At 48.2% G+C, this 57671-nt stretch carries 57 protein-coding genes and 1 tRNA gene (2 of these 58 running past the window's edge); 24 read left to right on the top strand and 34 right to left on the bottom strand.

Annotation, left to right across the window (positions count from 1 at the left end; translation table 11 throughout):
- Window positions 1–838, bottom strand: partial view of an ATP-dependent DNA helicase gene (locus tag BUB52_RS03900; protein WP_009122685.1) — the start only. It extends 905 nt beyond the left edge of the window; the window shows 838 of its 1743 coding nt (coding positions 1–838); it begins with the start codon at window positions 836–838; its stop codon lies beyond the left edge, outside the window.
- 3 nt (window positions 839–841) lie between these two features.
- Window positions 842–1636 carry a Cof-type HAD-IIB family hydrolase gene (locus BUB52_RS03895; RefSeq protein WP_009122684.1) on the bottom strand — a complete coding sequence of 265 codons (795 nt, stop codon included), beginning with the start codon at window positions 1634–1636 and terminating at the stop codon, window positions 842–844.
- Window positions 1637–1744: 108 nt separating this feature from the next.
- On the opposite strand from BUB52_RS03895, the gene BUB52_RS03890 reads away from it, so the two are divergent.
- From BUB52_RS03890 to BUB52_RS03835, 12 genes are all read left to right on the top strand, one after another.
- Window positions 1745–2638, top strand: coding sequence for a prenyltransferase (locus tag BUB52_RS03890; RefSeq protein ID WP_009122683.1), 894 nt, complete (start codon window positions 1745–1747; stop codon window positions 2636–2638).
- A complete protein-coding gene (locus BUB52_RS03885) occupies window positions 2635–3252 on the top strand; it encodes a CPBP family intramembrane glutamic endopeptidase (protein ID WP_009122682.1) in 618 nt (205 codons plus the stop codon). Before BUB52_RS03890 ends, BUB52_RS03885 begins: the two co-directional genes overlap by 4 nt.
- Before the next feature lie 15 nt (window positions 3253–3267).
- Window positions 3268–4464 carry a MalY/PatB family protein gene (locus BUB52_RS03880; protein WP_009122681.1) on the top strand — a complete coding sequence of 399 codons (1197 nt, stop codon included), beginning with the start codon at window positions 3268–3270 and terminating at the stop codon, window positions 4462–4464.
- 138 nt (window positions 4465–4602) lie between these two features.
- Complete coding sequence (locus BUB52_RS03875) at window positions 4603–4815, top strand: type II toxin-antitoxin system antitoxin (protein WP_009122680.1); 213 nt, start codon at window positions 4603–4605, stop codon at window positions 4813–4815.
- 170 nt (window positions 4816–4985) lie between these two features.
- Window positions 4986–6362 carry a porin gene (locus BUB52_RS03870; RefSeq protein ID WP_009122679.1) on the top strand — a complete coding sequence of 459 codons (1377 nt, stop codon included), beginning with the start codon at window positions 4986–4988 and terminating at the stop codon, window positions 6360–6362.
- A 23-nt stretch (window positions 6363–6385) separates the two neighbouring features.
- Window positions 6386–7618 (top strand): imelysin family protein, encoded by a 1233-nt coding sequence (locus BUB52_RS03865; protein ID WP_009122678.1) that lies wholly within the window; start codon window positions 6386–6388, stop codon window positions 7616–7618.
- 105 nt (window positions 7619–7723) lie between these two features.
- Window positions 7724–9157, top strand: a complete 1434-nt coding sequence (locus BUB52_RS03860) for a di-heme oxidoredictase family protein (protein WP_009122677.1) — start codon at window positions 7724–7726, stop codon at window positions 9155–9157.
- Between the two features lie 42 nt (window positions 9158–9199).
- Window positions 9200–10411, top strand: coding sequence for a porin (locus BUB52_RS03855; protein ID WP_009122676.1), 1212 nt, complete (start codon window positions 9200–9202; stop codon window positions 10409–10411).
- A gap of 23 nt (window positions 10412–10434) precedes the next feature.
- Window positions 10435–11139: a hypothetical protein gene (locus BUB52_RS03850; RefSeq protein ID WP_009122675.1), complete on the top strand. Its 705-nt coding sequence runs from the start codon at window positions 10435–10437 to the stop codon at window positions 11137–11139.
- A 33-nt stretch (window positions 11140–11172) separates the two neighbouring features.
- Window positions 11173–12321, top strand: coding sequence for a Rid family hydrolase (locus BUB52_RS03845; protein WP_009122674.1), 1149 nt, complete (start codon window positions 11173–11175; stop codon window positions 12319–12321).
- A gap of 11 nt (window positions 12322–12332) precedes the next feature.
- Window positions 12333–14396 carry a cytochrome c biogenesis protein CcsA gene (ccsA, locus tag BUB52_RS03840; RefSeq protein WP_009122673.1) on the top strand — a complete coding sequence of 688 codons (2064 nt, stop codon included), beginning with the start codon at window positions 12333–12335 and terminating at the stop codon, window positions 14394–14396.
- Window positions 14397–14601: 205 nt separating this feature from the next.
- Window positions 14602–14928 carry a hypothetical protein gene (locus BUB52_RS03835; RefSeq protein ID WP_009122671.1) on the top strand — a complete coding sequence of 109 codons (327 nt, stop codon included), beginning with the start codon at window positions 14602–14604 and terminating at the stop codon, window positions 14926–14928.
- Here the strand turns inward: BUB52_RS03835 and BUB52_RS03830 are convergent.
- Together BUB52_RS03830 and BUB52_RS03825 are read right to left on the bottom strand one after the other, a co-directional pair.
- A complete protein-coding gene (locus BUB52_RS03830; RefSeq protein ID WP_009122670.1) occupies window positions 14912–15526 on the bottom strand; it encodes a response regulator transcription factor in 615 nt (204 codons plus the stop codon). The genes BUB52_RS03835 and BUB52_RS03830 overlap by 17 nt on opposite strands.
- Complete coding sequence (locus tag BUB52_RS03825; protein ID WP_009122669.1) at window positions 15516–16220, bottom strand: hemerythrin domain-containing protein; 705 nt, start codon at window positions 16218–16220, stop codon at window positions 15516–15518. Before BUB52_RS03825 ends, BUB52_RS03830 begins: the two co-directional genes overlap by 11 nt.
- 156 nt (window positions 16221–16376) lie before the next feature.
- Here BUB52_RS03825 and BUB52_RS03820 point away from each other — a divergent pair, with 156 nt between their 5' ends.
- Both BUB52_RS03820 and BUB52_RS03815 read left to right on the top strand, forming a co-directional pair.
- The gene (locus tag BUB52_RS03820) at window positions 16377–17615 is read left to right on the top strand and encodes a carcinine hydrolase/isopenicillin-N N-acyltransferase family protein (protein ID WP_009122667.1); all 1239 of its coding nucleotides are present in this window, start codon (window positions 16377–16379) and stop codon (window positions 17613–17615) included.
- A 21-nt stretch (window positions 17616–17636) separates the two neighbouring features.
- Entirely contained in the window at window positions 17637–20048 is a 2412-nt protein-coding gene (locus BUB52_RS03815; protein ID WP_009122666.1) for a glycoside hydrolase family 3 N-terminal domain-containing protein, read from the top strand.
- Window positions 20049–20110: 62 nt separating this feature from the next.
- On the opposite strand, the gene miaA is transcribed toward BUB52_RS03815, so the two are convergent.
- From miaA to obgE, 22 genes are all read right to left on the bottom strand, one after another.
- Window positions 20111–21010, bottom strand: coding sequence for a tRNA (adenosine(37)-N6)-dimethylallyltransferase MiaA (miaA, locus tag BUB52_RS03810; RefSeq protein WP_009122665.1), 900 nt, complete (start codon window positions 21008–21010; stop codon window positions 20111–20113).
- 115 nt (window positions 21011–21125) lie between these two features.
- Window positions 21126–21686: an IS1096 element passenger TnpR family protein gene (locus BUB52_RS03805; RefSeq protein ID WP_009122664.1), complete on the bottom strand. Its 561-nt coding sequence runs from the start codon at window positions 21684–21686 to the stop codon at window positions 21126–21128.
- 12 nt (window positions 21687–21698) lie between these two features.
- Complete coding sequence (gene lpxA, locus BUB52_RS03800) at window positions 21699–22475, bottom strand: acyl-ACP--UDP-N-acetylglucosamine O-acyltransferase (RefSeq protein ID WP_009122663.1); 777 nt, start codon at window positions 22473–22475, stop codon at window positions 21699–21701.
- Window positions 22476–22482: 7 nt separating this feature from the next.
- Window positions 22483–23868 (bottom strand): bifunctional UDP-3-O-[3-hydroxymyristoyl] N-acetylglucosamine deacetylase/3-hydroxyacyl-ACP dehydratase, encoded by a 1386-nt coding sequence (locus BUB52_RS03795; protein WP_009122662.1) that lies wholly within the window; start codon window positions 23866–23868, stop codon window positions 22483–22485.
- 3 nt (window positions 23869–23871) lie between these two features.
- Window positions 23872–24912, bottom strand: coding sequence for a UDP-3-O-(3-hydroxymyristoyl)glucosamine N-acyltransferase (lpxD, locus tag BUB52_RS03790; protein ID WP_009122661.1), 1041 nt, complete (start codon window positions 24910–24912; stop codon window positions 23872–23874).
- An 84-nt stretch (window positions 24913–24996) separates the two neighbouring features.
- The gene (locus BUB52_RS03785) at window positions 24997–26226 is read right to left on the bottom strand and encodes an HD domain-containing protein (RefSeq protein ID WP_039950957.1); all 1230 of its coding nucleotides are present in this window, start codon (window positions 26224–26226) and stop codon (window positions 24997–24999) included.
- A gap of 102 nt (window positions 26227–26328) precedes the next feature.
- Entirely contained in the window at window positions 26329–27078 is a 750-nt protein-coding gene (locus BUB52_RS03780) for a hypothetical protein (RefSeq protein WP_009122659.1), read from the bottom strand.
- 33 nt (window positions 27079–27111) lie between these two features.
- Window positions 27112–28272, bottom strand: a complete 1161-nt coding sequence (locus BUB52_RS03775; protein ID WP_009122658.1) for a hypothetical protein — start codon at window positions 28270–28272, stop codon at window positions 27112–27114.
- A 668-nt stretch (window positions 28273–28940) separates the two neighbouring features.
- Complete coding sequence (gene pyrF / locus BUB52_RS03770) at window positions 28941–29765, bottom strand: orotidine-5'-phosphate decarboxylase (protein WP_009122656.1); 825 nt, start codon at window positions 29763–29765, stop codon at window positions 28941–28943.
- 25 nt (window positions 29766–29790) lie between these two features.
- On the bottom strand, window positions 29791–31563 hold the full coding sequence (locus tag BUB52_RS03765; RefSeq protein WP_009122655.1) for a DUF4153 domain-containing protein: 1773 nt from the start codon (window positions 31561–31563) through the stop codon (window positions 29791–29793).
- Between the two features lie 2 nt (window positions 31564–31565).
- Window positions 31566–32678 carry a peptide chain release factor 1 gene (gene prfA, locus BUB52_RS03760; protein WP_009122654.1) on the bottom strand — a complete coding sequence of 371 codons (1113 nt, stop codon included), beginning with the start codon at window positions 32676–32678 and terminating at the stop codon, window positions 31566–31568.
- Window positions 32679–32720: 42 nt separating this feature from the next.
- Window positions 32721–33890 (bottom strand): AIR synthase-related protein, encoded by a 1170-nt coding sequence (locus BUB52_RS03755; protein WP_039950954.1) that lies wholly within the window; start codon window positions 33888–33890, stop codon window positions 32721–32723.
- Window positions 33891–33973: 83 nt separating this feature from the next.
- Window positions 33974–34555 carry a LemA family protein gene (locus tag BUB52_RS03750; protein WP_009122652.1) on the bottom strand — a complete coding sequence of 194 codons (582 nt, stop codon included), beginning with the start codon at window positions 34553–34555 and terminating at the stop codon, window positions 33974–33976.
- A gap of 69 nt (window positions 34556–34624) precedes the next feature.
- Entirely contained in the window at window positions 34625–35536 is a 912-nt protein-coding gene (locus BUB52_RS03745) for a TPM domain-containing protein (RefSeq protein WP_009122651.1), read from the bottom strand.
- Between the two features lie 39 nt (window positions 35537–35575).
- Entirely contained in the window at window positions 35576–36526 is a 951-nt protein-coding gene (locus BUB52_RS03740) for an alpha/beta hydrolase (protein ID WP_009122650.1), read from the bottom strand.
- A gap of 1 nt (window position 36527) precedes the next feature.
- Complete coding sequence (locus BUB52_RS03735; RefSeq protein WP_009122649.1) at window positions 36528–37274, bottom strand: shikimate dehydrogenase family protein; 747 nt, start codon at window positions 37272–37274, stop codon at window positions 36528–36530.
- 31 nt (window positions 37275–37305) lie between these two features.
- Entirely contained in the window at window positions 37306–38043 is a 738-nt protein-coding gene (ubiE, locus tag BUB52_RS03730; RefSeq protein ID WP_009122648.1) for a bifunctional demethylmenaquinone methyltransferase/2-methoxy-6-polyprenyl-1,4-benzoquinol methylase UbiE, read from the bottom strand.
- Between the two features lie 122 nt (window positions 38044–38165).
- Window positions 38166–39110, bottom strand: a complete 945-nt coding sequence (locus tag BUB52_RS03725; protein ID WP_009122647.1) for a phosphoribosylaminoimidazolesuccinocarboxamide synthase — start codon at window positions 39108–39110, stop codon at window positions 38166–38168.
- 45 nt (window positions 39111–39155) lie between these two features.
- Window positions 39156–40139, bottom strand: coding sequence for a PhoH family protein (locus BUB52_RS03720; RefSeq protein ID WP_009122646.1), 984 nt, complete (start codon window positions 40137–40139; stop codon window positions 39156–39158).
- A gap of 138 nt (window positions 40140–40277) precedes the next feature.
- The gene (locus BUB52_RS03715; RefSeq protein WP_009122645.1) at window positions 40278–40940 is read right to left on the bottom strand and encodes a B3/B4 domain-containing protein; all 663 of its coding nucleotides are present in this window, start codon (window positions 40938–40940) and stop codon (window positions 40278–40280) included.
- A 13-nt stretch (window positions 40941–40953) separates the two neighbouring features.
- On the bottom strand, window positions 40954–41766 hold the full coding sequence (gene pgeF / locus BUB52_RS03710; RefSeq protein WP_009122644.1) for a peptidoglycan editing factor PgeF: 813 nt from the start codon (window positions 41764–41766) through the stop codon (window positions 40954–40956).
- Window positions 41763–42944, bottom strand: a complete 1182-nt coding sequence (obgE, locus tag BUB52_RS03705; RefSeq protein ID WP_039950953.1) for a GTPase ObgE — start codon at window positions 42942–42944, stop codon at window positions 41763–41765. Before obgE ends, pgeF begins: the two co-directional genes overlap by 4 nt.
- Before the next feature lie 169 nt (window positions 42945–43113).
- Between obgE and BUB52_RS03700 the strand changes: the two genes are divergently transcribed.
- Window positions 43114–43677 carry a helix-hairpin-helix domain-containing protein gene (locus BUB52_RS03700; RefSeq protein WP_009122641.1) on the top strand — a complete coding sequence of 188 codons (564 nt, stop codon included), beginning with the start codon at window positions 43114–43116 and terminating at the stop codon, window positions 43675–43677.
- A gap of 57 nt (window positions 43678–43734) precedes the next feature.
- Here the strand turns inward: BUB52_RS03700 and BUB52_RS03695 are convergent, their stop codons facing one another.
- From BUB52_RS03695 to BUB52_RS03685, 3 genes are all read right to left on the bottom strand, one after another.
- Window positions 43735–44307 carry an adenylate kinase gene (locus BUB52_RS03695; protein WP_009122640.1) on the bottom strand — a complete coding sequence of 191 codons (573 nt, stop codon included), beginning with the start codon at window positions 44305–44307 and terminating at the stop codon, window positions 43735–43737.
- 62 nt (window positions 44308–44369) lie between these two features.
- Window positions 44370–44906: a hypoxanthine phosphoribosyltransferase gene (gene hpt / locus BUB52_RS03690; protein WP_009122639.1), complete on the bottom strand. Its 537-nt coding sequence runs from the start codon at window positions 44904–44906 to the stop codon at window positions 44370–44372.
- Window positions 44907–44946: 40 nt separating this feature from the next.
- Window positions 44947–46485, bottom strand: a complete 1539-nt coding sequence (locus BUB52_RS03685) for a peptide MFS transporter (protein ID WP_009122638.1) — start codon at window positions 46483–46485, stop codon at window positions 44947–44949.
- Between the two features lie 104 nt (window positions 46486–46589).
- On the opposite strand from BUB52_RS03685, the gene BUB52_RS03680 reads away from it, so the two are divergent.
- The gene (locus BUB52_RS03680; RefSeq protein ID WP_039951014.1) at window positions 46590–48104 is read left to right on the top strand and encodes an NAD(P)H-hydrate dehydratase; all 1515 of its coding nucleotides are present in this window, start codon (window positions 46590–46592) and stop codon (window positions 48102–48104) included.
- Between the two features lie 449 nt (window positions 48105–48553).
- Here the strand turns inward: BUB52_RS03680 and BUB52_RS03675 are convergent, their stop codons facing one another.
- Window positions 48554–49234, bottom strand: coding sequence for a DUF5715 family protein (locus BUB52_RS03675; protein ID WP_009122636.1), 681 nt, complete (start codon window positions 49232–49234; stop codon window positions 48554–48556).
- A 148-nt stretch (window positions 49235–49382) separates the two neighbouring features.
- Here BUB52_RS03675 and truA point away from each other — a divergent pair, with 148 nt between their 5' ends.
- From truA to BUB52_RS03655, 4 genes are all read left to right on the top strand, one after another.
- Window positions 49383–50138 (top strand): tRNA pseudouridine(38-40) synthase TruA, encoded by a 756-nt coding sequence (truA, locus tag BUB52_RS03670; RefSeq protein WP_009122635.1) that lies wholly within the window; start codon window positions 49383–49385, stop codon window positions 50136–50138.
- 105 nt (window positions 50139–50243) lie between these two features.
- Window positions 50244–51143, top strand: a complete 900-nt coding sequence (locus tag BUB52_RS03665; protein WP_009122634.1) for a DMT family transporter — start codon at window positions 50244–50246, stop codon at window positions 51141–51143.
- A gap of 15 nt (window positions 51144–51158) precedes the next feature.
- Window positions 51159–51629, top strand: a complete 471-nt coding sequence (locus BUB52_RS03660; protein WP_009122633.1) for a GAF domain-containing protein — start codon at window positions 51159–51161, stop codon at window positions 51627–51629.
- A gap of 50 nt (window positions 51630–51679) precedes the next feature.
- Window positions 51680–52324, top strand: a complete 645-nt coding sequence (locus tag BUB52_RS03655; RefSeq protein WP_009122632.1) for a DUF3256 family protein — start codon at window positions 51680–51682, stop codon at window positions 52322–52324.
- A 12-nt stretch (window positions 52325–52336) separates the two neighbouring features.
- Here BUB52_RS03655 and BUB52_RS03650 read toward each other — a convergent pair whose 3' ends face one another.
- Window positions 52337–53221, bottom strand: a complete 885-nt coding sequence (locus BUB52_RS03650; RefSeq protein WP_009122631.1) for a YitT family protein — start codon at window positions 53219–53221, stop codon at window positions 52337–52339.
- Between the two features lie 860 nt (window positions 53222–54081).
- Window positions 54082–54291, bottom strand: a complete 210-nt coding sequence (locus BUB52_RS03645; RefSeq protein WP_039950951.1) for a hypothetical protein — start codon at window positions 54289–54291, stop codon at window positions 54082–54084.
- A 475-nt stretch (window positions 54292–54766) separates the two neighbouring features.
- Here BUB52_RS03645 and BUB52_RS03640 point away from each other — a divergent pair.
- A tRNA-OTHER gene (locus BUB52_RS03640) sits at window positions 54767–54860 on the top strand.
- A gap of 345 nt (window positions 54861–55205) precedes the next feature.
- Here BUB52_RS03640 and BUB52_RS03635 read toward each other — a convergent pair.
- Window positions 55206–55598 carry a hypothetical protein gene (locus BUB52_RS03635; protein ID WP_009122627.1) on the bottom strand — a complete coding sequence of 131 codons (393 nt, stop codon included), beginning with the start codon at window positions 55596–55598 and terminating at the stop codon, window positions 55206–55208.
- Window positions 55599–55655: 57 nt separating this feature from the next.
- Window positions 55656–56315: a LexA family transcriptional regulator gene (locus BUB52_RS03630; protein WP_009122626.1), complete on the bottom strand. Its 660-nt coding sequence runs from the start codon at window positions 56313–56315 to the stop codon at window positions 55656–55658.
- A gap of 141 nt (window positions 56316–56456) precedes the next feature.
- On the opposite strand from BUB52_RS03630, the gene BUB52_RS03625 reads away from it, so the two are divergent.
- From BUB52_RS03625 to BUB52_RS03615, 3 genes are all read left to right on the top strand, one after another.
- Complete coding sequence (locus tag BUB52_RS03625; RefSeq protein ID WP_039950950.1) at window positions 56457–56675, top strand: hypothetical protein; 219 nt, start codon at window positions 56457–56459, stop codon at window positions 56673–56675.
- A gap of 12 nt (window positions 56676–56687) precedes the next feature.
- Window positions 56688–56873: a hypothetical protein gene (locus BUB52_RS03620; protein ID WP_009122624.1), complete on the top strand. Its 186-nt coding sequence runs from the start codon at window positions 56688–56690 to the stop codon at window positions 56871–56873.
- A gap of 64 nt (window positions 56874–56937) precedes the next feature.
- Window positions 56938–57671: the beginning of a DDE-type integrase/transposase/recombinase gene (locus BUB52_RS03615; RefSeq protein ID WP_009122623.1), read on the top strand. 1324 nt of this gene lie beyond the right edge of the window; only the first 734 of its 2058 coding nucleotides appear in the window; it begins with the start codon at window positions 56938–56940; its stop codon lies beyond the right edge, outside the window.

Here is a 57671-nt window from a genome sequence, read left to right as displayed (position 1 = left end):
GGAAATCACCCATGATTTCTCCATGAAATGTTACAGGGTCTCCCGGCAGTTCGGCGAGTTTCTTATCGTTGATATAGTCCACGTTGTCACGGCGGGTGGCGAGGGTGATGTACATATCGGCTTCAGACTGCTCTATCTGTGTGCCGTAACGGGTGTTGAGCAGTTGCAGGTCGGCAGCGCCCACCGTATTGTTTCGTATGTGGTCCAGTACGCTGACAAAAACTTTGTCGGTTTGGCGATAGACGGTCTGCAATTCAATGGAGACGAGGTCTATCTGGTTGAAGACCCTTGCGGAGAAAAAATAGGGGGTGGGATAGAAACGGTTCAGTATTTCCCGTTCGTCTCCCTTCACTACCGGTTCCAGCTGAAAGACGTCACCTACCAATAGAAGTTGTTTCCCGCCGAAAGGTTCCCGCAGATTACGTGAATAGACACGTAAAATACGGTCGACGGCATCGATGATGTCCGCCCGCACCATAGAAATCTCGTCAATGATAACCAGCTCCAGCTCCTCAAGCAGCTTGCGATGCGGCTTGGTATATTTAAAGAATTCGTGGATGCGTCCCCGCTGCAGGCTGAAATTGGGATCATCGGGCAGCAGAGGATAAAAAGGCAGCTTGAAGAAACTGTGCAATGTACTCCCGCCCGCATTGATGGCGGCAATTCCCGTAGGAGCCAACACTACATGCTTTTTCTTGGTATGCCCGCAGATATACCGGAGAAAGGTGGATTTGCCCGTACCCGCTTTCCCCGTCAGAAAAACGGACTGGCGGGTGTACTGTATGAGGTTCAAAGCATCTTGAAACTCCTTGTTTTGGGTATCGGGTACGAACGGCATGATTCAACTCTCGATTATCCCGTACCGCTTTAGCGCATTGGCTATGCCATTGTCATCAACGCTCGTGGTGACATAATCGGCCACGGCTTTTACGTCGTCTTTGGCATTGCCCATAGCCACTCCGATACCTGCATGGCGCAACATGCTGATGTCGTTTCCACCGTCGCCGAAAGCCATTGTTTCTTCCAGGCGAATGTTGAAATGCCGGATTATCTCATCGATGCCGTGTTGTTTGGTATTTCCTTTGGCGGTAACGTCTACAAATGCCGGATGCCAGCGTCCCATTTCGCAGTTGGGAATGGAGGGTAATACGGTTTGTTCCTCTTCGATGGTGATAAAGGGTGTCAGCTGGTAATATTCCTTGTCTGAATGATCGCTTGTATAAGGCTTTGACGCGATAGGGTCCGTTTTGAGTTGATGGTTGAATATCTCCGTTACGATCTCGTCGGGCTGGTTTACGCAAATATCGTGTTCGCCTACCAGTATGCAGGGGATATTGCGTTCGTGGCAGAAACTTGCCAGCGCATCCACTTCGGCTGCCGGAACGGGGCTTTTGTAGATGACGGTATCGTCCACAAAACAATAGGCGCCGTTCATGGTGATGTAGCCGTCTATCAGTTTCCGTTCCTGCAGGGCGGCGAGGTTGTTGATGATGACACGCGGACGTCCGGTGGAAATGAATATCTGTATGCCTTTGGCTTTAGCGGCTTCCAGCGCTTCAATGGTGGAAACGGGAATTTGGTGAGTCTTGAAGCTCACCAGCGTACCGTCAATGTCAAAAAACAGAGCTTTAATCATATGGGTCTCTTTTAAATTGGTTGGCAAATTTACTCAAAAGCGAAGATATTTCGTACTTTTGCACACAATTTTGTTCAGCGCATTTAAAATCAAAAACTCGAATATATAATGAAGAAACATTCTTTTAAAGACTGGATGATAGCCGTGCGTCCGTGGTCGTTCCCCGCTTCGGCCATGCCGGTGGTGGTGACGCTGGCCTATCTGTTTTGGATGAAGGAAGATATAAATTGGGCGAACGGTATATGGGCTTTGTTGAACATCGTCGTTTTCCATGCGGCCGGAAACACTTGGAGCGATTATTTCGATTATAAACAAGGGGTTGATATGAAAGATACGTTCGGCGCGAAAACGTTGACGGATAAGATGTTTACTCCTAAGGAAATATATCGTTTGTCGTTAGTCCTGCTTTTGGCGGCTCTTGCCGGAGGTCTCGGATTATTGTGGCGTACAGGTTTCCCTCTGCTGTATATCGGTTTGGGCGGTGCGGCGTGCGCGCTTCTATATCCGCCGCTGAAGTACAACGCGTTGGGAGACGTCGTTATCTTTATGGCTTACGCTTTCTTGCCCACTTTGGGGACTGCCTATGTCTCTACCGGAGTATTTCTGTGGGACGTTCTGTGGATAGCGATTCCCGTAGGGTTGATTACGGTGGCCATCCTGCACGCCAACAATACCCGCGATATGCAGACCGACGCCCGGGCGAGCATCAAGACTTTGGCAATGGAATTGGGTGGAAGGACATCCGTGATTCTCTATTGCGCGGAGATACTGTTTCCTTTCGGTTGGGTTGCCGGTTGCGTAGCAGCCGGAACTTTTCCTTTATGGACGTTGTTAGTCTTGCTTGTGCTGGTTCCTGCCGTCGGCAATGTCCGGGTCATGTCCCGGTTTTCGGGAAAGGGTGTTGCCGCCATCGCCAATCTGGATGAGATGACGGCAAAGCTCCAGTTATTGTTTAGTTTGGTATTCGCTTTATCATTTGTCATAGCCGGTTTATTCGTATGAAAAGATTAGTTTTTACTATTATATTGGCCGCTGTTTTGTGGACCGTCATGTTTTCGCCGTGGACGGCTCCTGCCGTTAATTTCTGGTGGATGATGACCGGTTCCGCACTGACCTTATCCGTATTTGCCACCCTGTTCAGCCCCGGATGGTGGCGTGAGGTGAAATGGAGTACTTCCAATGTCCTGCTGGGCGTCGGTATCGCCGTTGCTTTATGGATGATTTTCTGGGTGGGAGATAAGGTTTCCGCTTGGATGTTCGACTTTGCCCGTCCGCAGGTAGATTCCATTTACGGTATGAAAGAAGGCGAGTCTCCCTGGTTGCTGGCTGCCTTGATGCTGGTCTTGATAGGGCCTGCGGAAGAAATCTTCTGGCGGGGATACGTGCAACGCACGCTTTCCGAACGTTGGAAGAATCCCGATACGGGGTTTGCGGCGGCTACGGCCTTGTACGCGCTGGTACATGCCGGCTCTTGCAATTTCATGCTTATCATGGCGGCATTGGTGGCAGGTGTGGTTTGGGGAGCGCTTTACCGTTTCTTCCCGAATCGGTTTGCCGCCATTATCCTGTCGCATTCTTTGTGGGATGTGGCTGTTTTTATCTTTTTCCCTATTTAAAACAACTTGAACCTTATGAAGTATAATTTTGATGAAGTGATCGAACGCCGCGGTACGGACTCCGTAAAGTGGGACGGCGTGGAGAATGTATGGGGGCGTAGCGATTTGCTTCCCATGTGGGTGGCCGATATGGATTTCCGTACGCCGCCTTTTGTAATGGCCGCTTTGCGCAGACGTCTCGACCATGCGGTTTTGGGATATACCTTCGCCTGTGAAGAGTGGTATACCTCTATTTGCCATTGGTTGCACAGGCGTCACCAATGGGATATCACGCGTGATATGCTGACGTTTGTGCCCGGTATTGTGCGTGGACAAGCCTTTGCCTTGCAATGCTTTACCAAGCCGGGCGATAAGGTGATGGTAATGACTCCGGTATACCATCCTTTCTTTTTGGTGACCGAACGTATGGGACGTGAAGTCGTTTACTCTCCGCTTGATTTGCATAACGGGCATTATCACATTAATTTCGAGCGTTTCGCTAAGGACATTCAAGGGTGCAGGGCGCTTATTCTTTGTAATCCTCATAATCCCGGCGGGCGTGTCTGGACAACCGGGGAGTTGCGCCGGATAGCGGATATCTGTCAAGAGAACGGGACTATGGTAATTTCCGACGAGATACATGCCGACCTCACTTTGCCGCCCCATAAGCATCATCCTTTCGCCACCGTATCCGAGGCGGCCGCGCAGAATTCCCTTACCTTTATGGCTCCCAGCAAAGCTTTTAATATGCCGGGCTTGGGCAGTTCCTACGCCATAGCGGTAAACGAAGATATTCGCCGCCGTTTCCGGGACTTTATGGAGGCGGGCGAGTTCTGCGAAGGACATTTGCTGGCCTATATCGGCGCTGCGGCAGCCTATACGCATGGAGAAGAATGGCTGGAGCAGATGCTCGGATACGTACAAGGCAATATAGACTTTACGGAGAATTATCTGAAGGAGCATATCCCGGGTATCGGTATGATACGTCCCCAGGCCTCTTACCTGATTTTCTTGGATTGTCGCGCATTAGGCCTGCCGCAAGAGGAACTGGTAAAGTTTTTTGTGGAAAAAGCCCGTTTGGCATTGAACGACGGCACAATGTTCGGTAAGCCGGGAGAAGGGTTTATGCGATTGAATATCGGTTGCCCCCGTTCTGTTCTGGAAAGAGCCTTGCGGCAGTTGGCCGTGGCGGTTAAGGAAGTAAGAAGCGCGGCAAAAAAGACAGTCCCCTAAACTTTCCGAAGAAGTTATTGTTAATTTATAAGGAAGAGAAGAGACGGCGTTCGGTAATCTACCGGGAGTACTTTGTACCGATAAAGCTGTAAATCCTGTGAACATACGCAGGATATGAATCATTAATAAAGTATATAAGTGACTAAAAAAGAGACTTTAACGAAAAGCTTTGTCTTACGTGTGGATGCTGTGACAATGGATGCTATCGAGAAATGGGCAGCCGATGAGTTCCGTAGTACCAATGGACAGCTTCAGTGGATTATAGCCGAGGCTCTTCGTAAAAACGGACGGGTCAAAAAGAATAAGTCCGCTCCTCATCTCGATTTGGAAACACAAGAATGTGAAGATTAAACGGTTATCTTGATAGTTAATCCCTATTGCGGAATGCGATAGGGATTTTTTTTGTTTGGATAAGACCTACCTAATTGTTGTTATCCCGTCTTTTAGTAATACTCTGTTTTAGGTATTGTTACCATTTTTAACTACCCCTACCTTTGTCCCAACAAAAATTAAGATAAAAGATGAGAAAATTAACGAGCTTATTAGCATTGTGTTTTTTAGTATCGGCCAATGCTTTATGGGCAGGGGAGCCCGATGAAGCGAGCGCGAAAAGCGAGACTGCCGAGAGTATGCTGAAGAAAGAAAAGACAAGCACTTCGGATGATGACAGCTACAAGAAATTCCGTTTCGGCGGATATGGAGAAATGGTAGCCAGTTTTAAGGATTACGGCATCAACCGTTTCTTTGGCGGCAATAGAGGAAATTCGGACGACCACCGTAATACGATCGCCATCCCGCGTTTCGTATTGGCATTCGATTATAAGTTCAATTCCAAGTGGATACTGGGGGCTGAAATAGAATTTGAATCCGGCGGTACAGGTACGGCCGTAGAGCTGGAGAACTCCGAGAATGGAGAGTACGAAACGGAAATAGAGAAAGGCGGTGAGGTCGCTTTGGAGCAATTCCATATTACACGCCTGATACATCCTGCTTTTAATGTCCGTGCCGGACATATGATTGTGCCCGTCGGACTTACCAATGCGCATCACGAGCCCATTAACTTTTTCGGAACCTACCGTCCGGAAGGCGAAACCACCATTCTTCCTTCCACCTGGCACGAAACGGGTATCGAGTTCTTCGGTACTTTCGGTAAGGGATATGCCACATTCGATTATCAGGCGTTGATTGTAACGGGTCTGAATGCGAACGGTTTCGACCGTAATAACTGGGTTGCAGGTGGAAAGCAGGGCTTCTTCGAGGTTGATAACTTTACCTCTCCCGCTTATGTCGCCCGTCTGGATTATAGGGGAGTACCGGGTTTGCGTATAGGCGGTTCTTTCTATTATTGCGTCAATACGGCGTCCAATTCCGATAAAGTAGCCACGTATGCGGGAGTAAAAGCGCCGTTGCGCATTTATACCGTCGACGGTCAGTATAAGAACAAGTATGTGACGGCCCGTACGAACTTTGTGTTTGGCAACCTGACGGGGGCTACCGCTATCAGCAATAAGAATAAAGGTTTGTCCAATTCCTCTCCTTATACCCGTGTGGTACAAGTGGCCAAGAAAGCCGTGAGCTATGCCGGTGAGGTCGGTGTCAATCTCCGTTCTATTTGCAACGGCAATAAGAAAGTGCCTGTCATCTATCCGTTTGCCCGTTATGAATACTACAATCCTCAGGAAGCGGGAGAAAAAGGCCAGCTTCCCATGGACAAGAGAAATCAGGTGAGCATGTGGACTGCCGGCCTGAACTGGTACGCATTGCCCAATCTGGTGGTGAAGGCCGATTACATGACCCGCCAGATAGGTACAGGCAAGGTATTCGGCAAAGGCAAATACAATAGCGAAAACGAATTTTCCATCGGTATCGCCTATGTCGGTTGGTTTATAAAGAAATAATATATTAATCTCAAATAATAACGATGAAAATGAAAAAGTATTTTTTGTATGTTGCAGCTTGCATGCTGTCTTTGGGCGGAATGATGTCCGCATGTAGTGATGACGATGATCCTTCTAATGGAAATGGTAATGGCGCTGTGGAAGAAATCGACATTACCAAAGATAACGCTTCCAACTGGTACAGCTACATGATTAACGTGGCTAATCTGTTGAAAGAAGACGCCACAACGCTTTACAATGACTGGAAAACCAGCTATAACGGAGGAGAATCCTATGCTTCGATTTTTATCAATCATAATAATTCGGCTTACTTTGGTACTGCCAATAACTGTGTCCAGCAGATTATCGAAGGTTGCTGGGATATTGCCAATGAGGTAGGCGATGCGAAAATCGGCGACCCTTACGATTTGTATGTGGACGGAAAGACACAAGACGCTTTGTATGCGGTGGAATCTTGGTTTAGCTGGCATTCCCGTGAGGACTATTCCAATAATATCATTTCCATTTACAGCGCGATTTGCGGTACGCGAGATGTAAGGGTGAATAACGATGTGATGGATTTGGCGAACTCTGCAATTGCCGCGAACTCCCTTTATAATGTAATTAAAGTCAACGATGAAAAGCTGGCGAACGATACCCGTGAAGCCATCAAGAAAGCCCATGATGCCATTCTGGCTATTCCCGCTCCTTTCCGTAGCCATATCAACAGTGCGGAAGCATTGGCAGCCCAACAGGCTTGCGCGGATTTGGCAGACCTTTTGGATAAGAGGTTACACCCTGAAATCGCGCAAAAGGAAGACGTATATAATGATGCCGTTCTGAATGAAGTCGTAAAAACTTATGTAAATGACGTGGTACTTCCTACTTACCTGGATTTGAAAGACGAAGTGGCCGTATTGTTGGAGAAAGTAAGCGCGTTGCAGAAGAACCCGACCGATGCGAACTTTAAGGCTGCCGCAGCCCAATGGATTGTAGCCCGCAAGCCGTGGGAAACAAGTGAGGCGTTCCTGTTCGGCCCCGTAGCCGATAAGGGTTTGGACCCCAATATGGATAGCTGGCCGTTGGATGCGGATGCGATTGTCAACATCCTGAATTCGGGAGACTTCACCAAATTGCAATGGAACGGCGAGTTCATTACCGATGAGAACGGTGACCCGGTAGAGAGCATTGCGTCCGCTCAGAATGTCCGTGGCTTCCATACATTGGAATTCCTTCTTTTCAAGGATGGCGATCCTCGTACGGCACCGGCTGAATAAGTCCCGGATATGACCGTGTGGGCAAATAAGTAAAGGAGTGCCTTGCCGTCTCCTTTACTTATTTGTTGTGTTCTGATATTTTGTGTAAAATAAACTCTGTTGCTTATGAGATATTTAGAAAAGCGTTTGTTTCCGTTGTTGCTTGGTTCGTTGCTTTGCTGTGCTTGTGAGGGCGATACTTATGATATATTGGATATAGAAGTGCCGGGCGGTTATGAATTGTCCGCCGGTACCGCCACTGTATTTATGCGTTCTTCCAAGGCTTATGACACTCCGGCCAACTGGGTGACGGGAGCCTATAACTCACGTTTCAATAACGGAGACGGACTTTACGACGATGTCCGTACCAGCACTAACGGAACGGGCGGCGGTTTGGGCCCTGTCTATGCCGGATATTCCTGCGGCAGTTGCCATCATAACGCAGGCCGTACACGTCCTACGTTGTGGAGCGAGGGAGGATCGGGCAGTAGCGGTTTCTCTTCCATGCTGATATACATCACCCGCAAGAACGGCGCTTTCTTTCCCAATTACGGGCGTGTGCTTCACGACCAGTCCATTTATGGCGTAAAGGCGGAAGGAAAGCTGAAAGTGGAATATACTTATGAGGATTTTAAGTTTCCCGACGGTACTCCTTATCAGCTTGCCAAGCCCACTTATACGATAACGGACTGGTATGCGGAAGAAATAAAACCGGAAGATTTGTTCTGTACGGTTCGTATCCCCCTGCGGCATGTGGGAATGGGACAGATGATGGCGCTCGACCCGAAAGAGATTGAGGCGCTTGCCGCCAAAAGCAATTACCCCGAATACGGCATTAGCGGACGCTGTAATTACATTATGGAGAAAGGCGTGAAAAGTTTGGGACTGTCGGGCAACAAGGCCCAGCATGCAGACCTGACCGTGGAACTGGGCTTCTCCAGCGATTTGGGAGTGACCAACAGCCGTTATCCGGAGGAAATCTGTGAAGGGCAATTGCAAATGGAGCAGGGCAGCATGATGGGGCTGTCCTACGACCAGCTGGATGTATCGGCGGAGGATATGGAGGACGTAGACCTCTATATGCAATGTCTGGGTGTGCCGGCCCGCCGCAATGTGGATGACGAACAGGTTATCAAAGGAGAGCAGAAGTTCTATGAAGCCAAATGCCACCTTTGCCATGTCACCACCTTGCATACCAAGCCGCGCGGCAGTTCTTTGTTGATAGGGACGCAGCTCCCGTGGCTGGGCGGCCAGACCATTCATCCGTATTCGGATTTCCTGCTCCACGATATGGGTTCGGAAATTATGGGTGTGGGATTGAACGACAACTATGTCAGCGGTCTGGCGCGCGGCAACGAATGGCGTACCACCCCGTTGTGGGGCATCGGCTTGCAGGAGATTGTCAACGGACATACCTATTTCCTGCACGACGGCCGCGCCCGCAATCTGGTTGAGGCCATTATGTGGCACGGCGGCGAGGCGGAGGCTTCCAAGAATCTGTTTAAGAATATGAATAAGGAAGACCGTGACGCGCTGATTGCATTTATCAATTCACTATAATAACAAGTTACACAGTATTTAAATAAGAAACGATATAATCGTATGAAGAAATTAATATTATTGGCTTCGCTTGCCGCTATGCCGTTGATGGCAATGGCACAGCACGAAGAAGATACGGAGAATGGCGTGGTGTCGTTGGCCGGAAGGGAAGGCTTTACTATTTCCAGCAAGAAAGGCGACTTTGTTTTCAAACCCTATTTGCTGGTACAGACGAGCGCCAATCTGAACTGGTATGATGATGAAGGCCTGGACAAGGCCTACAATCAGGATAACTTCGCCAATTCCGGTTTCTCAGTGCCTTATGCGGTGTTGGGTTTTACGGGTAAGGCTTTCGGGAAGGTATCTTTCAACCTTTCCATCAATGCGGCGGCCAGCGGCGGCGCTTTGTTGCAGCAGGCCTGGTTCGACGTGCAGTTCAAGAAGCAGCTGGCATTGCGTGTAGGTAAGTTCAAGACGCCTTTCTCGCATGCCTACCTGACTACGTTGGGCGAGACATTGCTGCCGCAGTTGCCTGTCTCGCTGACCTCTTCCGTCATCATGCCTTATTCGCTGAACGCCGTTACTCCGAACATGGCTACCGGCTTTGACCTGGGCGTGGAGCTGCACGGATTGGTAGGCGAGAAGTTCGGCTATGAGGTCGGCTTGTTCAACGGTACGGGAATCTCCGTGAATACGGCTTCAAAAACTATCAGTGACGACTGGCACATACCTTCTTTGCTTTATGCGGGCCGTCTGACTTATATGCCTAAGGGAGTGATGCCTTCCACGCAAGGCAACCCGAACCGCCTGAATGAAGACAAGATGCTTTTCGGCCTGTCCGGTTCTATCAATGTGGAGAGCGAGAATGAGAGTACGAACGATACGCGCGTCGGTTTGGAGTTTGCCATGTTGAAGAACAAGCTCTATCTGGCTGCCGAGGCGTACTATATGAATGTGGGATTCACCAAGCGGCAGAAGATTGACGAGACGTATCATTATTTGGGCGGTTATGTGCAGGGCGGTTATTTTGTGGCTCCCCGTGTTCAGGTGGCCGCGCGCTACGACTTCTTCAACCGTAACGGTACCGGTGACGACGGCTTCCTGAATATGCCGGCCGTGGGCATGAATTACTTCTTCAAGGGTTGCAACCTGAAGCTGCAGGCTATGTATCAGTATATAGCCCGTTGGGGACATGACACGCAGCTCGACCGCGATAATGATAACCTGGGTCTGGCTACGCATTCCGCTACCGTTTTGCTGCAATACACATTCTAACAGATTGAAGAAAGGATTTATCTATGAAGAACTATATTCTTTTCTTATCGCTGTTCATGTTCGTTTTCGCCTCTTGCGACGATGGCAGGCTCTATCAGGACAGGCTCATTGTGCCGGAAGAAGGGCGTGTGGTGAAGCTGCACGTGAATATGAGCGGAGTGGATACATGGCCGGACGGCTATACGGTGGTTCTTGCGGGTTTCAATGACGACAAGGAGTATTCGCTGATAGCAAAGTCCATCCCGAACAACGGGGATGTGGACATGGTAATGGCGGGTATAGGCGAAGACGTCACCTCCATCGAGCTTTGCGTGACGAACCGTATCCGTGAACATGTCTATTCCTTTTACACACAGGACTTCTCGACAGTAGATGCCGATACCACCCGGGTGGATGCCGGAACAATCGATGCCGGCATGTTCAATGCCATTCAGCAGGGTATTTTTATTGGTAAGTCGTGTGTGGGTTGTCATGGAACCAGTACGACCGCGGCCGCCGATTTGGATTTGAAAGAGGGTGTCAGTTATAACGACCTGGTGAACCGTCCGTCCGTCATAATGCCCGAATGGATGCGTGTCAATCCGGGCAATTCCGGTGAAAGCATGTTGTATCAGATACTTTCTTCCCCTGTCAGCAAGGAGTGGGGACACGATCATTCGCAGGAAATAGAATCGTCTATAACGCTGGATATGCTTAAAGACTGGATAGACTCCGGCGCCAAAGAATAACTTCTATCAACAACAACGAAAAAAGATATTGTCATGAACAATAAACAACAAAAGCAAACAGAAAAGACCTCAACTGAAATCTTTAAATATAATGTGGAAAACGGTGTTTCGGAATATCATGTGATGATTCATGCGTGCTGTCCGGAAGATACATACGAGCAGCAGCTGAACGCGGTCGTGAATGCCTACTTCACCTTGCTCGAAGGGGAGCTTCATGGCGCCGTTGCCGTTTTCAAGCGTTATTTCCTGAGCGATGCCGCCAACCAGTCGGATATGCTGCTGGCGCTTACCACCGAGAGTTCGGACTGCGCGCTTTCCATCGTGGAGCAGCCGCCGTTGAACGGTACTAAAATAGCCTTGTGGGCATACCTGCAGTCCGGAGTACAGACAAGAGTGCTTCACAACGGGCTGTTTGAGGTGAAGCATGGCGCTTACCGCCATCTTTGGAGCGGCAATGCCTTCAATCGTGCGGCCAACTCCGAATATCAAACCCGCCTGTTGCTGAATGACTACGTGATGCAGCTAATGGAACAGGGATGCAAATTGGCGGACAACTGTATCCGTACCTGGTTCTTCGTGCAGAACGTAGACGTGAACTATGCCGGCGTGGTGAAGGCCCGCAACGAAGTGTTTGTTACGCAAAACCTGACGGAGAAGACGCATTACATATCGAGTACCGGTATCGGCGGCCGCCATGCCGATCCGAAAGTGTCGGTGCAGATGGACGCGTATGCGGTCGACGGGATAAAGCCCGGACAGATTCATTTCCTGTATGCGCCTACGCATCTGAACCCCACTTATGAGTATGGCGTCAGTTTTGAGCGCGGCACGTATGTGGATTACGGCGACCGCCGGCAGGTCTTTATCTCCGGTACGGCAAGCATCAATAATAAAGGCGAGGTGGTGCATCCGGGAAACATCCGCAGGCAAACCGAACGTATGTGGGAAAATGTGGAGGCTCTCCTGAAGGAAGCCGGCTGCACATTCGCCGACCTGGGGCAGATGATTGTATACCTGCGCGATATGGCGGACTATGCCGTAGTGAAAGAGATGTACGACAAGCGTTTCCCCGCTACCCCCAAAGTGTTTGTCCACGCGCCGGTGTGCCGTCCGGGCTGGCTGATAGAAATGGAGTGCATGGGCGTGAAGAGGCTTGAGAATACAGAGTATGCCCCTTTCTAAAAGAGCGACCGATGTTTTGTAATTTGAAACGATTGTTTGTAAGTGTATATATCTGTCTCGTATGCTTGCTTGCCATAGCTACATTTTTGGAGCAGGCGTACGGGACGGATTTTATAGAAAAGCATATATATCATTCTTTTTGGTTTTGTTGTGTCTGGGGGATTCTGGCCGTTGCGGCTATGATGGCATCAGCCGGAAAGCGGTTGCGGAAATTTCTCCCTGCGTTGTTGTTGCATGGCTCCTTCCTCGTGATTTTGGCGGGAGCCATGATTACGTTTGCCGGCGGCCGGAAAGGATATGTACATCTTATTGCAGGGAACAAGGTAAGCAGCTTTGTGGAGCAGGAGAGCGGGCGGGAGATAGATTTGCCCTTTACATTGCTTTTGGACAGCTTTCGGGTGGAATACTATCCCGGTACGGAAGCTCCCGCGGACTATATCAGTCATATCCGCGTATTACGGCCGGGGCAGGGGGCGGACAGCTCCTCTTGCAGCCGCACCGTTTCCATGAACCGTATCTTGTCCGAACAGGGTTTCCGTTTCTATCAGTCGTCTTTCGACGAAGACAGGCAGGGCAGTTGGCTGACGGTGAACCATGACCCTTGGGGTATAGGAATTACCTATGCGGGATACATCCTGTTGGGCATCTCTATGATTGGGATGCTTTTCGGCCGCAGGGGGGAATTCCGCAGGCTGATGAACCATCCGTTGCTTAAAAAGGGGAGCGTGTTCTGCCTTCTGCTGTTGGCGGGAAGCATGCAGGTGCAGGGACGGACGCTTCCGGCCTTGAGCATCAGGCAGGCGGACAGCCTGGCTTCCGAACAGGTTATTTACCATGACAGGGTGGTGCCCTTCAATACGCTTGCCCGTGATTTCGTGATGAAACTGACGGGACGGCCGTCTTATGCGGGGTTAACTCCCGAACAGGTTATCGGCGGCTGGTTGCTGCGTCCGGAAGTGTGGCAGTACGAACCGATGATTTACATTAAGAACCGGGAACTATGCCGCCTGTTGAACCTGAAAACGTCTTACGCTTCTGTGGCCGACTTGTTTGACGGACAGCGGTACCGCTTGCAGGACTTCTGGCAGGGCGGGCGGGAAACCGGCCGGAAAATGTCTCCTCTGGAAAAGGCAATCGTGGAAACGGACGAAAAGGTGGGATTGATTCTGATGCTTCAAAAGGGTACCTTGATTCGCCCTCTGCCGAAAGACGGCGGCGTAAAGCCGCTGCCATCGCCGAAGGTACGCGCGGAGCTTATCTACAACCGTATTCCTTTCAGCAAATGCCTGTTCATGTTCAATCTGACGGTCGGTTTGCTGGCATTCTTCCATCTGGTATATTGCGGCCTGCGCCATTCTTCGGAGCGGAGCGCTTTGTCACGCCGGATAAACCGTTTGTTTGTGGCGGCGCTTTATGCGGCATTCCTTTTCCAGCTCTTCGGATATGGTCTGCGCTGGTATGTGGGCGGGCGTATTCCGTTGAGCAACGGATATGAGACGATGCAGTTTATGGCCTTGTGCACGCTGCTGCTGGCGTGCTTGTTTCGCCGCAGGTTTCCGTTTACGGTTCCTTTCGGCTTTCTGCTTTCGGGATTTGCGTTGCTCGTCGCCCATTTGGGGCAGATGAATCCGCAGATTACTCCTTTGATGCCTGTACTTGTGTCTCCCTGGCTCAGCATGCACGTTTCACTGATAATGATGTCCTATGCGCTGTTCGCCTTTATGATGCTGAACGGAATACTTGCTTTGTGTATTCGCAGGCACGGGAAGATGCTGATGCTCCTCAGCCGTCTCCTGCTTTATCCGGCGAATTTCTTCCTGGGCGCGGGTATCTTTATGGGGGCTGTCTGGGCCAACGTGTCGTGGGGGCGGTATTGGGCATGGGACCCCAAAGAGGTTTGGGCGCTGATTACGTTCCTTGTGTACGGAATGGCGTTTCATGCGAAGAGCCTGCCCGCATTCCGCAGGCCGTTGTTCTTTCACATCTATATGATTGCGGCCTTTCTTACGGTGTTGATGACCTATTTCGGAGTGAATTACATCCTGGGCGGCATGCACAGCTATGCAAACGCGTGATTGAAACGATGGTGTTACCTATTTATAATGACTGGCGTTCTTTATTATACCTATATCGGGTGATTGCGGCATTGGGCGCGATGCCGTATCTTTGCAACATCAGATTTAAAGAATGAATTAGTTAGTCATAATTACGTAACCACTTTTATGAAGATAAAAGGATCCCCGCTTTCCGATGTGATATCGTGAAGCGGGGATTTGCTTTATGGCGGACGAAGCGGAGATACCTGCCGGAGTGAAGATAGGGAGAAGGCCGTCAGGGGTGCTTGCCAAAACGGCCGGAGTTGCCCGGGAAAGGGTGCTAAGGTACGGAATAAGCTTTATCTTCAGCTTAAAGATGTACATCTTCAGGGTAAAGATGCGTATCTCTACGCTGAAGATATGTATCTTTAGGCTGGAGATGAAGCTCGGTCGGCAGGCCGGCATGCTTTTCTCCTGGGGGAAGACGGGGTTGGAAAGGGACTCGGGGTTCTTCTTTCGCGGCAGGTTGTACGGAAGAAAGGTTGACAGGGAATTTATAAGGTGTCTTTAATATCGCTCAGTTCCACCAGCTTGTTCACAATGGCGTAGATGGTGAGGCCTGCGGGAGAGTGTATTTGCAGTTTGCGCGCAATGTTGCGGCGGTGGGTAATGACGGTATGGATGGACAGATACAGTTTGTCGGCAATCGCCTTGTTGGTCATTCCTTTTACGACGCAAGTGATGATTTCCTTTTCGCGTTGGCTGAGCGTTTCCTGTTCGCTGTCTTTTTCATCTTCCTCTTCGGTATGGAGAAGGCGGTTGATTTTTGCGGTGATTACTTCGATATCGTCACAGATGGCGATGCTTTCGTCATACTCTTTCAGAGCGTTGTTGTCGATGACGGAACATACCAATGCGATGTATTTGATGCTGTTTCTGGTATGGTCTGTCTTGAAGGAAGGCAGGTCGAACCAGCCGCCGAAAGTCGGATTTACGATTACAATGTCGGGAGTGTGCAGATGGATATAGTTCTGCAATGCTTCCGGTGACGACACCTCGATGGGGTGCGCGTTCAGGTTGGGAATGCGTTTGAGTACTGCCGCAAGACCACTTCGTACAATGACCGAAGTTTCCGCAACAACTATTTTCAAAGAAATATTATTGTTCATCTTTCAGTCTTTTTTCTATTTGTGCTACGGCGGGAACAAACATATAGTCTTCTACCTGGCAATGTGACGCGAGGTCTTGTTCACAGTTGAAGATGTCGAACAGGACGGCGTTCAGAAGATTATTGTTTTCTTTTTCCGGATAGTACTTGATGATGATATTTTTCAGTTCTTTCAGTTTGGTGTCTATCTGGTTGTGCTTGCTGGCAAAAGTGGCGATGTTGTATTCGTCGGACAGCCTGCCTTGCAGCAATTGCTCTACGTACGTAAAGACGGCCTCGTTTTCGTATTCCATGTGGCGGCGCACTTCTTTGGCGTATTCGTCAAAGAATTTGAGGATGAGGTAGGCCACGTCATTATCTCTGGAGCAGTCTATGGCCTCTATCAGTTTGCGGCGCATGGCAGGCAGGTTGAAGTCGAGAAAGTAGGCGTGCGCGCGTTTCAGATAATCCATAAGCGCCGGAATAGAGAATGAATCATCATCCGCGCTGTAAGAGTATTGCTCCTCGCTGATGAAATTGGCTACGGCGAGAAAAGTGCGGTAGTCTACATTCTGGGCTTCACAGACGTCCTTTACGCTCTTGTCTCCGAATCCAAGCGACAAACCGAAGCGGCTCATCACCATTAATAAGGAGTAGTTATCGCAGATGAGGTCGCTCATCTTGTCCGTTGCCCGGTATTTATGTTGTTCATTCATTGTAAGTTATTCCTTTCTACTCTATGTTTCGGGCGCAAAGTAACGGCTTTTCTTCGAGAACTGCAATCGCTATTTGTAGGTATTTTGAACGGTATGGCGTACTAATCCGGATTGATTTTTTATCTTTGTCGAAACTAACGGTAAAACTTCTTTGCTATGAAACGGACTTTATTCGCTCTGATTGCTGTCGTTATATCTTTGGGAAGCGCCGGACCGCTTTCCGCCTGTACATCTGCCGTAATCTCCGGCAAGGTTACTCCCGACGGACGCCCCTTGCTGTGGAAGAACCGCGATACGGACTTTCCGCAAAACAGCGTGAGATATTTCTCCGGCGGGCGCTATCCGTTTGTAGCCGTTGTCAACAGTGTGGAAGATAATCCGACGGATGTGTGGATAGGTACGAACGCCGCGGGGTTCTCCGTTATGAATACGCAGTCTTATAACTTGGTCGAGGTGAAACCCGGCGAGGAGCGTGGAGAGGCCAACGGACGGGTAATGCGGCGTGCGTTGGAAGTGTGCGCTACGGTGAAGGATTTCCGTCAATTTCTCGATACGCTGTCCAAGCCCAGCCTGATAGAAGCTAACTTCGGTGTAATTGATGCCGAAGGGGGTGCCGCCATGTTCGAGGTGGATTATCATAAGTATGTGATGTACGATGCCAACGACCCTAAGGATGCGCCTTGCGGGTATATTGCACGTACCAACTTCTCTTTCTCAGGCAAGGTGAACGAGGGGGCGGGCTATGTCCGCTTCATGCAGGAGGATAAGCTGCTGATGCCGGCTTCGGCTACGGGACAGATTACGCCGCAATGGATATTCAGGGAACTTTCCCGCTCTTTCGCCAATCCGCTTTTGGGAATCGACCTGAAAAGCGGGGATTTCAACCGTCCTAAGACAACGGGGTGGTTTGTAGACCAGGATTTCATTGCGCGCGGCAGTACGGCCAGCTCGGTTGTGGTGCAGGGAGTGAAAAAGGGTGAACGTCCCGAGCTCACTACGATGTGGACTGTCCTGGGGTATCCGCCCACCGGAGTGGCAATGCCCGTCTGGGTGAAAGGGGCGGATAAGGCTTTGCCGAGGCTTCTGCTCCGCGACGAAGCGGAGAAAGTATCTCCTTTGGGCAATTGGTCGGTGATACTGGCGGGAGATGTTTTCTCTTACGGGCAAGGTATGGGCAGCGACCGCTATATGAATTGGGAAAGGCTTTACAATGCCGATAAGAACGGATATATGCAGTTGCTGGCTCCGGTGGAGGATGAGGTGTTCCGGCGTGCCGGGACGGTGTTGAAAGAATGGCGCAAGAGAGGCAGGGCGGATATGAAAGCGATGCGGTCGCTCTACAATGAGCTGGATGCCTTTGTTGAAACCCGGTATGCGGAATTATTCGAACTTTAATTATTTATATTGATTTTATACATGAAACACAAACTGATTATCGGTATTTCCGTCCTGTGTCTGGGACTCGTCGGCAATGTGCAGGCGCAAAACAAGAAAATGTATCGGAAAGGTTGGATCGATTTCAACAAGAACGGGGTGAAGGATATTTACGAAGACCCTTCCCAACCTGTTGAAAAGCGGGTGGCCGACCTGCTCTCCCAAATGTCTGTGGAGGAGAAAACCTGCCAGTTGGCAACCCTTTACGGCTACGGGCGCGTACTAAAGGACTCCCTGCCCGTTGCCGGCTGGAAAAATGAAATATGGAAAGACGGCATCGCGAATATCGATGAGATGCTGAATGGCGTGGGAAAGAAGTCCGCGCTGGTTCCCGATTTATTGTATCCTTTCAGCAACCATGCCGAGGCTGTCAATACCGTGCAACGCTGGTTTGTGGAGGAAACCCGTTTGGGGATTCCCGTTGACTTCACGAATGAGGGTATTCACGGACTGAACCACACCAAAGCCACTCCGTTGCCGGCCCCTATCGCAATCGGAAGTACCTGGAACAAAGAGCTTGTACGTCGTGCCGGCGTCATCGCCGGGCAGGAGGCGAAAGCGTTGGGATACACCAATGTGTACGCTCCCATACTGGATGTAGTACGCGATCCGCGTTGGGGACGTACATTGGAGTGTTATGGAGAAGAACCTTTTCTGATAGCGGCTCTGGGAACGGAAATGGTGAACGGTATTCAGTCGCAGGGGGTAGCCGCCACCTTGAAGCATTATGCGGTTTACAGCGTCCCCAAAGGCGGTCGTGACGGGCATTGCCGTACCGACCCGCACGTTGCTCCGCGTGAGTTGCACGAACTTTTCCTGTATCCTTTTAAGAAAGTTATTCAGAACTCGCATCCTATGGGAGTGATGAGCAGCTATAACGATTGGGACGGTGTGCCCGTGTCCGCCAGCTATTATTTTCTGACAGAGTTGCTGCGCGAGGAATACGGTTTCGACGGATATGTGGTGAGCGACAGCCAGGCCGTGGAGTTTGTAGAGTCCAAGCATCATGTGGCGGATACTTATGATGAGGCGGTACGTCAGGTGCTGGAAGCTGGTTTGAATGTGCGCACCCACTTTACTCCGCCTTCCGATTTTATTCTGCCCATCCGCCGGTTGCTGGAAGAAAAGAAGATTTCAATGGCTACGATAGACAAGCGTGTGTCGGAAGTGCTGCGGGTGAAATTCCGTTTGGGACTGTTCGACCGGCCTTATGTGACCGATACGGGAGCCGCCGATAACGTAGGCGGGGCAGACCGGAATATGGATTTTGTGAAGGAGATGCAGCAACAGGCTCTCGTGCTTCTGAAAAATGAGAATAATATTCTTCCGCTGGATAAACAGCGGATAAAGAAAGTGCTGGTGACAGGTCCGTTGGCTGATGAGGATAATTTCATGACCAGCCGTTACGGCCCTAACGGACTGGAGACGGTTACTGTGCTGGCCGGCCTGCGCGCTTATCTGCAAGGCGTTGCCGAAGTGGATTATGCCAAAGGTTGTGATATTGTGGACGCTGGCTGGCCGGCCACGGAGATATTGCCCGTACCCATGAATGAGCGGGAAAAGCGAGGCATCGCCGAGGCGGTGGCGAAAGCCGGTGAAAGCGACGTAGTCATTGCCGTGCTGGGTGAGGACGAGTATCGTACGGGGGAAAGCCGTTCGCGTACTTCGCTCGACTTGCCGGGACGCCAGCAGCAATTGCTTGAGGCATTGCATGCGACGGGAAAGCCGGTGATACTGGTGTTGATAAACGGCCAGCCGCTCACCGTCAATTGGGCGAATGCTTATATTCCCGCCATCTTGGAGTCGTGGTTCCCCGGTTGTCAGGGAGGAACGGTGATTGCGGAGACTTTGTTTGGCGAGCATAATCCGGGCGGCAAGCTGACGGTGACTTTCCCGAAGAGTGTGGGACAGATAGAGCTGAACTTCCCTTTCAAACCCGGTTCGCATGGCAGCCAGCCGAAATCCGGTCCCAACGGTTCGGGCGCGACACGTGTCATCGGTGAGCTGTACCCGTTCGGTTTCGGCCTGAGCTATACGACGTTTGCCTATTCCGATTTGGAAGTATCTCCGTTGCGGCAGCGTACGCAAGGGGAATATACGGTTAAAGTCAACGTTACGAATACGGGAAAGCGCGCGGGCGACGAGGTGGTGCAGCTGTATGTGCGCGATAAGGTGAGCAGCGTCATTACTTACGATTCGCAACTGCGTGGCTTTGAGAGGGTATCCTTGAAACCGGGTGAAACCAGACAGGTAACTTTCTCTTTGAAGCCGGAGGACTTGCAGATACTGGACCGCAATATGAACTGGACGGTGGAGCCGGGCGAGTTTGAGGTTATGATAGGTGCATCCAGCCAGGATATAAGGCTGAAAAAGACAATCACGGCTTTGCCTTGACGATAGCCGGATGGTAAAGGCGCGGGAAAGATTCTGCGGTCTGCGCCGATTGGCGGGCGGACTTATGACAGTTGGGAACGGAGGTATGCAAGTATCTCCGTTTCTTGTTCCGGATGAAACCAGCGTATTTCTTCGTCCCGCTTGAACCATGTCATCTGCTTACGGGAGTAGATGCGTGAGTTCTGCTGAATTTTCTCAATGGCGAAAGGCAGTGTCCATTCTCCGTCGAGGTAGTTGAAGATTTCCTTATAGCCTACGGTGTTCAGTGAGTTGAGCGCGCGGTGAGGGTAGACGCTGCGGGCTTCTTCTACAAGTCCGTCCGTTATCATCTGCTCTACGCGCCGGTTGATACGGTTGTACAATTCTTCACGGTCACGGGTGAGCCCTATTTTAATGATACGGAAGGGGCGTTCCTTTTTTTGCCGCGTGCGGAAAGAGGTATAGGTCTTTCCTGTCATATAACAGATTTCCAGGGCGTGGATTACTCGTTTATGGTTCTTTAAATCCACTATTTTGTAATACTCCGGATCCAGCAGTTTCAGTTCGGCGCAAAGGTTTTCCAAGCCTTCTGTTTCGTATTTGTGTAACATCGATTGCCGGGTTTCGGCATCTACGGTAGGGATGTCGTCAATGCCTTTGCATACGGCATCCACGTACATCATGGAACCGCCGGTCAGGAGTACGACTTCGTGCCGGGTATAGAGTTGCTCAAGAAGTTGCAGTACTTCGGCTTCATATTGGGCGGCGCTGTAATAGTCGGTCAGTTGCAGGGTGCCGACGAAGTAATGCCGTACCCGTTGCAATTGTTCCGGGGTAGGGGCGGCCGTACCGATTTTCAGGTCGGCGTAAAGTTGCCGTGAATCGGCGGAAACGATGCACGTCCGGAAATGCTCCGCCAGTCGGAGGCTGAGTTCTGTCTTGCCTACTCCCGTAGGGCCTATAAGTACTATCAATGTTTTCATGAGGTCGCAATAAAATAATTCGGGCGAAGAACAGTTGCATCCTTTGATACGAATGTATCCTCGTAGGATATTTCAGTATCATTGGAGCAAATTGTTATTCGCCCGAACCGGTTTATCAGAATTTGTCTTCTTCGTAAGGAATATCGGCGGAACCTTCGTCCAGGCCGCCGAAGCCTTCTTTGTCGAAGTCTTCCATGTCGAAGTCCTGGTCGCCGTAGAAGCTTTCGTCCAGGTCGAGCGAACCGCCGGCAGCCGCCATTTCTTCAAAGTCAATGGTTTGTTTGGGAGCTTCCCCGGCTTTCTTGGTGCATTTCGCTCCGGTCATATTCTTGCCGGTGATGATTTCGGAGAGCTCGATGAAGAAACAACGTTCCGTCATGTAGTCGAATACATACAGAAGTTTCTGCTTTTCGTCTTCTACCAATTCGCTGACCAGGGTTTCTTTCATCACCCAACTGTCTATTTCCGGATTGTCATCCATCTCTTCGAGGGTTACTTCCTTTTCCTTTTCCCAATCGTCGTCGCAGATGAAGAAAGAGGTCATCTGGTCGTTGGTATAACCCGCTGATTTCAGGATAGCTTCGTGGAAGTCATAGAACGTAGCTTCCGGGTCGATTTGTATTTCTCTGATGAAGTCATCTACTTCATCGGAGATGAGAGTAAATCTATATATCATAGTGCTAACTTTTTATTTACTTGCAGGGATAATGCCGCGAGTCGATTCACGTATAAAGTTTACAATATAGCTGATTTCGGGTGTCATTTCCATTTCATTCTCAATCTTTTTCAAAGCTTCCGTATTGTTCAGTCCGCTTTGATAGATGATGCGGTAGGCGTCATGAATGGCTTCGATAGTTTCGTTGGAGAAACCGCGGCGGCGCAGCCCCACGATATTGAGCCCTGCATAGCAGATAGGCTCGCGGCCGGCTATGATGTAAGGCGGTATGTCTTTGCTGAAACGGCATCCGCCCTGTATCATCCCGAATCCGCCTACGCGGCAGAACTGGTGCATCAGTACATTGGCGCTGATAATGGAGTTGTCGTCTATTACAATCTCACCGGCCATTTTGGTGGAGTTGCCGATGATGCAGCCGTTGCCTATGATGGCATCGTGCGCCACATGTACGCTCTCCATCAGCAGGTTGTTGCTGCCTACGATTGTCTTTCCTTTGGCGGCTGTACCCCGGTTGATTGTTACATTCTCGCGGATGGTATTGTTATCGCCTATCTCGGCGGTAGTCTCTTCTCCTCTGAACTTCAGGTCTTGAGGAATGGCACCGATGACAGCTCCGGGAAAAATGGTATTCCCATTGCCGATACGCGACCCGTACAGAATGTTGGCATTCGCCATAATCTTGTTATTATCGCCGATTACCACATTCTTGTCAATGAAAACAAAAGGAGCAATCTCTACGTTTTCCCCGATTTTCGCCTCGGGATGAATATACGCTAAGGGACTTATCATAATTAATTTACTTGTTTTTTACTATTTGAGCCATAAATTCAGCCTCGCACACTACCTTTTCGCCTACGAATACATAGCCTTTCATAGTAGAGATACCCCGACGGATGGGGGCCAGCAGTTCAATGCGGAAAATCAAGGTGTCTCCCGGCACTACTTTCTGGCGGAACTTAACGCCGTCTATCTTCATGAAGTAGGTGGAATAGCGTTCCGGTTCGTCTACGGAGTTCAGAACAAGTAAACCGCCTGTCTGCGCCATTGCTTCCACTTGCAATACGCCGGGCATTACGGGCTCTTGCGGGAAGTGTCCCTGGAAGAAAGGTTCGTTGGCCGTTACGTTCTTGACGCCTACGATGTAGTTGGCGCCTATCTCTATTACTTTGTCCACCAGTTGGAACGGATAGCGGTGCGGCAACAGTTCACGGATGCGGTTTACATCCATAATCGGTTCGCGGTTGCAGTCGTATGTAGGAGCCTGTATCTCGTGCAGGCGGATTTCCTTACGCATCTGGCGGGCAAACTTATTGTTGATGGTATGTCCCGGACGCGTGGCGATGATACGCCCCTTGATGGGCTTGCCGATCAGAGCCAGGTCGCCGATTACGTCCAACAGTTTGTGGCGGGCGCATTCGTTGGGCCATACCAGAGGTTTGTGGTTGATGTAACCCAACTGTTTGGCATCCATGTGCGGCACGCCCATTACGTCAGCGAGCTTGTCGTAAGCATCCTGCGGCATTTCGCGCTCGTAGATAACGATGGCGTTGTCCAAGTCGCCGCCTTTGATAAGTCCGGCCTGCAACAACGGTTCTATCTCGCGTACGAATACGAAAGTACGGCTGGCGGCTACTTCATCCTTGAACTTTGTCATGTCTTCCAATGTGGCAAATTGGTTGGGGATGATAGTAGAGTCGTAGGATACCAGCACGTTCAGGCTGAAGTTCTCATCGGGTAATACGATGATGGATGAGCCGGTCGCCTCATCGCGGAATTCAATCTTGGACTTGATGATATAGAAATCCTTTACGGCACTCTGTTCTACCGTGCCTACGCGTTCTATTTCGTTGACATAATATTGGGCGCTTCCATCCAGAATGGGAAATTCCGGACCGTTCACCTGAATAAGGCAGTTGTCTATGCCCAATGCATAAAGCGCAGCCATACCATGCTCTACGGTACTTACCTTCGCTCCGTTTTTGGAGAGTACGGTACCGCGTGTCGTTTCGGTCACATTATCGGCGACAGCGTCAATGATGGGCTGACCTTCCAGGTCGGTACGCTGAATCTTATATCCGTGATTGTCGGGAGCAGGGTTGAAAGTAACGGTCAGATCAAGTCCTGTGTGAAGACCTTTTCCACTGAGCGAAAAGCTGTCTTTCAGAGTCTTTTGTTTCAACATTGGTTACTTATTTAATTGTTTTTTTAATTCATTGAGTTCTTTGCGAAGCGCGTTCACTTCAAAGTACATATCCGGCAACTTGCGGAATACGGTCTGCGCCTTGAAGTAAGGTTTCACTTCCATAGGCGGAGTGCCTATCAATTGGCTGCCTTCCTTTATATTGCCGGGAACACCCGATTGCGCGCCAAGGTTCACTTTGTTGCCGATATGAATATGTCCGGCTATACCGACCTGGCCGCCGAACATACACCATTCGCCTATCTTGGTGGAACCGGCGATACCCACTTGGGCTGCCATCACCGTATGCGAACCGATTTCGTCGTTATGGGCCACCTGTATCAGGTTATCCAGCTTTACACCGCTGTGCACGATGGTGGCTCCCATTGTTGCGCGGTCTACGCAAGTATTGGCGCCGATTTCCACGTTGTCTTCCAATATGGTGATACCGATTTGAGGAATCTTCTCATAACCCTCGGGAGTAGGGGCGAAACCGAATCCGTCCGCACCGATTACGCAACCGGCGTGCAATATACAGTGGTTGCCTACGCGGCAATCGTGGTAGATGGTTACATTTGCGTAAATGATACAGTCACTGCCTACCTTGGCGCCGCTTCCGATGGTGGCGTGCGGATGAATCACCGTATTGTCTCCCACTTCTGCGTACTCTCCGATACAGGCAAAAGGTGCGATGTAAACATCTTTGCCTATTTTTGCGGTCTCGGCAACGTATGCTCGCGAATCGATACCGGTACGCTTTGGTTTGCTTTGTTCGTAAAGGTTTAATAATTTAGCGAGGCTTTCGTAAGCATTGTCTACCTTAATCATTGTAGCTTTTACTTCCTGTTCGGGAACGAAATCCTTGTTTACCAAGACAATACTCGATTGGGTTTCGTACAGATAAGGTATGTATTTAGGGTTGGATAAGAAAGAGATTGCTCCGGGTATTCCTTCTTCGATTTTGGCGAAGGTGTGTACGGTTACATTCTCGTTTCCAACGATTTCTCCTTGGATAAATGTTGCAATTTGTTTAGCAGAGAACTCCATGTCTTATTGTTGTTAGATGGTTTCAAAACACAAATAACGGACTTTTTTTTTATATATCCTTGTCCTGTGATGAATATTTTATACTTATCTATGCAAACGTTGGTAGCATAAGTAGTATTTTTTTACTTTCTTGGATAGCAAGGATATATTGAGCATATCTGATGCTTCGGCTATGTTTTTAGTAGAGCCGTCGTTGTACAGGATGTCAATGCTGTCGTCGGCCGGGTCGTACATATTTTTCTCGATGCCGGGGGTGGAAATGAAATAACCGGCTTCGGAAAGGGGGATGTCCAGTTGCTTGCTGATTTGCCGGGTGATTTCTTTTTTACGCTCTTCGCTGAATGGTTCGGTGGAGATTTCCACTTTGAATATGTTGCGGTTAATCATGCCCAGGCTTAGTGTGGAAAGCACTTTGTCCGAATGGGCGCTCCATACCTTCAAGGCAGTCCAAAGGTCGTTATCGTCCAGTTGGATATAGTTTTCCAGACAGTCCGGGTTGTTATAGAATGTTTCCCGGCTGATGTCATTATACAGGAAGAACTTCAGCGCGGGCGGGGCAAACAAATCCACACCCTTGCCGGCCAGCTCCTTGGCGCGTAACAGGGTACTGATGAGCATCTTCTCGTAAGCAACCGACGTTTTATGCAGATATACCTGCCAGTACATCAGACGGCGCGCGGTGAGAAAGTTCTCAATGGAATAGATGCCTTTGGATTCTACCACCAGGTGGTCGTCCTTTACATCGAGCATCTTGATGATACGTGCCGAGCCTATATTTCCCTCCGTGACCCCTGTATAGAAACTGTCGCGACGAAGGTAGTCGAGGCGGTCCATATCCAGTTGTCCGCTGACCAGCTGATGAAGGAAACGTTTGGGATATTCGTCCTTGAATATCTGGATGGCGAGTGTGAGCTGCCCGTTCATCTCTTTGTTGATACGTTCCATGAGCATCAGGGAAATGTCTTCGTGCGATACGCCTTGGACAATGGTATTCTCCAATACGTGCGAGAACGGACCATGCCCGATGTCGTGCATCAGGATGGCTGCCTGTACGGCTTCAGCTTCACTGTCGAAGATGAAATTGCCTTTGGCTGTGAGTTGCTGGATGGCCTCGCTCATCAGGTAGAAGGCTCCGAGTGAATGCTGGAACCGGGTGTGTTGCGCGCCGGGATATACGACAGAGGATAATCCCAGTTGCTTGATACGGGTAAGACGTTGTAAAAGGGGATGCCGTACAATGTCGTACAGCAGCCCCTTTGGTATATTGATGAACCCGAACACCGGGTCGTTGATGATTTTACGTTCGTAGGACATGGCTAAGTATTTGGCAACAAAGGTAGTTTGTTTTCGGGAGATGACAAAATGTGATGCCGGGAGACTTGCAGGTGCCGGCATATAGCGTCGTACCCTTTGTCGCTACTTGCTTTCCTTTCCCGATAAATCATAGGAATTCTGTTCCAACAGATTTCCTATTTCATCCAATTCCTCTTGCGGAATACCCAATACTTGTTTGTTACGTTCATTCAGTCGGTGCATTATACCGTACGTGCGTTCCAGCAATCGCACTACGGTGTTATGTACGCTCAATACATAACGCACATCGTTTCTCTGTATGAGTGCCAGAAACGCTTCTTTCGGATTAGGATAATCTGTGGGCGGATATTGGTGCCAATAGGCGCGGAAAGCGTCCATCCGCAGATTTTGTATCTTATTGTATTGCTCGTAGCAGGCATGCAGGATGCTGTAACAGTTGCCTATGCGCCCTATCACTTTTTCATCGTCCAAGTATTGCCATACCTCAAAACTGTTGGAGAAAATGCTCTCGGCGGTATTATCCGTTATGTTCATGCGGTGTGAACCGAAAGTGTTGACAAACAGTATCAAGGAGTCGTTTCCCATCTGCTCATACTTATCGGGCATGAGGGAACATACCCGCGTGAACAGGCTGTCCCTTCTCTGTAACTCCTGCAAGAGCATTTCCATAGTGTCGATGGCGGAATCTAAGTTGTGCAAGGTAATCATGACGGTCTTTCTGGCCATTTCGGCTTTATTGCGGTTTTCTATATAGAAAGTTGTACCGAAAGTCAGAATGATACCTATGATAGTGCCTGCCGTAGCACCTGTGGTATTCTTCCACCAGTCTTTGTCAAGGAAACGCTGTTTCATCTCTTCTTATGGTTATCGGATGAATAGTCAGGCTTATTTAATCGTGATTTGGAATTGCAGGTCTGTACAAACGGTCGGATATTTCTTTCCGTCATATTCCCAATATCCTTTTAGGCGTTCTACCATGTGGTAAGTGCCGATTGCAGGAATTGTGGCATCATGTTTTAAAGTTACGTTACATGTTGTATTTTTGCCCTGAGTGGTATAACCCAACGAAATGAACTGAGGGTCTGCATCTGCCATTTCTCCTTGTGAGTTGTACAAGCCTCGGTTTTCAAACGCCTCAAAGGTTGTTTTATCATTCTGTTTGCCCAAACGATAAAAATCGTGGGTCATATCTATGGTGATTTGTCTATTAAACTCCGGGGCGGACAATTCTGTATGCAGCAGGCTGAGTTGGTCGTCCTTGATGATGCACTTCGGAGAAGAAACAATGAGGCGCACAGGAGTATAGGCAACACGGCCGTTAGGGCCGGTTATCATAACCCGGCAGTCCAAAAAGGCGATGGTTGTGATGGCTTTTTTTACCGTTTCGAGTTGGGCGTTATCCACTTGCAGATAGAAGCCTGTTTTACCTGTCATCGGAGCTATTGCGAAATGTGTGATACTTATGCTGGGTGTAGAGCTTCCGGTGCCATTGACTACCTTTATATTGTCGTAGCTGATGGCGGCAAGGTCGGCTGCGTTGTCGGCTGTGATGATGAACGGAATCTCCATCAGTTTGCCGTCTTCGGCACTGTAGAAAGTAAAGGCTTGCGGATGGACCGGTGTATACTTACCCTCGATGCTATATGGGTCGTTTGTTTTCAATGTGGTTTGGATATACATATTATCTTCTTGATAGACGGAAAGTATTACGTCCTGACCGTTTTGAATGCGTGAGAAGTCCTTTACTTTTGCTGCTATCTGCCATACACCGTTACCTTTGGGAGTGAGTCGGGTTACTTCGAAAACACCGCTTTCATTGAATAATGATGTGCTGAGTACGGCTTTGGCTATTGGAGTATTTTCGGGTACTACCTTGACTTCTATGGTCGTACTGCCGTCTTCGGCCAGATTGAAGCTTTCACTGTTTACTTTTACATCCTGAAGGATGATGATTTCTTCTTCACTGCTACACGACGGAATAGTAAAACTAATAAAACCTGCCACCAGCAAGAATGATGCGCTTTTCGCTAATTGTTTGATTTTCATTTATAGTTATTTTTAGTGTGATATGATGACTGATTGAAGAATGGGCTTTTAGCGAAATATGTAGGGAATGGAAACGGTGATGTAGAATGGAACTCTGCGGCCTTTTGTGTTTTATGGCGCTATGCTGTTAAATGGTTCCGGCTGCAAAGATATGGTAAATCTTTGGATATGCAATGAGTGTAGTGTAAATAAAGTTGATTCCTATGGGTTTTTATTCAAATTATTTCCTTTTTTATTACAGTAACTTCGTTTGTCCGTTATGGTGGAATATAAGTGGTTTGCACTATCTATTTGTTTTATTATTATCTGTATAATAGTGTTTTATATCAATATTTAGGCGGGTTTGTCGAATTGGGTCTAATTGTTTTCAGGTGCTGTGATTTATCAGTGAATGTGTTCTTATATTTTAACTAAAATGATAGTTTATAAGTAGTGTAAATTGACTGATAAAAGTGTTTATGTTGACATTTTTACCAGTTAATGGGATTATTTGGCAATCGTATGTTATTAGTTTGTATATGGATGGTTCGGTGTATCGGTCTATTGTGAGAAACAGCTATTAGTGACGTTCGCTTTTGTAAGACGGAAACAGAACAGGCAGAGCCGGCAGCGTGAAAATTGTCTGTCCGGCTCTGCCTGATGTTGCTATAATGCAGATTGTTCTTCTATCAGAATATCGCTTTCAACTGCTCTGCCATTTGTGCCTGTACTTCCTGTGCGGCTTTGCGTGAAGCAGCTGCAAAATCCTCAGTCTTATCTACGTAGATGATACCGCGGCTGGAATTTACAATCAGTCCGCAAGTATTGTTCATACCGTATTTGCAGACCTCTTCCAATGAACCGCCTTGTGCGCCTACGCCGGGTACTAAGAGGAAGTGATTGGGAACAATCTTGCGGATATCCTCAAAAGCGCGTCCTTGGGTGGCGCCCACTACATACATCATTTGCTCATCGCTTGCCCATTCTTGTGACTTGCGCAAAACTTTCTCGAAGAGGCGTTCTCCGTTCTTGTCTTCCGTCAGCTGAAAGTCATGCGAACCTTTGTTGCTGGTCAATGCAAGCAGGATAACCCATTTATTCTCGTAGGTGAGGAACGGGGTAACACTGTCTTCACCCATGTAGGGAGCTACGGTTACCGAATCTATGTCCAGTTCTTCAAAGAATGTACGTGCGTACATGGCAGAGGTATTGCCGATGTCGCCGCGCTTGGCATCGGCTATGATGAACTGGTCCGGGTAGTTCTGCTTGATGTAGTTTACGGTCTTTTCAAAGGCAATCCAGCCTTTTACTCCCATGCTCTCATAGAAGGCGAGATTCGGTTTGTAGGCGATACACAGGTCGGCTGTTGCATCGATAATTGCTTTGTTGAAGGCGAAGATAGGGTCTTCTTCTTTCAACAGGTGTTCCGGGATTTTCTTAACATCCGTGTCCAAACCTACGCAGAGAAATGATTTCTTGCGTTTTATATTCTCAAAGAGTTGTTGTTTGTTCATATCGCAAATTGTTGGTTTAATGGTTTTACTTTTTAAATAAATATCCCTTGATGCTCATTCTTACATCTTCGTCACTGCTTTTTTCATAATGAATATCGAATGCAGTCAGCATGAACAGGTTTTTGGGAGAGTTACACCGGAAAGAGGTAGGCGGTATATGTCCGTGCTTGCTGCTTTTTTCCAGCATTTCCAATGTACTGAGTTCGATGTATACGCTATCGTTCAGATTGCCCGTCCGGGTATCGAGTGAAACGGGTAATGTCCCGTTCCCGAGGTATTGGCGGGGAATGGTGAAACGGTGGCCGGACAGACCGGCGTCGGGAATGGCGATAAATCGGGTATAGCCTGCGGGAATATTGATGATTGTTTGGCTGTCGATTTCGCCGCTATAAGTAACTCTGTCGCTATCTGTGTCGGTGGCTATCGTATCTGTATCAATATCCGCTGTCACAGAATAGAGGTTATATGTCACATCCTTGTCTATCAGGTGGGTAACGCTCTCCGTACCGAACCAGTTGCTCAGATATCTGAATTTACCGTTTATCTGTATCGCCTGCTTTTCCGGCAACGAGTAAATCCACTCCTTATATTGCTCTAATGAGAGGGGAGTATCCGCCCGGCAACTGCGTTGCATCTCGGCCTTTATCTCTTTAAGAATCGTATTCTTTGTAATGCCGGCATAATTGACGGGCAATGCCGATGTCAGCAAAAAGATACCGGCAAACGAAATGGGTATCCAGTTGATACGCCGCGCTTTTATGACGAACAATCCGATGCAGACAATATAGAACCAACCGTTAAGCGTAGCGAGATAGAGCCGGTTGATGGTGATGCCGTAATCGTTGAACCGGCGTATGATGCCTATTGTCATCAACAGCAACAATGGCAGTATCAGTACAGGCATCCAGCGTGCAATCCAGTTGTCAAATCGCTTGCCTTCTTTAAAACGTGTGGGGTATAGCCCGAATTGGACGGCGATACATACCGTCATCAGTGCTACGATAAGCCATGATACCCAACCTGTGGGCAGCTCCCAACTGATAAGGATACGGGTGGCATAGATATATAGCACTATCAGATAACCGGCCGTAAGAGGAAGGAACAGATAGTGCAGAATACCGTTCAGGAATTCCGATGAATGCGGCTCCCGGTTATGCTTGTCGTTTCCCTGCGGCAACAATCCGAGGAATAGCATTAAACCGAGCGATACATTACACAGGTAGTAGATATAAGCGTAGCACTTTCCGCTGATATGAATATCGAACAGCTGGTGCAAGGAGAACAGCAGCAAGCTGATGCCTGCACACAAGATAAGACCTATCACCTGTGTAACGATATATGCCGAAACAGTGTTCAGCGCAAAGTTCCAGCTGGCGATGTCATTCTTCTCACGCAGGAACGAAAGGAAGAAAGTGGAGAGCCCTACGGCAAGAATGGCCGCCGCATGGGCGATGCCGATTTCAATCCAGGAGCTTTCTGTGGTGAGATAATGATAGAGCAGGAAAGCATCGGCTATAAGTAAAGCGTGTGCGGCGAGGTTTATGCCTGTTTTCAACAGGCGGCTTTTTACTTCCTCGCTCCACAGATGGAGCGTGAGCGAAAGCAGGATACCTACCGACAGATAGTAGCCGATGATGAACAGTAACCGGTCTTCGCCTTTCCAGTCTGTGTACGTCAGATAGATGAGGTAGGCCGTGAATACAAAGATAAAGGTTACCGTAACCGGAAAGCGTTTCAAACAATTCTGAAACGCCTCGGTAGCCGTGTGAAACGCTTTCTCTACTGATAGCCCTTTCATAACTACAATTCGCTTTCTTTCAGTCTCTCCGCATTTTCGGCAACAATCAGATGATCGATGCAGTCCTGAATATCACCGTCCATAAAAGCGGCGAGGTTATAGATGGTATAGTTGATACGGTGGTCGGTGATACGTCCTTGCGGATAGTTGTAAGTACGTATTTTTGCCGAACGGTCACCGGTGGAAACCATGGTTTTGCGTTTGGATGCGATATCGTCGATGTATTTCTGGTGTTCCTTGTCGTATATAAAGGTACGCAGGCGGGATAGGGCTCGTTCTTTGTTCTTCGGTTGGTCGCGCGTTTCGGTACATTCGATGAGGATTTCCTCTACGACGCCGGTATTCGGATTTTTCCAGTTGTAGCGTAAGCGTACGCCGGATTCCACCTTATTCACGTTCTGACCGCCCGCACCACCGCTTCGGAAGGTATCCCATTTGATTTCTCCCTCGTTGATGACTACATCGAATTCTTCGGCTTCGGGCAGTACGGCCACGGATGCGGCGGATGTGTGCACACGTCCTTGCGTTTCGGTGGCAGGCACACGCTGTACGCGATGTACGCCCGATTCATATTTCAGCGTGCCATATACATTATCACCCGTTACGGAGCAGATGATTTCCTTGAAACCGCCGGCAGCGCCTTCGTTGGCGCTGGATATATCCAGTTTCCAGCCTTTTGTCTCGCAATACTTGGTGTACATACGGAAGAGGTCGCCGGCAAAGATGGCGGCTTCGTCTCCACCTGCGCCGCCACGGATTTCAAGTATTGCGTTACGGCTATCCTGCGGGTCGGCAGGCACAAGCAGCAGCTTTATCTCTTCTTCCAACTCCGGTTGGCGTGCTTGGCAGGCATCAAGTTCTTCACGGGCCATTTCACGCATCTCGGCATCGGTTTCGTTGGCGATGATTTCTTTCGCTTCCTCAATGCCGCTCAGCACCTGCATGTATTCCTTGCGGGCATTCATCAAGTCACCCAGTTCTTTATATTCTTTGGTAAGCTTGACATAGCGCTTCTGGTCGGCAATCACTGCCGGGTCGGTTATCAGTGTGGATACTTCTTCGAAGCGGGCAACGAGGCCTTCCAGTTTCTCAAGTATGGTATTGTTATCTGCCATTTAATTCAAGTGGTAATGTTATGATGAGATGATAAGCCGGGATTAGTATTTGAACTCTCCGAATTCACTCTTGATAATCAACTCTTTCTTATCGCTCTCTTCGATACGTCCTACAATCTGTGCATCAATATTGAAGCTTTTGCTGATGGCGATCACTTCTTCCGCATGTTCGGGAGAAAGATATACCTCAAGACGGTGTCCCATATTGAATACCTTGTACATTTCGCTCCAGTCCGTATCGCTTTGTTCCTTGATAGTCCTGAACAATGGCGGAACAGGGAAAAGGTTGTCTTTGATAACGCGGCAATTGTCGCCTACAAAGTGCAGAACTTTGGTTTGAGCGCCGCCGGAGCAGTGTACCATACCGTGAATTTCGGGACGGAGCGTGTCGAGTAATTTCTTAACTACCGGTGCGTACGTACGGGTGGGAGAGAGTACCAGTTTGCCGGCATCCAACGGACTGCCTTCCACGTTGTCTGTCAGCTTCAGCTTTCCGCTGTAAACCAGTTCATCGGGTACAGCTTTGTCGTAGCTTTCCGGATATTTCTCTGCCAGGTATTTGGAGAATACATCGTGGCGGGCACTGGTAAGCCCGTTGCTGCCCATACCGCCGTTATACTCTTTCTCATAAGTGGCTTGTCCGCAAGAGGACAGACCTACAATCACATCTCCCGGACGGATATTGGCATTGTCGATGACATCCGAACGTTTCATGCGGCAAGTTACCGTAGAGTCTACGATAATGGTGCGTACCAGATCGCCGACGTCGGCAGTCTCACCGCCGGTAGCATATACGCCCACACCCATTTCTCGGAGTTCGGCAAGCAGTTCGTCCGTTCCGTTGATGATGGCGGAAATCACTTCCCCCGGGATAAGCAGCTTATTGCGTCCGATAGTACTTGATACCAGGATATTGTTTACTGCGCCTACGCAAAGCAGGTCGTCGATATTCATTATCAGCGCATCCTGCGCGATACCTTTCCAAACGGAGAGATCACCTGTTTCTTTCCAGTACATGTATGCCAGACTGGATTTGGTTCCTGCACCGTCGGCGTGCATGATATTACAGTACTCGGGATCACCGCCCAGAATATCAGGGATGATTTTGCAGAAAGCCTGCGGGAAGATACCTTTGTCGATGTTTTTGATGGCGTTGTGCACATCTTCTTTGGACGCGCTGACGCCTCTCATCATATATCGTTGATTACTCATGAGATAATAAGTTTGTTCAATTGAGCGCAAAAGTAGTGATTATTTCGCTTATAGCCTTAGCTTTGTATAAAAAATATAAAGTGTTAAAACTCTACTTTAGGAGCTTGGTCACTACCTTCGGCCGCTTCAAAATAAGCGCGTTTCTCAAAGCCGAAAAGACCGGCAAGGATGTTTTTCGGGAAACGGCGAATGGCTGTATTAAAGTTTTTCGCCGCATTGTTGAAGTTGGTACGTGCTACGTTGATGCGGTTTTCCGTGCCTTCCAGCTGGGCTTGCAGTTCCAGAAAGTTTTGGTTGGCTTTCAGGTCGGGATAATTTTCGGTAATGGCAAGCAGCTTGCCGAGAGCGGAAGTGACCGCACCCTGAGCTTTTTGATATTCAGCCAGCTTTTCCGGTGTCAGGTCATTGGCGTCTACGGTCATTTGGGTAGCTTTGCTGCGGGCCTCTACTACACTTTCCAGTGTTTCTTTCTCGTGAGAGGCATATCCTTTGACTGTATTTACAAGATTCGGAATCAGGTCGGCACGACGTTGATATTGTGTTTCGACGTTCGACCATTGTCCGCTGACATTTTCGTCCATAGTGACAAGTCCGTTATAACCGGTAACACCCCAAATGGCGAGAAGGGCTATAACAACAATGATGATAATGGTTGATTTCTTCATACTTCTTTTTTTATTATTAATGATATAATCTCAATTCTTTTATTACAAAAGGACATTCGGCCGTACCGGTCAGAACCGTGAACCGGCTCCGCCGCCACCGCCCATACCTCCGCCGAAGCTGCCGCCGCTAAAACCGCCGCCACCCCCGAAACTGCCTCTTCCGAAGCCACCGCCGAAAATGACAGGACCACCGCCACCGCCGCCCCGGTAATTCTCATCGTAGGATTGCTGACGGCGTACTACCTTATGTCCGCAGTTACGGCATGTATAAGTGACATCTTCCGTCCGTACTCCGTTATGGCGTGAAACGAGTACGCTATTACTCCGTTGCAGCTTATGCTGACCGCATTGCGGGCATTTGCTTGCGGCACGTGTCTTCAATATTCCCGCCGCGATGGCGATGGCAAAGAAACCGACAACAGCCAGAATCAATCCTATCGGGGAGTCACCTCCATCCTCATCCGAATCGTTTACCATACTGCCGTCAAGGCGGGCGCATACGGCACGTACGCCTGCCACCATACCCGCATCCCAGTTGCCGTCTTTCAGGTAAGGAATCATGTCTCGTGTTTGAATACGTTTACAGATGGCATCGGGCAGGTCTCCTTCCAAACCGTATCCGGTATAAAACTGGATGCAGCGCTGGTCGGTTACCAACAGGATAACCAGTCCGTTATTTTTGCCTTTTTTGCCCACACCCCATTCGTTGAGCAATCGGTGCGAGAAGTCAAAACAGTCCTCGTTGCCGATGGAAGGTACGACGGCTACTACGGTTTCAATACCGGTTTGCTGCTCCAATGCATAAAGCATACGGTCTATTTCATCGCATGCCGCAGCGGAGAGTATGCCGGCAGGGTTGCAAACGTAACGTGTCTTGTCCTGAAGATGTACTTTAGGAATGTTTTGGGTAGTGTAAATTTCTTGTGCCTGCAAGGAAACGAGCACGCACAAGAAAAGTGCTATGGAGATAAATCGTTTCATACTATTGTATTTGTAGGGGCGAAGATAGGAAAAATCACATCAATGGATGTATTTCCCTACAAATTTCTTTACGCGCTCCGTATATTCCTGCGGATAATCCCTGTAAGACATGGCGTGTGTCGCCCCGGGTACAATCCACAACTCTTTCGGTTCGCTCTTGGCCTCGTACAAGGGATAGACCATCCAAGTGGGCACGTATGTATCCGCATCTCCATGTATGAATAACATGGGAAGGCTGCATTTCCTGACTTGCTCCAGTGAAGAGGCTTCCCGGAAGTTCCAGCCGTATTTGGCGTTGCACAGCCATCCGGTAGTGTACATTAGCGGAAATTCGGGCAACCCGAACATGTCCTTCAATTGGAAGGAGAATTCGTCCCATACACTGGTGTAGCCGCAATCTTCCACAAAGCATCTTACAAAAGGCCGTTGCGGTTCTCCGGATACCATCATGGTAGTGGCAGCTCCCATAGAGATGCCGTGCACTACCATTTGAGTATTGTTTCCGAAGATACTGTCGGCTATATTCATCCAATTCAGTACATCCAGCCTGTCTTTCCACCCCATTTGTATGGCGGGGCCTTCACTCAGGCCGTTGTCCTGTAAGTCAGGAAGGAATATGTTGTAGTTCAAATCTTTATTATAAAGGTACCCTATCATCAGCATGCGGATGGCGTTGTCGGTATAACCGTGCACAATGACTGCCGTTTTATCGGTAGGTTGGGCGGCCGCGGCAAAAATAGCGTGCAGTTGTCGTCCTTCCGGATTGATGATAAAGGTGTCACGCAGGGCTCCTGCGGTTTGCAGACTATCCAGCCATGGCGTGATGAAGGGATATGTACGGCGCATATATTCGTACGAGCCGGGTATATCCTTACCTTTGTTCTCTTTGGGCGTCAGCGAGTAACCGAGCATATAATAACTTCCACCGGCGATGGCGGCGACTATTACCGCCAATAATCCTATCAGACTGTATTTAATCTTTTTTTTCATGTTACCTATTCCAAATCTCCCATGCGGCAAAGGCTTGCAGCAGCAACATCTCGAGTCCGTTTTTGGTGACGGCCCCTTGGGCTTTGCCTTTCTTCATGAAGAGTGTTTCATTTGGATTATATAACAAATCGTAGAGCAAATGGTTGGGTGTAAGTTGTTCGTACGGTATGTTTAGGCAAAAATCCACTTTGGGGAACATGCCGACGGGGGTACAGTTGACGATGACCGTATATTCAGCCATTATTTCCGGAGTCAGTTCCTCATAGGTAAGGAATTTGTCGTCCTTTTTGGTACGTGATACGAAAGTACTTTCTATCCCTAAGTTTTCCAGACCGCGATATACTGCTTTGGATGCACCGCCCGTACCCAGAATCAATGCTTTCTTGTGATGGGGTTGCAACAATGGCTCGATGGATTGCGTAAATCCGATAATGTCCGAGTTACAGCCTATCAGTTTGACTTTGCCTTTGGGGAGACGGACAATCTTGATAACGTTGACCGCACCTATTTTGGCAGTATCCTTATCCAGCTCGTCGAGGTAGGGGATAACTTGTTCTTTGTAAGGGATGGTTACATTCAGTCCGCAGAGATTGGGATTTTCCTCAATCACTTCCATGAAGTCCTCGATGCGGGGAATCTCAAAGTTTACATACTCTGCGTCAATGTTCTCGGCTTTGAATTTCTCATTGAAGTAGCCGATGGAGAACGAATGTTTCAGCGGGTAGCCGATTAGACCGTATTTCTGCATATCCAAGTGTGTTAAAGGGGGAATTAAGTGACTATTTCTTAGCAATGTATAAGGTACATATTCCGAAAGTCAATCGTTTGAAGCGTACCTCGCTGAATCCTGCCTTGCGGATTACCCCTTGCATAATTTCACCTTGCGGAAAGGCACGGATACTTTGGGGCAGATAGGTATAAGCGCTGTTGTCTTTCGAGATGCATTTGCCGAGTAGAGGTATGACGACTTTGGAGTAGACGGTAAAGAGTTGCTTCATCGGGAAGCGGTCCGGAGTGGAAAGTTCCAGTATCACGAGATGCCCGCCGGGCACGAGTACACGGCACATTTCGGACAGTCCTTTATCCAGTCCGTCGAAATTGCGGATACCGAACGCTACGGTCACGGCATCAAAACTTTCATCGGCAAATGAGAGAGAGGTGCAATCCTCCCGGGCGAAGGAAATCTTGTCCGAGAGTTGCGCCTGTTTTACTTTTTCGCGTCCCACATTCATCATGCCTTCGGATATGTCGGTTCCTATCAGCGTATCGGGCTGCAGTTCGCGGCAGGCAAGTATGGCGAAATCACCGGTTCCGGTCGCTACATCCATGATACGCCGGGGGTTGAAAGGGCGGAGCGCATTAATCGCTTTCTTACGCCAACTGCGGTCTATGCCCATCGACAGGGTATGATTCAGCTTGTCGTAAGCGGGCGCGATGTTGTCGAACATTTCCTCGACCTGTTCGCTCTTCTTGCCATCATTACCGTAAGGCTTGATGTGTTCTTGCGGGTAAGCCATGTTTTTAATGAAGAATTAAGAATTTATGGATGAATAAGTAAGGATGAAGAATGAAGAACATGGCTGCGCATTATAGTACTATAATGCTGCATAGCAATTCTTCATTCTTCACTCCTCATTCTTCATTTCTTTAAGTATTCCGTTACATTCTTTTCGATACGTTCGGCGATATTGCTTGTATCTTCTTTGACGAACTTTTCACCGGTGATGTGTTCGTACAACTCGATGTAGCGTTCGCTGATGGAAGTTACGATTTCGTCTGTCATCTCCGGAACCTGTTGTCCTTCTTTGCCCTGGAAGCCGTTATCCATCAACCATTCGCGTACGAATTCCTTTGAAAGCTGCTTTTGCGGCTCGCCTTTGGCAAAGCGTTCTTCGTAACCTTCGGAGTAGAAATAGCGGCTGGAGTCAGGAGTATGGATTTCGTCCATCAGATAGATGGTGCCGTTGTGCTTACCGAATTCGTATTTGGTATCGACAAGAATCAAACCGCGCTCTGCGGCGATTTCCGTTCCGCGTTTAAAGAGTGCCATTGTGTACTTCTCCAACACCGCGTATTCTTCGGGAGTGGCAAGACCTTTGGCAAGAATTTCTTCTTTGGAGATGTCGGCGTCATGCTCGCCTATTTCAGCTTTTGTAGTCGGGGTGATGATAGGTTCGGGGAACTTCTGGTTCTCTTTCATGCCTTCGGGCAGCTTCACACCGCAGATTTCGCGGACACCGCTCTTGTAGGCACGCCATGCGCTGCCGCAGAGATAGCCGCGTACAATCATTTCAACCGGGAAACCTTCGCACATTACACCCACTGTCACCATAGGGTCGGGAGTAGCCATCTTCCAGTTGGGACAGATGTCGGTAGTGGCATCGAGGAACTTGGCTGCAATCTGGTTCAGCATTTGTCCCTTGAAAGGAATACCTTTCGGCAATACTACGTCGAAGGCTGAAATACGGTCGGTGGCGACCATAACTAACTTTTCACCGTTGATGTTGTACACATCACGCACTTTTCCGTGATAGACGCTCTTCTGTCCGGGAAAGTTGAAATCTGTTGCTGTTAATGCTTTCATTTTTGTGATATTTATAAGTTGAATATTTTCTGTTTATGCAGGGAGCTATTGTTCTGCTTTTTCTGCTTTCCGTTTCTCCCGTTCCGCTTTTGTTTCTTTGTCAAACTTCTCGTAGGCTTCCACAATCTGAGTAACCAGTTTGTGGCGTACAATATCTTTCTTGTTCAGTTCGATGAAACTGATACCTTTCACGCCTTTCAGGATGCGGAGCGCTTGCACCAATCCGGAAGTTTGCGATTGGGGAAGGTCTATCTGCGTCATGTCTCCCGTGACAATCATTTTGGTATTCATGCCCATGCGGGTAAGGAACATCTTTATCTGTTGGGTGGTAGTGTTCTGCGCTTCGTCCAGAATCACTACGGCGTCGTTCAGCGTACGTCCGCGCATGAAAGCGAGGGGAGCGATCTGGATGATGTTCAGCTCCATGTATTCTTTCAGTTTGGCGGCAGGTATCATATCCTGCAATGCGTCGTAAAGCGGTTGCAGGTAGGGGTCTATCTTATCCTTCATGTCGCCGGGCAGGAATCCGAGCTTCTCGCCGGCCTCTACGGCGGGGCGGCTGAGGATTATTTTCTTGATTTCCTTGTTTTTCAGCGCACGTACGGCAAGGGCGATAGCCGTATAGGTTTTGCCCGAACCGGCCGGGCCGATGGCAAACACCATGTCGTTCTTGGCGAAAGCCTCGACCAGCTTCAACTGGTTTTCGCTGCGCGGTATGATGGGCTTTCCCGTTACGCTGAACACGATGACGTTGCCGGACTTTTCCGCTTGCGGGGCGTTTCCTTTGATAATATCAATGATAACTTCCTCTTTCAGAGAATTATATTCGGCGCAATACTTTTCAAGCTTGGTGATGTTTTCTTCAAACGCGCACATCTCCTCTTCGTCTCCCAAGACTTTGATGACATTGCCGCGGGCAACGATACGGAGTTTGGGATACAAAGCTTTTATCAATTGCATATTGGCGTTGTTTACGCCGTAAAAGATTACCGGATCGATATCCTCAAGAACAATCAGTTTTTCTATCATTGATATGTTTTAAAGTTCAATTCTTTTTTTCAAGTGAAACGTTTTGCAAATGTAGTGAAACGTTTGAATACTTGGAGAGTTCTGTATGTTATTTTTTTGTACCGGGCTTGATAGTGACATCGTTTCCGAAGTTGCCACTTAGTCAAAGTAGTGCACCGTTCCACCGTCGGAAGCGGCATATTTCCGCAGGAGCTCCTGTATCATTCCGGCAGCTTCCGCCAGTCCGTCGCATCCGCTGTAACCGTTTACAATGGCGAGTATATGACGGGTTTCCAGTCCCATTTTGGTACGTTCGTTGTCGCTGGTGGGAGTGCCTATGCCGCCTGTCAGGTCACGGTATACGGGAAGTCCTTCGATATTCAGCGTTCCGCGTCCGATGCCCTCGAAAGGTTCTTCCGCACGCCCGACGCCGAGTTCAAGGTTATTTCCTTGTATCTTGTCTGCGTCAAAACCGCCTATGGAGTATCCGGTACGAAGGGAGACAAGGTTGATGAGGTCTACCAGCGTGTCAATCCGATACAACTCCAATCCCCGCATAAGACGGCGGCGTAATGCTTCGGCCGAGGGGCGGTAGCGGCTCGGGTCTTTTCCGCAACGTTTGTAGACTTCACGGGTGGCGGCAATGGCGGGTTGCTGTTTAATGTCGTCGGGTGTGGTAGTAGTCAGCTCTTTTGTAAAGGCGTTTATCTCGTCCCAAAGCCCTTGGCTGAAAGCGCTATTGGTAACCTCTGCGTATACGGCTGCGCCTTTAAAGACAGGGCAGGCTTTCTTAATTTCTTCTGATACGGTAATGTTATACATGGCTAATCATTAATCATTGATTTATCATTATTCCCGACAGTATGCGTCCCGACTTGATGCCCAGCCGTCGTGCCGAGAAGAAATCCTCATGCTGTTCGTAAGTACAGATACCCGCGTTCTCTATCTGCCGGGGCGGTACTCCGAAATCGGAGAGTTGAAGACGGTTGGCTGCCCATAAATCAATATGGTGTTTGTGCGTTTCGGGCTTCCATACGGATATGTATTCCATTGGAAAACTCTCAGTACGGAAAGCCTCGTATACTTCATCGCCCACCTCGAAAGATGCGAGGGAGATGCCCGGACCTATACAGGCTATGATGTCTTTTCCTTCCGTGCCGTAAGCAGCCTGCATCCGGTGGAGCGTTTTCGCAAGAATGCGATTTACCGTACCCCGCCAGCCGGCATGAACTGCGGCGACAACGCGATGCTGCTTATCATATAATAATATGGGAATGCAATCGGCGGTAGAGATACAGATACAGTAACCGGGCATGTCGGTAATAAGCGCATCGATACCTTGCAGCATGGAGTGCCGTTCACTGCATGTCGCATGCTGATAGGTTTCGTCGATGACGAGTGAGTCGGTACTATGAGTTTGAAAAGGAATAATGAGTTCTTGCGGGTATGCAGGCAATGCGGCACGCAACGCTTCCTGATTTTTGCGTACGCACTCCGTATCGTCTCCGGTGTAAGGGGTGCAGTTGAAAGAAGCATAGTTGCCGACGCTGCATCCGCCATGCCGGGTGGTTACAAAACAAGAAATGTCGGGATACGGGGCAAGCGCCTCATATCCCAACATTCTTTTATCTTCTGTAAGAGAAATCATTTTTTGTCATCCTCCCAGTCCTCTTCTTCGTATTCAAAATTTTCGAGGTCTTCAATGTCCTCGTCGTCGATATATTCGTAGCCGAGGTCTTCGTCCTCACCTTCATCTTTCAGTTCTTCTTTCAGATGGCTCATGTCTTTGGCACGATGGGCTATGCTTTCAATCTTACCTTCTATCTTGTTGCTTTCCTTATTCAGCTCTTCCCACAGAATATCTTTCAGGACTGAGATACCCAGGCCGGATATGGCCGAAATGAATACGTGCGGGATGCTTTCGGGCAGCGTAGGCTCTATTTCATCCATCAGTTCTTGATCCAGCATATCACATTTTGTAATGGCAAGTACACGTTGCTTGTCCAGCATTTCGGGGTTGAAGGTACGCAATTCGTTCAATAGGATTTCATATTCCTTACGGATGTCGTCGCTATCGGCCGGAACCATGAACAGCAGCAGCGAGTTGCGTTCGATGTGGCGCAGGAAGCGAAGTCCCAAACCCTTGCCTGCACTTGCGCCTTCGATAATGCCGGGGATATCCGCCATCACGAATGACTTGCCGTCGCGATAAGACACAATCCCCAAGTTGGGTTCCAGTGTGGTAAAGGGATAATTGGCGATTTTCGGCTTTGCCGAAGATACGGCCGAGAGCAGTGTCGACTTTCCTGCATTGGGAAAACCTACCAAACCTACATCCGCCAGCAGCTTCAACTCCATGATAACCGTCATTTCCTGCATCGGTTCGCCCGGCTGTGCGAAACGGGGAGCCTGACGGGTAGCGGTCTTGAAGTGCCAGTTGCCCAATCCGCCGCGTCCGCCTTTCAGCAGAACGACTTCCTGGCCATGCTCGGTTACATCGCAAATGTATTCACCGGTTTCGGCATTGTACACTACTGTTCCACAGGGCACTTCGATTACCTTGTCCTCTCCGTCCTTGCCGAAACTGCGGTTCTTGGAACCCGATTCTCCGTGCCCGGCCATGATGTGGCGGTCGTAGCGCAGATGCAGCAATGTCCAGTAGTTGCGGTTGCCGCGAAGAATTACGTGGCCGCCTCGTCCTCCGTCACCTCCGTCGGGGCCTCCATTAGGAATGTATTTTTCACGCCGCATGTGCGTGGAGCCTCGGCCGCCTTTACCGGAACGGCAATAGATTTTTACGTAGTCAACAAAATTCGATTCAGCCATATTCTTGTTTTCTTTTTAGGTTTCTTTATTGTTACCATCGGGATAACAGGCGCAAAATTAGTGATTTCAGGCGATATGCTCAAATTTGGGTTGTGATTTGTTTGGTTGGATGGACTGATAACGTTATTTTTGTTCATCGATTGATTTACATCCTGATATAATAATCTTAATGAGTGAACTGAGAACGATTCCCAATGTAGGCGCCTGCACCGAACAGGACTTGATACTGATGGGGTATCCCACTATCGCTTCATTGCGTGGCAAGAGCGCCGAAGAACTTTATGCCGGGGAGTGCCGGTTGCGCGGTTGCACTCTCGACCGCTGCCAGTTGTACCTTTATCGTGCAGTGGAATACTTTGTAAATACCGAGCATCCCGACCCGATGAAGTGTAAATGGTGGGTCTGGAAAGATGACTTTGTCGAGCCTTCCCCCTGCGGTGCGGTTTGTGTGGAGTGTGCTTCTTTCCCGTTGGAGTGCGGAGGATGCAGGAAAATAAAAGGAAAAGTATTCTGGTTACGGTATACGGGTGATGATGTCTGCCGCATTTATGACTGCTGCCGTACCAGGAGGAAAAAGAATTGCGGTGATTGTCCGGACTTGCCTTGCAGGTATTTTGTGAAAGACCCCACTGTCTCGGACGAACAGAACGAGGCGAATCTATGTAAAATGGTGGAACGGCTGACCGCTGATGCAGGAAACGATATAAATTACGCGAACCGCACGGATAAATAGTCATCCGTAGCGGTTCGCGTAATTTGCGTTGAATGTATCTGCTTTTGATATCAAATATTATTTCGCAGCGTCAATCGCTTTGCAAACATCTGCCGTAATCGTTTCCAGTTCGCCGATACCTTTGATGTGCGCATACAGCTTTTCGTTCTTGTACCAGTCAATCAGCGGAGCTGTTTGCGAATGATATACGGTAAGACGTTTCTTGATGGTCTCTTCGTTGTCATCGGCACGGCCTGATTCCTGTCCGCGTTTGATGAGGCGCTTCATCAGTTCATCTTCGGGCACGTCGAGGTCCAGCATGATGTTTACGCTCTGTCCGCGTTCGGCCAGCATTTTCTTCAATGCTTCTGCCTGTGCGATGGTACGGGGGAAACCGTCGAAGATAACACCCTTGCTCTCTTTGAAGCTGTCCAGCGTGCTTGCCAGGATGTCGATAATCAGTTCGTCCGGCAACAGTTGTCCCTGGTCGATGTAGCCTTTGGCTGTTTTGCCCAGTTCGGTACCGTTTTTGATTTCTGCACGGAGCACGTCTCCCGTAGAAATGTGGTTGATGCCGTACTTCTCTACAATTCTCTCGCTTTGTGTTCCCTTTCCTGAACCGGGAGCACCGAAAATTACAATGTTCAACATTTGTTTAGCTATTATTTTATGATTTACAATTTAATACCTTCTTCCAATACCTTTTCTCCGGTTCAGTCCACTACCGTATAAATGTCGGGATAGTTGCGTCCGAATCCGTCATAGTCCAGACCGTAGCCCACGATAAAGTCGTTGGGGATGTTCATGGCTACGTATTCGATGTTCAGGTCTACTTTCAACTTATCGGGTTTCACCAGCAGCGAGGCGATATGGATGTCCTTAGGACCGCGTGTGCCGAGGGTGTCCAGCAAGCGTTGCATGGTGAGGCCTGTGTCTACGATGTCTTCGACGATAACGATTGTACGGCCGGAAATATCCTCGTTAATGCCGATAACTTCTTTGATAACTCCCGTAGAAGATACCCCTTGGTAAGAGGCGAGTTTCACGAAAGAAATTTCGCAGGGGATGGTGATGCGCTTCATCAGGTCGGAGGTAAACATGAACGAGCCGTTCAGCACACTCAGGAAAAGCGGATTCTTACCGGCCAGGTCGCGGTTGATTTCGTTCGCTACACGGGTTACTTCTTTCAATATGTCCTGTTCCTTGATGGAAACGGTGAACATCTTGTCTTTTATTTGTATGGTATCCATAAATAGGAGTTTTTAGAAAGTTGGCGCAAAAATAGTGATTTTATTCCACTCCGTGCATCATCTTCTGTAATTTCTTTGAAAGCAGGAAGAGGATAAGCGATGCGGTGGCGGACATCACAACGAATACCATGAAGAAGTCATACATCGTTTCGATGCGGTAGCCCAGCAATGTTTTCACTTTTCCGGCTTCGGGATAAAGGCCGCTCAGCGTACCCGCAAATTTGTTGGCCGTGGCGGTAGAGAGATACCATATGCCCATCATCAGCGAGGCAAAGCGGATAGGAGTGAGTTTGTTCACCATGGACAGGCCGATGGGGGAAAGCGCAATTTCACCCATTGTATGGATGAAGTAAAGTCCCGTCAGCCAGATGAGGCTTACCTTGACCCCGGGCCGCACATCTTTTACGGCGAAACAGATAACGAGATAGCCCAAAGACAGGAGTAATAAGCCGATAGCCTGCTTGGTAGGAGAGGCGGGTTCCATTCCCCGTTTGTTGAGGAATCCCCATACTCCCGGCATGAGGGCTGCCAGTATCACGACAAAGAAAGGATTGAATGATTGTATCCAGGAAGCCGGCATTTCCCAGCCGAGGATAACGCGGTCGGTCTGCTCGGAAGCGAAGAGCGTCAGTGAGGCGCCTGCCTGTTCGTAGGCCGCCCAGAAGAAGATGACGAAGAAAGCGATGATATAGATTACGAAAATACGGTCGCGTTCAATCTTCGTAAGCGAGCCTTCCAGCAGGATGCTGACGGGAAAGACGATGCAAGCGGTGAAAATACCGATGCTGATCCAATCGTTGCCGAAGCACCGGTAGAAGAAGGCGGCAAACGCTATCGCCAATACTCCCAGAAGGAGATAATTACGTTTCTTCTTGTGGCTGTCTATGGCGGATTGAGCGGCTGTTTTCGTCACTTGCGGCTGTTCCTTTTTAGCGTCGGGAATGATGCCGAGCTGTTTGCCGTCGGGTCCGATAAGGTATTTGTTCTTTTGTGTCTCGAAAAGTATGACTGTAAACACGGTGACAATCGCGGCAATCAGGAAGCCCCATCTGAAGTCGTGCGGATTACCGGTTTCGCCGAAATAGCCGCAAACCAGTGGCGCAAGGAAGGAGCCGACGTTAACGCCCATATAGAATATGGTGTAAGCGGAGTCCAACCGTCTGTCTCCCGGTTCGTACAGTTGTCCCACGAGGGAAGATACTGTCGGCTTGAAGCATCCGTTGCCCAGTATAAGGAAAGTAAGGCCGCCATACATCAACCAGTGCGACAGTTGACCGGTATCCAGCATGGAAGCGCTGAAGAACATCAGGAACTGTCCTACGGCCATCATCATGGCTCCCCAGAAAACAGAACGACGGATACCCCAGTATTTGTCGGCAATGTACCCGCCGATGAGCGGGGTGAGGTAAACCAGCCCGGTGTAGCTGCCGTAAATGGAAGCGGCGTGCTCTTTGTCGAACAGCAGCGCTTGCGTTAAGAACAGAATGAAGATGGCCCGCATGCCATAGTAGCTGAAACGTTCTGCGGTGCTGGTGGCGAAGATAAGATAAAGTCCTTTAGGGTGTTTGGATGTACTCATTGGTTATGTGTTTATTGTCTTTGTTTCTTTGTATGTTTCAGGCTGCAAAAGTAGTTATTATTTTTTGTACCTTTGCTCGTAACTTAAATGAATAAGCTGCGATGATAAAAATATTTCCTACCATCCAATTAAAAGAGTTGGACGCCTATACAATAGAGAATGAGCCCGTTTCGTCCATAGACCTTATGGAGCGCGCTTCGCGGGCATTGGCGCGGGCGGTGTCCGAACGCTGGAGTGCGGAAACTCCTTTTACGGTATTTGCCGGACCCGGAAACAATGGCGGAGACGTGCTGGCTGTTTCACGTCTGCTGGCGGAACGGGGCTGCCGGGTAGAGGTGTATCTTTTCAATACCAAAGGTGCGTTGTCGCCCGATTGCGAAACGAATAAAGAACGCCTGGCGGGAGTTGCCGGAATAGATTTCCATGAGATAACCACGCAATTCGTGCCGCCGGTACTGACGGCAGAGCACGTGGTGGTAGACGGATTGTTCGGCAGCGGACTGAACAAGCCTTTGAGCGGGGGCTTCGCTGCGGTAGTGAAGTACATCAATACGTCTCCGGCTACGGTAGTTGCCATTGATGTACCTTCCGGTTTGATGGGAGAGGATAATACCTATAATATCCAGGCCAATATCATCCGTGCAGACCTGACGTTAAGCCTGCAACTGCCGAAACTGGCATTTCTCTTTGCCGAGAACGCGCCGTTTGTGGGTGAATGGCAGTTGTTGGATATCGGTTTGAGCGAGGAAGCCATAGAGGAAAAGGAAACGGATTTTGCATTGACGGAACATGAGGATGTGGCGTCAATGCTGAAACCGCGTGGTAAGTTTGCTCATAAAGGAAATTTCGGACGTGCCTTGCTGATAGCCGGTTCACAAGGAATGGCAGGAGCGTCGGTACTTGCGGCACGTGCTTGTCTGCGCTCCGGGGTGGGGTTGCTGACGGTTCATATTCCTTTCTGTAATAACTTTATCGTGCAGACTTCCGTTCCGGAAGCCATGACGGAAATAGACATAAATGATGTGCGCTTCTCATGCGCCACCGATACGGACGATTATCAGGCGGTGGGCATCGGTCCCGGATTGGGAAAGGCGGGAGATACCGAAGCCGCCTTGCTGGAACAGATAGAATCTTGTCAGACGCCCATGGTGGTGGATGCCGATGCGTTGAACTTGTTGGGAGAACATCGCAGTTACATCGGCCGTTTGCCCAAAGGCAGTATTCTTACTCCGCACCCCAAAGAACTGGAACGATTGGTCGGGAAATGCCAGAACTCGTACGAACGCTTGACGAAAGCCCGCGAACTGGCAAGGAGTGCCGGAGTACACATTCTATTAAAAGGAGCTTATTCCGTTATTATCGCACCGTCGGGAAAGTGCTGGTTTAATCCTACCGGAAATCCCGGTATGGCAACAGGAGGTAGCGGTGATGTGCTTACGGGTGTTGTACTGGCCTTGTTGGCACAGGGGTACGATGCGGAAACTGCGGCACGTATGGCAGCTTATGTTCATGGTCTGGCTGGAGATATTGCTTGCAAGAAGCACGGGGTAATGGGGATGACGGCAGGGGATATTGTTACTTGCTTGCCGCCGGCATGGCGGATGCTGGAGGAGAAATAATGGTTTCATTTATAGACAGTCCTTATAAAGTTTGAATTCCGGAGTTTTCTATTCGCACACAATAGTGGATAGTGCCGATCTATGATGATTTTTCTAAGCCTGAAAGGCTTTTATCTTATTAGCCCGGGGTAACACCCGGGAATGTCCGGGTAATTGATATCGCGCCCTGTAAGGGCAAAAGATACACATACGAATCTTTTGCCCTTACAGGGCGCAAATATAATAGACCATCTGTACCCGGGGTGTTACCCCGGGCTAATAAGATAAAAGGCTTTCAGCCTTAGGGGGAGGAAGTCAGGCTTTTGTTTGTATGTTGTTTTTTCTTTTTGTAAACTGCCTGTTAATGTTGATATTTTAATGTCCCGATATTCTAAAGTAAGTATAAGTAAATGTTGCGAATTAGTTTATATCAAAATCTTAATATACTATATACTAACAGATTTGCATTTTTACATTCTTGTAGTAATATGGAAACAGCCTTGCTTCAGTTCATATTTAATGTAACATTTCTCTGCTTTCTTCAAGTCGCGTAATACTTCGGACAGCACCAGTTTCAGCGTATCCGAGCTGACATCTTGTAACGGGCGTCCGTCCTCATCCTCTACCTTTTGAAAGCGTTTCCAACTGACGTCAAACGTAGTACCGTAGAAATGAGCGGAATTTTCGGATGCATTGACATTGCGGCGGCGCAAACGTTTCACATCGTCTTTCGTACGCAGCACGGAAGTAACCGTAATCTTGTTCGGGTTCAGCCCTTTGGCGGTCAGAGAGTCAAGAAAGTTATAACCGATTGTATCGAGTAGGGCAGCCGCTCCCGGAATAAGGTACGGAATGGAATGCGTCAATGAATCGACTGCGTACAAATCATTCGTCGTGATATGTTGCAGCTTTTCTTTCATCCTTTCCGCTTCCTCGCGTGATGCCAACGGACGAATGCCGATAGCCTGAGCTACTTTCAGATGTCTTTCATTCAAATCACCGAAAGAACGTTTGTAACTGATAACACCCCGTATGTTGCGCGGCTCGTTCAGTTTGAGGGACATATCTTTTTTCTTGCATCCTGCCAGACAGCAGGTCATCGCTATGCTTACCAATAAAAACAGAGAGATAAAACGGCTTTTGCTATACATAATTAATTCTGAATCTGTGTAAATCTGTGTAATTTGTGGCGAAACTTCTGCAAAGATAATGTAATCTGTCAGAACAATCGGAAGAGTTTGCTGCTTTTTTCCTGTCTTTTTGTACCTTTGCAGCCAAATTCAGGAAGTAAAAAGAAACGTGCAACGATATTTTATCTATTTAGCTTACGACGGCACAGCCTATCACGGCTGGCAGATTCAGCCCAACGGCGCAAGCGTGCAGGAGTGTTTAATGAAAGCGCTCTCCACCTTGTTGCGGCGTGAAGTGGAAGTGGTGGGCGCAGGGCGTACCGATGCCGGTGTGCACGCTTCCTTAATGGTGGCGCATTTTGACAGTGAAGTTCCGTTGGATGTAACGTTTATGGCGGACAAACTGAACCGTCTGCTCCCCCCGGATATTTCCGTCTACCGTCTGCGTGCCGTGCGCCCCGATGCCCATGCGCGTTTTGATGCTACGGCGCGTACATATAAGTACTATGTCACTACCGCCAAAATGCCTTTCGACCGCCGGTATCGCTGCCGTCTGTTCCAAACTCCGGATTTTGAACGAATGAACGAAGCCGCACAGACCTTGTTTGAGTATACGGACTTCACCAGTTTCAGCAAATTGCATACCGATGTCAAAACCAATAATTGCAAGATAATGCATGCCGCCTGGACGCAAGTAGATGAAGTGACCTGGGTATTCACTATTCAGGCCGACCGTTTTCTGCGGAATATGGTGCGTGCCGTAGTCGGTACCTTACTCGAAGTCGGTAGAGGCAAACTCACCATCGAGGGTTTCCGTCGTGTTATCGAACAGAAAGACCGTTGCCGTGCAGGAACTTCCGTACCCGGCAACGCCCTGTTCCTGGTAGATATTGCCTATCCCGAAGACACGTTCGTTAGCGGTTAGTGATTAGTGATAAGTGGTTAGTGATAAGTGATTACTTTTTACTCTCCCCCTTCTTATAGCGCAGCCAACTCATAACTTATAACTTATAACTCATAACTCAAACCAATGTGGTTATTATTAGCCTTCCTCTCGGCAGCCTTGCTGGGATTTTATGATGCCTTCAAGAAACAGGCGCTCAAAGACAATGCCGTACTTCTGGTCTTGTTTCTGAATACGGTATTTTCCAGTCTGATATTCCTGCCGTTTATCCTGATATCGGTTTTCGCTCCGGCGGTATCGGGCGGTACGATGTTCGATGTTCCTGTGGTAGGATGGGATGTACATAAATTTATCATCATCAAGTCGTTCATCGTCCTCTCCTCGTGGATATTCGGATATTTCGGAATGAAACACCTGCCACTTACCATTGTGGGGCCGATTAATGCTACGCGTCCGGTGATGGTGCTTGTGGGAGCCATGCTTGTATTCGGCGAGCGGCTCAATCTTTATCAATGGATAGGTGTGATGCTGGCGGTGCTGTCGTTCTTTATGCTGAGCCGTTCCGGTAAGAAAGAAGGCATCGACTTCAAGCACAACAAATGGATTCTCTTTATTGTGCTGGCAGCCGTGACGGGCGCTGTCAGCGGACTGTACGATAAGTATCTGATGAAACAGTTGCCGCCTATGGTGGTACAGTCATGGTACAATATCTATCAGGTATTTATCATGTGCCCCATCATTCTGTTGCTGTGGTATCCCAAGAGAAAGGAAAGTACGCCGTTCCGCTGGGATTGGACTATCATCGGTATATCCGTCTTTCTCTGCGCGGCGGACTTCGTGTACTTCTACGCCTTGAGCTATGAAGATTCCATGATTTCTATCGTATCTATGGTGCGGCGCGGCAGTGTGGTCGTCTCCTTCCTGTTCGGAGCTCTTTTCTTCCGTGAAAAGAATTTAAAAAGCAAGGCGGCAGACCTCATTTTGGTGTTGATTGGAATGTTCTTCCTATATTTGGGGAGTAAATAGAACGTTAAGTAATTTATGGCGGAAGATTTATGTGTCAGTAACGGCAGTAAGGAAGATAAATATCGTATGTTGCTTCCGCAAATCGAGTGCCTGATTGAGGGAGAAGATGACCTTGTCGCCAACCTGGCTAACGTTGCGGCCGCACTGAAAGAGACTTTCCGTTTCTTCTGGGTGGGATTTTATCTGGTGAAAGGTGACGAGTTGGTGCTTGCCCCTTTCCAAGGCCCGGTGGCTTGTACGCGGATAAAGAAAGGCCGTGGTGTTTGCGGGAAAGCATGGGAGAAAGCTGAAACGCTGGTCGTACCAGATGTGGACGCTTTTCCGGGACATATCGCGTGCAGCTCCTTGTCACGTTCGGAAATCGTGGTTCCGCTGCTGCGTGCGGAGGGAGAAGTGTGGGGCGTGCTGGATGTGGATAGCGAAAGCCTGAATGGCTTTGATGAGACGGATGCGCGTTTTCTGCGGGAGCTGTGCTCTTATCTGTAATGTGATTTATTTAAAACAGGAATTTTAGTATCGATAAATAATACAATGATATGGTGAAGAAGTTGGTAGTCTTTTTATTTGCAGTATGTATGGGGATTGGCTCTTTGTCGGCGCAACCGGCAAAGACTTGTTTCACCAATATGCCCGATTCTTTGAGCCCGTTGCTTACGGCTGTGAACCGTGCCGACTTTATCGACTTCCTGGAGAGCAAGATGAAAGCCGAGGTAACCAACCGTTTTGGCGGCAAGTCGGAAATGACGGAGCTTACTCCCGATTATATCCGTGTGCAGGTAACGCCCCAAAGCACCTGGCAAATGAAGCTCTTGTCCGTGAACGACAGTACCTGTCTTATCTGTACCGTTTCCACCGTATGCGCTCCGGCTTGCGACAGTCATATCAAATTCTACACTACCGATTGGAAAGAGTTGCCGTCCGCACCTTATCTGGCTTCACTACCGGGTATGGACGATTTCATCATGCCCGCTTCCGATACGATAGATGTGTATCGGTATCAGGATGCGCGTCTCCAAGCCGATATGCTCTTGATGAAAGCCGACCTTTCGGGTAAGGACGCTACACTGACCTTTACTTTCACTACTCCCGACTACATGGAAAGAGAAGCGGCGGAAAAACTGAAACCGTTTCTCCGCCGCCCTGTAAGTTATACGTGGAAAGAAGGAAAATTCATTCGATAATCCCCGTGAAAGCTACTTTACCTTAATCTTGTCGAATCCCTCTCCGTATACTCCGATTACCTGGCTTTGCGATACAAAGGCGTTCGGGTCTATATCTTTTATCAACCGGAAGATAATGGTCGACTCCCGCTTCTTGGCAAGGACAAACAGCATCTTTATCTCTTTGCCGGTGTAGAATCCGGACGCATTGATAACTGTCGCCCCTCTGTGCGGATATACGTTGATATGCTTGGCTATTTCTTCGTACTTTTCGCTGATGATGAAGAATTGTACGGACTGGCGCGCGCTGTTCACCACTTGGTCCAGTACGAAACTGCAGATGTACAGGGTGACATAACCGTATACCACTTTCTCCCAGTCTTTCAGTACAAAGTAGCTGGAAGAGATGATGATAAGGTCGCAAATCAGCATTACCCGTCCCAGTGTGATATCCCTGTATTTATTGATGATAGCGGCGATAATATCCGTTCCGCCCGTGCTTCCGTTTGAGGAGAAAGCAATGCCGATACCGCCTCCACAGAAGGATGCGCCGATGACGCAGGCCATGAAAGGCTGGTCGTGCAATAACCGAACGCCGTCCGTCAGTTGCTGGATGACGGGAAGAAAGAATGTCAGGGTAAAGACGGCAAAGATTGTCTTGATGCTGAATTTCCAGCCTAAAATGCGGATGGCAAGCAGTAATAGCAGAAAGTTGATGCCGAAATAAACATACTGTACCGGTAGTCCCGTTGCGAAATATACCAGTGACGCGATACCCGGTACTCCGCCTGTGGTTATGTCGTTGGGGAGCAGGAATACCGTCCACCCGATACCATACATAATCATGCCTAAGGCAATCATTAAATAATCCCGCATTTCACGAAATATGTTCTGCCGGGAAGGAATGTTCACGTTCATTTGTAGTTTGCAGTTAAATTTGCGGCAAAGATAGATATTTTATCAATCTCAAAATGCAAGCCGGCGGGTATTTATATCCGCTCGGACGAAATAAATTTTGCCTATGGTGATAATTCCGTTTGATGTATATCCCGTCTTGTTTTGATGTACATCGAAATAGAATGTGGCTTATGTACGGGCGAATGTTGTAATATCTCTTACAGAGAGTTCTGTCATGTATTTCCTTCACTCTTTCACATCGTTTTATTCATCGGCTTTAGCGGGTGAAGGGGAGCTCCTTGGACACTGTATGGAAATGAGTGGTGGAGCGATTTGTCTCGCGGAATGTTTTTATTTATCTCACGGGACGAATTCATTCATCTTATGAGACGAAATAATCCGTCTTGCGGGAAGGATTTATTCATCCCGCAGGGCGAGTTGTAATTTCCATATACCGTGCTTTGACATCTGCAAGCCCGCATCTTGGCTCCTCTGATGAGGCGTCTTTGGCTCTCAAACGCCCGGGCTTGACAGAGCTGAGGCCTGCGCTTCCGGGTACTGAGGTGTGGTATCCGGGAGGCCGGGGCGCATGGTGTCCCTTCACCCGGTAAAGCCGATGAATAAATAAGGGGGATAAATCACTTTGTATGTAAATGGAGATAGCCGAATATTGTTGAAATGACTATAAATAAGGGATTTAACACAAAATACAGATTCTATATACTCAAAACGTTCTGTTATATTTGCTTATATTATGGGCTAATTTAATAGAGTTTCTATGAAGTTCTAAACAGCAAAAATGATATTAGAGCAACACGAAGGGTTGAATTGATACTTTTTGAGGCACAATTCAGCCCTTTTCTGTGCGGTTTGGTACGAGGTTACTCTTGGGTACTACGAATAAGGTGAGACTGCTTGATAATGGCTCTACGGGTTATCTTAACGCCACCATCAGTGAGACCGGCATGAAGCAAAGAGTTCTTTTTGATGCCTATTTGAGCATCATTTAGGACAGTGTAGATGGCGCTGATACTACCGAAATAATAGTCCTTCTTCTCAAAAATGAGATGTACGTGAATTACCTTAGTCATAAATTCATTATTTAGAAGTTTCTTTTGCAAATATATTCTAAATAATAATTATATAGAAGTATTTATAAAGAAAATATATACTATTTAAGGCGTTTAGAGAATATGGTTTCATAAGTTCTTTTATATGTCCAAACGGATAAAGTGGTATCAATGAATAACCATAGAGTGAAATGTTAAAAATGAGTTTAGGCATACTATAAGGCATACTGATAAGGCATACTTTTTTCATAAGTAATAAGCTTGTGTAACGTGGTTTAGGCATACTATTTTAACAATTAGAAAAGGATGTGTTTTATATGATGTTTCCTTTTAAGTTATGTTTTTAGGCATTTAAATAAACATTTGTAGGGGGATAGTATAGTTATTTGGGTAATTGATTCGGTTGTATCTCTTTTATAAGTACTTGATTTATAGTAGATATTTATAAAACAAATACTATTTTAGCGTCATAAACGCGTGCGCGTCACAAATAATTGGTAGTATAGTTCAGTTGGTAGAACACAGATATGCATACGTGATGATACATGTGTGCAGCTCTTTAGTCACAAGTTCGAGTCTTGTTGCTGCCACAATGGTTTTTGAAGGTAGAGACGAACGTTCCCGCTATTCAGCACTCCGCCTGAGGGGATTAAACGTGCGGAGATTTTAAGGTTATTGATTGATTGTTGATGGAAACGCTCCCGGTGATTGTGCCGGGAGCATTATTTAGTATGAAAATAGATATTCCCATTATAAAAAGAAATATCATCCGCGAGGTTCTCTATTCACACAAGGAACTTCCACGGTATCAGCATGCACTCGAAATCCTGTTTTGTGCAGTAAACGGATATGAACCTATTAATGGATATATAAGTGACATCGAAGATGCAGGATATCGAGAACTATACACTAAAATATTAGAAAAAGTCAACGAGCTAAGAGCAGGCCTTCCAAGCGCCAATAATACCAGCAATACCAGCGAGTAAACTTATCCAATTTGCTATTTTCTTATTTCTATTTTTGCGTCGCTGTTCTTTATATAGTTGAGTGAATGTATGTTTTCTTATAAAAGAGATTCCTTCAGGTAAAATAAAAAAGACTCCATCTTGAGATGATAACAATTTCCCTAATTCAAGTTTTTCCAAATCACGTCCAGCAGATATATATTCAGTTTTATCATTTGGGCTTGTAGCATGGAGTATTACAGTTTGATTACTCTCTGTAGCCGCCAATAATATTTTATCTAATAGTGCAGCCCGTTCTTCGGTCATGGTCATTACAACTTTACGTTTAAATACTAATTCCCCGTTTTCGTCTATCTCGTACATATTTACTGCTTGTTTAATATATCCTTATTGATTTCCTCCTATTCATTTTTCCATTATTTAAAAGAACTTGCGGATACTACCTAAAACGGCAAATACCCGTCGAATCATCTCGACTGGAATTTCTTGTTCACAGAATTCAGGAGACTTATTTGCCGGAATAAGACGCACAAAGCCTTTTTGAGCACCTGGACGAATACGTTTTACCGTACGGTAATCATCTGTAATGATACCATATATTTCTCCAGCAGGAAGGTATTCTATGGGAGATTTAACCTCTTTCAGTGCTATTACATCTCCATTACTTATTTCTGGTTCCATGGAGTGTCCGGTAAGGTTACACCACATTACCCCTGGTTTGTTGTACGGTGGATAGTTTATATAATAATCTGGCAACTGTGTTTGGTCGTTAAAAACGAATTCAAAACCACCTATGAAATCTACATTAAAATAAGGAGCCCCTTTGTATTCTTGATTGATACTGGGAATTGGTTCTGAGGTTGGCGCATCATTGACACGGAGCATGGAACCCTCACCGGTGAGGAGCCAATCTGGAGATAAACCTATACATTTTGTATATATTAGTTCGGAGTCAAACGTATTACGGGCTCCCCAAGCGCTAATAGTTTGTGCTGAAACCCCTAATAGTTGGGCAAATTTAGCCTTGTTACCACTTGTATAGTGAGCAACCATAGCGTCTAACATACCTTTTTTATCCATATCAACATCTTAAAATCTACATATTGTATACATTTTCTGCAAAAACATTTGGTGTATATCTACAAAATGTATAGTTTTGCATCGTCATCCAAATGGAAAACGCTCCAAATATACAGAATTAACTTTATAAACAGAAATACAATGGCAGAAAAGGAAAGATTTATCAAGGCAGACGCTTCACAACAGGAAGCCATCGCCAAACAGTTTTTTACCACTACACGTACTGTGCGTTCGGCACTGAATTTTGAAACGAACTCACCATTTGCGAAAACTCTTCGTGCTTATGCATTGAATCATGGATGTAAAATGTATGAAGTTACATTGATAGATAATCCGTATGAAAAAGTAATAACCTTATAAGTGATATAGGATATGAAAATTTTAAGAAAAATCCAACAAATTGCTATTGTCGTAGGTCTGATTTACGGCTTCTGGCTGGGTTGCAATGTGGATGCAACAGAGAGAGACAATACAAGTGCCTTTATCATGGTGGCATTAGCTGCAGTAATCGGTATTTCAATGAGTATCCCCAATAAAGAGCAGGAAAAGAGCCTGTAACAGGTGGCTTTCACCCCGGTTCGATACCGGGGCCTGCACAAATAAAAGAGAAAAGTTTCTGATTATGGAAATGTACGGTAAAATAAGGTGTGTCACTTTCCCTGAATTGGTTTCACGAGGAAGAATATTGAGTAAACCAAATTACGATAAAAAAGTACGTGAAGGCAAGCTTCGGGTTGTACGTCCCGGAAAAGGAGCCGGTTCCTACGCCCTCATAGACTATACCAGTCTTCCTACCCTTATTCGTGAGGCATACGACAGGCTTTATCCCAATGCTTTGGAAGAAATGAAAGAACAACTAACGAGCAATATCATCCGTAGTGACAGTAAGGCTGTAGAGTTCTATAAGACCTACCGGCCCGCCATCTCACTGGATCGTCAGGCGGAATATGTACTGAATGCCGAGGTGATGAACGAACTGATCCGCGTGGAGAAAGAGACCAGAGCCTTGCATAGCAAGTGCGGTTACAGCCGTAAATCCATCGTGTGGGAAACGGTGCAAGGCACATGTGAGAAGTTGCGCGAACGCTATGGACATACACTGCCCGCAACCCGTCTCCGCGAGAAATTCAACGCTTACAAGAAGGCCGGATATATCGCCCTTGTAAACAAGAATACAGGCAACCAGGCGGCACGTGTGGTAGTTCCCGAAGTAGCCCGTCTGTTGCTGAAACTTCGCCGGAGCATTGTTCCCCGCTATACCGAGGCGCAGATCTTCGATGAGTATAACCGTCAGGCAGTAGAACGCGGGTTGAATATCATCAAATCGCCTACTACTATAAAGAACTATCTTAATGA

The sequence above is a fragment of the Bacteroides clarus YIT 12056 genome, assembly GCF_900129655.1.
GTDB lineage: Bacteria > Bacteroidota > Bacteroidia > Bacteroidales > Bacteroidaceae > Bacteroides > Bacteroides clarus.
Note: the sequence above shows the minus strand (reverse complement) of the source record. Positions and strands in the feature narration are given on the sequence as shown.

Coding starts and splice junctions, on each gene's coding strand:
- ccsA (WP_009122673.1), top strand. CDS start 12,333: ATGTTTTGTAATTTGAAACGATTGTTTGTAAGTGTATATATCTGTCTC.
- BUB52_RS03630 (WP_009122626.1), bottom strand. CDS start 56,315: ATGGATAAAAAAGGTATGTTAGACGCTATGGTTGCTCACTATACAAGT.
- hpt (WP_009122639.1), bottom strand. CDS start 44,906: ATGGATACCATACAAATAAAAGACAAGATGTTCACCGTTTCCATCAAG.
- BUB52_RS03695 (WP_009122640.1), bottom strand. CDS start 44,307: ATGTTGAACATTGTAATTTTCGGTGCTCCCGGTTCAGGAAAGGGAACA.
- lpxA (WP_009122663.1), bottom strand. CDS start 22,475: ATGATAAGTCCCTTAGCGTATATTCATCCCGAGGCGAAAATCGGGGAA.
- BUB52_RS03830 (WP_009122670.1), bottom strand. CDS start 15,526: ATGAACAATAATATTTCTTTGAAAATAGTTGTTGCGGAAACTTCGGTC.
- BUB52_RS03625 (WP_039950950.1), top strand. CDS start 56,457: ATGGCAGAAAAGGAAAGATTTATCAAGGCAGACGCTTCACAACAGGAA.
- BUB52_RS03850 (WP_009122675.1), top strand. CDS start 10,435: ATGAAGAACTATATTCTTTTCTTATCGCTGTTCATGTTCGTTTTCGCC.
- BUB52_RS03870 (WP_009122679.1), top strand. CDS start 4,986: ATGAGAAAATTAACGAGCTTATTAGCATTGTGTTTTTTAGTATCGGCC.
- BUB52_RS03885 (WP_009122682.1), top strand. CDS start 2,635: ATGAAAAGATTAGTTTTTACTATTATATTGGCCGCTGTTTTGTGGACC.
- BUB52_RS03860 (WP_009122677.1), top strand. CDS start 7,724: ATGAGATATTTAGAAAAGCGTTTGTTTCCGTTGTTGCTTGGTTCGTTG.
- BUB52_RS03740 (WP_009122650.1), bottom strand. CDS start 36,526: ATGAAAAAAAAGATTAAATACAGTCTGATAGGATTATTGGCGGTAATA.
- BUB52_RS03660 (WP_009122633.1), top strand. CDS start 51,159: ATGGCGGAAGATTTATGTGTCAGTAACGGCAGTAAGGAAGATAAATAT.
- BUB52_RS03745 (WP_009122651.1), bottom strand. CDS start 35,536: ATGAAACGATTTATCTCCATAGCACTTTTCTTGTGCGTGCTCGTTTCC.
- BUB52_RS03650 (WP_009122631.1), bottom strand. CDS start 53,221: ATGAACGTGAACATTCCTTCCCGGCAGAACATATTTCGTGAAATGCGG.
- obgE (WP_039950953.1), bottom strand. CDS start 42,944: ATGGCTGAATCGAATTTTGTTGACTACGTAAAAATCTATTGCCGTTCC.
- pyrF (WP_009122656.1), bottom strand. CDS start 29,765: ATGAACAAACAACAACTCTTTGAGAATATAAAACGCAAGAAATCATTT.
- BUB52_RS03855 (WP_009122676.1), top strand. CDS start 9,200: ATGAAGAAATTAATATTATTGGCTTCGCTTGCCGCTATGCCGTTGATG.
- lpxD (WP_009122661.1), bottom strand. CDS start 24,912: ATGGAGTTCTCTGCTAAACAAATTGCAACATTTATCCAAGGAGAAATC.
- BUB52_RS03895 (WP_009122684.1), bottom strand. CDS start 1,636: ATGATTAAAGCTCTGTTTTTTGACATTGACGGTACGCTGGTGAGCTTC.
- pgeF (WP_009122644.1), bottom strand. CDS start 41,766: ATGATTTCTCTTACAGAAGATAAAAGAATGTTGGGATATGAGGCGCTT.
- BUB52_RS03645 (WP_039950951.1), bottom strand. CDS start 54,291: ATGACTAAGGTAATTCACGTACATCTCATTTTTGAGAAGAAGGACTAT.
- ubiE (WP_009122648.1), bottom strand. CDS start 38,043: ATGGCTTACCCGCAAGAACACATCAAGCCTTACGGTAATGATGGCAAG.
- BUB52_RS03765 (WP_009122655.1), bottom strand. CDS start 31,563: ATGAAAGGGCTATCAGTAGAGAAAGCGTTTCACACGGCTACCGAGGCG.
- BUB52_RS03715 (WP_009122645.1), bottom strand. CDS start 40,940: ATGTATAACATTACCGTATCAGAAGAAATTAAGAAAGCCTGCCCTGTC.
- BUB52_RS03750 (WP_009122652.1), bottom strand. CDS start 34,555: ATGAAGAAATCAACCATTATCATCATTGTTGTTATAGCCCTTCTCGCC.
- prfA (WP_009122654.1), bottom strand. CDS start 32,678: ATGGCAGATAACAATACCATACTTGAGAAACTGGAAGGCCTCGTTGCC.
- BUB52_RS03880 (WP_009122681.1), top strand. CDS start 3,268: ATGAAGTATAATTTTGATGAAGTGATCGAACGCCGCGGTACGGACTCC.
- BUB52_RS03785 (WP_039950957.1), bottom strand. CDS start 26,226: ATGTCCTACGAACGTAAAATCATCAACGACCCGGTGTTCGGGTTCATC.
- BUB52_RS03720 (WP_009122646.1), bottom strand. CDS start 40,139: ATGATAGAAAAACTGATTGTTCTTGAGGATATCGATCCGGTAATCTTT.
- BUB52_RS03655 (WP_009122632.1), top strand. CDS start 51,680: ATGGTGAAGAAGTTGGTAGTCTTTTTATTTGCAGTATGTATGGGGATT.
- BUB52_RS03865 (WP_009122678.1), top strand. CDS start 6,386: ATGAAAATGAAAAAGTATTTTTTGTATGTTGCAGCTTGCATGCTGTCT.
- BUB52_RS03795 (WP_009122662.1), bottom strand. CDS start 23,868: ATGTTGAAACAAAAGACTCTGAAAGACAGCTTTTCGCTCAGTGGAAAA.
- BUB52_RS03675 (WP_009122636.1), bottom strand. CDS start 49,234: ATGTATAGCAAAAGCCGTTTTATCTCTCTGTTTTTATTGGTAAGCATA.
- BUB52_RS03635 (WP_009122627.1), bottom strand. CDS start 55,598: ATGTACGAGATAGACGAAAACGGGGAATTAGTATTTAAACGTAAAGTT.
- BUB52_RS03815 (WP_009122666.1), top strand. CDS start 17,637: ATGAAACACAAACTGATTATCGGTATTTCCGTCCTGTGTCTGGGACTC.
- BUB52_RS03700 (WP_009122641.1), top strand. CDS start 43,114: ATGAGTGAACTGAGAACGATTCCCAATGTAGGCGCCTGCACCGAACAG.
- BUB52_RS03825 (WP_009122669.1), bottom strand. CDS start 16,220: ATGAATGAACAACATAAATACCGGGCAACGGACAAGATGAGCGACCTC.
- miaA (WP_009122665.1), bottom strand. CDS start 21,010: ATGAAAACATTGATAGTACTTATAGGCCCTACGGGAGTAGGCAAGACA.
- BUB52_RS03735 (WP_009122649.1), bottom strand. CDS start 37,274: ATGCAGAAATACGGTCTAATCGGCTACCCGCTGAAACATTCGTTCTCC.
- BUB52_RS03805 (WP_009122664.1), bottom strand. CDS start 21,686: ATGATATATAGATTTACTCTCATCTCCGATGAAGTAGATGACTTCATC.
- BUB52_RS03890 (WP_009122683.1), top strand. CDS start 1,745: ATGAAGAAACATTCTTTTAAAGACTGGATGATAGCCGTGCGTCCGTGG.
- BUB52_RS03845 (WP_009122674.1), top strand. CDS start 11,173: ATGAACAATAAACAACAAAAGCAAACAGAAAAGACCTCAACTGAAATC.
- BUB52_RS03780 (WP_009122659.1), bottom strand. CDS start 27,078: ATGAAACAGCGTTTCCTTGACAAAGACTGGTGGAAGAATACCACAGGT.
- BUB52_RS03685 (WP_009122638.1), bottom strand. CDS start 46,485: ATGAGTACATCCAAACACCCTAAAGGACTTTATCTTATCTTCGCCACC.
- BUB52_RS03820 (WP_009122667.1), top strand. CDS start 16,377: ATGAAACGGACTTTATTCGCTCTGATTGCTGTCGTTATATCTTTGGGA.
- BUB52_RS03775 (WP_009122658.1), bottom strand. CDS start 28,272: ATGAAAATCAAACAATTAGCGAAAAGCGCATCATTCTTGCTGGTGGCA.
- BUB52_RS03835 (WP_009122671.1), top strand. CDS start 14,602: ATGGCGGACGAAGCGGAGATACCTGCCGGAGTGAAGATAGGGAGAAGG.
- BUB52_RS03725 (WP_009122647.1), bottom strand. CDS start 39,110: ATGAAAGCATTAACAGCAACAGATTTCAACTTTCCCGGACAGAAGAGC.
- BUB52_RS03755 (WP_039950954.1), bottom strand. CDS start 33,890: ATGAGTAATCAACGATATATGATGAGAGGCGTCAGCGCGTCCAAAGAA.
- BUB52_RS03620 (WP_009122624.1), top strand. CDS start 56,688: ATGAAAATTTTAAGAAAAATCCAACAAATTGCTATTGTCGTAGGTCTG.
- BUB52_RS03665 (WP_009122634.1), top strand. CDS start 50,244: ATGTGGTTATTATTAGCCTTCCTCTCGGCAGCCTTGCTGGGATTTTAT.